Annotated in this window: 52 protein-coding genes, 1 other RNA gene and 1 pseudogene (1 of these 54 only partly in view); 19 read left to right on the top strand and 35 right to left on the bottom strand. The window is 60.6% G+C overall.

What is annotated here, in order from left to right; translation table 11 throughout:
- Positions 1–175: 175 nt before the first annotated feature.
- A complete protein-coding gene (locus tag QO005_RS16755) occupies positions 176–1969 on the bottom strand; it encodes an ABC transporter transmembrane domain-containing protein (RefSeq protein WP_307159214.1) in 1794 nt (597 codons plus the stop codon).
- A 210-nt stretch (positions 1970–2179) separates the two neighbouring features.
- Between QO005_RS16755 and rpmE the strand changes: the two genes are divergently transcribed.
- Entirely contained in the window at positions 2180–2401 is a 222-nt protein-coding gene (gene rpmE, locus QO005_RS16760) for a 50S ribosomal protein L31 (RefSeq protein WP_268157271.1), read from the top strand.
- Positions 2402–2550: 149 nt separating this feature from the next.
- Here rpmE and rcdA read toward each other — a convergent pair whose 3' ends face one another.
- From rcdA to QO005_RS16775, 3 genes are all read right to left on the bottom strand, one after another.
- Complete coding sequence (rcdA, locus tag QO005_RS16765) at positions 2551–3066, bottom strand: protease adaptor protein RcdA (protein ID WP_307159215.1); 516 nt, start codon at positions 3064–3066, stop codon at positions 2551–2553.
- A 512-nt stretch (positions 3067–3578) separates the two neighbouring features.
- Positions 3579–3767 (bottom strand): DUF1192 domain-containing protein, encoded by a 189-nt coding sequence (locus QO005_RS16770; protein ID WP_370878092.1) that lies wholly within the window; start codon positions 3765–3767, stop codon positions 3579–3581.
- 2 nt (positions 3768–3769) lie between these two features.
- Complete coding sequence (locus QO005_RS16775; RefSeq protein WP_307159216.1) at positions 3770–5050, bottom strand: MFS transporter; 1281 nt, start codon at positions 5048–5050, stop codon at positions 3770–3772.
- 321 nt (positions 5051–5371) lie between these two features.
- On the opposite strand from QO005_RS16775, the gene QO005_RS16780 reads away from it, so the two are divergent.
- The gene (locus QO005_RS16780) at positions 5372–5527 is read left to right on the top strand and encodes a hypothetical protein (RefSeq protein ID WP_307159217.1); all 156 of its coding nucleotides are present in this window, start codon (positions 5372–5374) and stop codon (positions 5525–5527) included.
- Here the strand turns inward: QO005_RS16780 and QO005_RS16785 are convergent.
- The 6 genes from QO005_RS16785 to tkt form a co-directional block, all read right to left on the bottom strand.
- Positions 5493–6698, bottom strand: a complete 1206-nt coding sequence (locus QO005_RS16785) for an HPP family protein (protein WP_307159218.1) — start codon at positions 6696–6698, stop codon at positions 5493–5495. The two genes, QO005_RS16780 and QO005_RS16785, sit on opposite strands and share 35 nt — an antisense overlap.
- 248 nt (positions 6699–6946) lie before the next feature.
- A complete protein-coding gene (locus tag QO005_RS16790; RefSeq protein ID WP_307159219.1) occupies positions 6947–7972 on the bottom strand; it encodes a class I fructose-bisphosphate aldolase in 1026 nt (341 codons plus the stop codon).
- Between the two features lie 175 nt (positions 7973–8147).
- A complete protein-coding gene (locus QO005_RS16795; protein ID WP_307159220.1) occupies positions 8148–9347 on the bottom strand; it encodes a phosphoglycerate kinase in 1200 nt (399 codons plus the stop codon).
- 180 nt (positions 9348–9527) lie between these two features.
- On the bottom strand, positions 9528–11330 hold the full coding sequence (locus tag QO005_RS16800; RefSeq protein WP_307159221.1) for a potassium/proton antiporter: 1803 nt from the start codon (positions 11328–11330) through the stop codon (positions 9528–9530).
- A gap of 302 nt (positions 11331–11632) precedes the next feature.
- Complete coding sequence (gap, locus tag QO005_RS16805) at positions 11633–12643, bottom strand: type I glyceraldehyde-3-phosphate dehydrogenase (RefSeq protein WP_307159222.1); 1011 nt, start codon at positions 12641–12643, stop codon at positions 11633–11635.
- Positions 12644–12728: 85 nt separating this feature from the next.
- On the bottom strand, positions 12729–14705 hold the full coding sequence (gene tkt, locus QO005_RS16810) for a transketolase (RefSeq protein WP_307159223.1): 1977 nt from the start codon (positions 14703–14705) through the stop codon (positions 12729–12731).
- A gap of 394 nt (positions 14706–15099) precedes the next feature.
- Here tkt and QO005_RS16815 point away from each other — a divergent pair, with 394 nt between their 5' ends.
- From QO005_RS16815 to QO005_RS16830, 4 genes are all read left to right on the top strand, one after another.
- Positions 15100–15369 (top strand): DUF4164 domain-containing protein, encoded by a 270-nt coding sequence (locus QO005_RS16815; RefSeq protein ID WP_307159224.1) that lies wholly within the window; start codon positions 15100–15102, stop codon positions 15367–15369.
- 34 nt (positions 15370–15403) lie between these two features.
- The gene (locus QO005_RS16820; RefSeq protein ID WP_307159225.1) at positions 15404–15760 is read left to right on the top strand and encodes a cell division protein ZapA; all 357 of its coding nucleotides are present in this window, start codon (positions 15404–15406) and stop codon (positions 15758–15760) included.
- 61 nt (positions 15761–15821) lie between these two features.
- A non-coding RNA gene (gene ssrS / locus QO005_RS16825) (6S RNA) lies at positions 15822–15980 on the top strand.
- A 60-nt stretch (positions 15981–16040) separates the two neighbouring features.
- Entirely contained in the window at positions 16041–16688 is a 648-nt protein-coding gene (locus QO005_RS16830) for an FMN-binding negative transcriptional regulator (protein WP_307159226.1), read from the top strand.
- Positions 16689–16879: 191 nt separating this feature from the next.
- On the opposite strand, the gene QO005_RS16835 is transcribed toward QO005_RS16830, so the two are convergent.
- Positions 16880–18922, bottom strand: a complete 2043-nt coding sequence (locus tag QO005_RS16835) for a methyl-accepting chemotaxis protein (RefSeq protein ID WP_307159227.1) — start codon at positions 18920–18922, stop codon at positions 16880–16882.
- 366 nt (positions 18923–19288) lie between these two features.
- Positions 19289–19402 (bottom strand): annotated as a pseudogene (locus QO005_RS24285) (invasion associated locus B family protein); the annotation flags it as partial.
- 276 nt (positions 19403–19678) lie between these two features.
- On the opposite strand from QO005_RS24285, the gene QO005_RS16845 reads away from it, so the two are divergent.
- From QO005_RS16845 to QO005_RS16855, 3 genes are all read left to right on the top strand, one after another.
- Positions 19679–20272 carry a 5-formyltetrahydrofolate cyclo-ligase gene (locus QO005_RS16845; protein ID WP_307159228.1) on the top strand — a complete coding sequence of 198 codons (594 nt, stop codon included), beginning with the start codon at positions 19679–19681 and terminating at the stop codon, positions 20270–20272.
- An 83-nt stretch (positions 20273–20355) separates the two neighbouring features.
- On the top strand, positions 20356–21180 hold the full coding sequence (locus QO005_RS16850) for a TIGR00282 family metallophosphoesterase (RefSeq protein WP_307159229.1): 825 nt from the start codon (positions 20356–20358) through the stop codon (positions 21178–21180).
- A 104-nt stretch (positions 21181–21284) separates the two neighbouring features.
- Positions 21285–22121: an MBL fold metallo-hydrolase gene (locus QO005_RS16855; protein ID WP_307159230.1), complete on the top strand. Its 837-nt coding sequence runs from the start codon at positions 21285–21287 to the stop codon at positions 22119–22121.
- Between the two features lie 10 nt (positions 22122–22131).
- On the opposite strand, the gene QO005_RS16860 is transcribed toward QO005_RS16855, so the two are convergent.
- Complete coding sequence (locus QO005_RS16860; RefSeq protein ID WP_307159231.1) at positions 22132–22635, bottom strand: pyridoxamine 5'-phosphate oxidase family protein; 504 nt, start codon at positions 22633–22635, stop codon at positions 22132–22134.
- A gap of 336 nt (positions 22636–22971) precedes the next feature.
- On the opposite strand from QO005_RS16860, the gene QO005_RS16865 reads away from it, so the two are divergent.
- Positions 22972–23718: a YebC/PmpR family DNA-binding transcriptional regulator gene (locus tag QO005_RS16865; protein ID WP_307159232.1), complete on the top strand. Its 747-nt coding sequence runs from the start codon at positions 22972–22974 to the stop codon at positions 23716–23718.
- Positions 23719–23828: 110 nt separating this feature from the next.
- On the opposite strand, the gene glmM is transcribed toward QO005_RS16865, so the two are convergent.
- The 19 genes from glmM to ruvC all read right to left on the bottom strand — a co-directional run bounded on the left by glmM (position 23829) and on the right by ruvC (position 41498).
- On the bottom strand, positions 23829–25184 hold the full coding sequence (gene glmM / locus QO005_RS16870; protein ID WP_307159233.1) for a phosphoglucosamine mutase: 1356 nt from the start codon (positions 25182–25184) through the stop codon (positions 23829–23831).
- Between the two features lie 319 nt (positions 25185–25503).
- A complete protein-coding gene (gene ftsH / locus QO005_RS16875; protein ID WP_307159234.1) occupies positions 25504–27435 on the bottom strand; it encodes an ATP-dependent zinc metalloprotease FtsH in 1932 nt (643 codons plus the stop codon).
- A gap of 123 nt (positions 27436–27558) precedes the next feature.
- Positions 27559–28863 carry a tRNA lysidine(34) synthetase TilS gene (tilS, locus tag QO005_RS16880; RefSeq protein WP_307159235.1) on the bottom strand — a complete coding sequence of 435 codons (1305 nt, stop codon included), beginning with the start codon at positions 28861–28863 and terminating at the stop codon, positions 27559–27561.
- Complete coding sequence (ybgF, locus tag QO005_RS16885) at positions 28860–29828, bottom strand: tol-pal system protein YbgF (RefSeq protein ID WP_307159236.1); 969 nt, start codon at positions 29826–29828, stop codon at positions 28860–28862. The genes tilS and ybgF overlap by 4 nt, the downstream gene beginning before the upstream one ends.
- A gap of 469 nt (positions 29829–30297) precedes the next feature.
- Entirely contained in the window at positions 30298–30831 is a 534-nt protein-coding gene (gene pal, locus QO005_RS16890) for a peptidoglycan-associated lipoprotein Pal (RefSeq protein WP_307159237.1), read from the bottom strand.
- Between the two features lie 185 nt (positions 30832–31016).
- On the bottom strand, positions 31017–32324 hold the full coding sequence (gene tolB / locus QO005_RS16895) for a Tol-Pal system beta propeller repeat protein TolB (protein WP_307159238.1): 1308 nt from the start codon (positions 32322–32324) through the stop codon (positions 31017–31019).
- A gap of 20 nt (positions 32325–32344) precedes the next feature.
- Complete coding sequence (tolA, locus tag QO005_RS16900; RefSeq protein WP_307159239.1) at positions 32345–33508, bottom strand: cell envelope integrity protein TolA; 1164 nt, start codon at positions 33506–33508, stop codon at positions 32345–32347.
- A 9-nt stretch (positions 33509–33517) separates the two neighbouring features.
- Entirely contained in the window at positions 33518–33976 is a 459-nt protein-coding gene (gene tolR / locus QO005_RS16905; RefSeq protein WP_307159240.1) for a protein TolR, read from the bottom strand.
- A 29-nt stretch (positions 33977–34005) separates the two neighbouring features.
- Complete coding sequence (gene tolQ / locus QO005_RS16910; RefSeq protein WP_307159241.1) at positions 34006–34725, bottom strand: protein TolQ; 720 nt, start codon at positions 34723–34725, stop codon at positions 34006–34008.
- Between the two features lie 332 nt (positions 34726–35057).
- Positions 35058–35519: a tol-pal system-associated acyl-CoA thioesterase gene (ybgC, locus tag QO005_RS16915; RefSeq protein ID WP_307159242.1), complete on the bottom strand. Its 462-nt coding sequence runs from the start codon at positions 35517–35519 to the stop codon at positions 35058–35060.
- Between the two features lie 27 nt (positions 35520–35546).
- Positions 35547–36527, bottom strand: a complete 981-nt coding sequence (gene olsE / locus QO005_RS16920) for an ornithine lipid hydroxylase OlsE (protein WP_307159243.1) — start codon at positions 36525–36527, stop codon at positions 35547–35549.
- Positions 36528–36691: 164 nt separating this feature from the next.
- Complete coding sequence (locus QO005_RS16925) at positions 36692–37198, bottom strand: NUDIX hydrolase (RefSeq protein WP_307159244.1); 507 nt, start codon at positions 37196–37198, stop codon at positions 36692–36694.
- On the bottom strand, positions 37195–37704 hold the full coding sequence (locus QO005_RS16930; protein WP_307159245.1) for an NUDIX hydrolase: 510 nt from the start codon (positions 37702–37704) through the stop codon (positions 37195–37197). The genes QO005_RS16925 and QO005_RS16930 overlap by 4 nt, the downstream gene beginning before the upstream one ends.
- 21 nt (positions 37705–37725) lie before the next feature.
- Complete coding sequence (locus QO005_RS16935) at positions 37726–38616, bottom strand: metallophosphoesterase (RefSeq protein WP_307159246.1); 891 nt, start codon at positions 38614–38616, stop codon at positions 37726–37728.
- Positions 38617–39657: a Holliday junction branch migration DNA helicase RuvB gene (gene ruvB, locus QO005_RS16940; protein ID WP_307159247.1), complete on the bottom strand. Its 1041-nt coding sequence runs from the start codon at positions 39655–39657 to the stop codon at positions 38617–38619.
- Positions 39654–40052, bottom strand: coding sequence for a type II toxin-antitoxin system VapC family toxin (locus QO005_RS16945; RefSeq protein WP_307159248.1), 399 nt, complete (start codon positions 40050–40052; stop codon positions 39654–39656). The genes ruvB and QO005_RS16945 overlap by 4 nt, the downstream gene beginning before the upstream one ends.
- Entirely contained in the window at positions 40006–40311 is a 306-nt protein-coding gene (locus QO005_RS16950; RefSeq protein WP_307159249.1) for an AbrB/MazE/SpoVT family DNA-binding domain-containing protein, read from the bottom strand. Before QO005_RS16950 ends, QO005_RS16945 begins: the two co-directional genes overlap by 47 nt.
- A 55-nt stretch (positions 40312–40366) precedes the next feature.
- Positions 40367–40984 (bottom strand): Holliday junction branch migration protein RuvA, encoded by a 618-nt coding sequence (gene ruvA, locus QO005_RS16955; RefSeq protein WP_307159250.1) that lies wholly within the window; start codon positions 40982–40984, stop codon positions 40367–40369.
- Positions 40985–40988: 4 nt separating this feature from the next.
- The gene (gene ruvC, locus QO005_RS16960) at positions 40989–41498 is read right to left on the bottom strand and encodes a crossover junction endodeoxyribonuclease RuvC (protein WP_307159251.1); all 510 of its coding nucleotides are present in this window, start codon (positions 41496–41498) and stop codon (positions 40989–40991) included.
- 150 nt (positions 41499–41648) lie between these two features.
- Here ruvC and QO005_RS16965 point away from each other — a divergent pair, with 150 nt between their 5' ends.
- The 7 genes from QO005_RS16965 (at position 41649) to QO005_RS16995 (ending at position 50849) form a co-directional block, all read left to right on the top strand.
- Positions 41649–42659, top strand: coding sequence for an LLM class flavin-dependent oxidoreductase (locus QO005_RS16965; RefSeq protein ID WP_307159252.1), 1011 nt, complete (start codon positions 41649–41651; stop codon positions 42657–42659).
- 116 nt (positions 42660–42775) lie between these two features.
- Positions 42776–43603 carry an outer membrane protein gene (locus tag QO005_RS16970; RefSeq protein ID WP_307159253.1) on the top strand — a complete coding sequence of 276 codons (828 nt, stop codon included), beginning with the start codon at positions 42776–42778 and terminating at the stop codon, positions 43601–43603.
- Between the two features lie 313 nt (positions 43604–43916).
- Positions 43917–45095, top strand: coding sequence for a phosphoserine transaminase (locus QO005_RS16975; protein WP_307159254.1), 1179 nt, complete (start codon positions 43917–43919; stop codon positions 45093–45095).
- A gap of 83 nt (positions 45096–45178) precedes the next feature.
- Positions 45179–46774, top strand: coding sequence for a phosphoglycerate dehydrogenase (gene serA / locus QO005_RS16980; protein WP_307159255.1), 1596 nt, complete (start codon positions 45179–45181; stop codon positions 46772–46774).
- Positions 46775–47106: 332 nt separating this feature from the next.
- Positions 47107–48522, top strand: a complete 1416-nt coding sequence (locus QO005_RS16985; RefSeq protein ID WP_307159256.1) for a cytochrome ubiquinol oxidase subunit I — start codon at positions 47107–47109, stop codon at positions 48520–48522.
- Entirely contained in the window at positions 48512–49516 is a 1005-nt protein-coding gene (gene cydB, locus QO005_RS16990; protein WP_307159257.1) for a cytochrome d ubiquinol oxidase subunit II, read from the top strand. The genes QO005_RS16985 and cydB overlap by 11 nt, the downstream gene beginning before the upstream one ends.
- 358 nt (positions 49517–49874) lie before the next feature.
- Complete coding sequence (locus QO005_RS16995; protein WP_307159258.1) at positions 49875–50849, top strand: Tim44 domain-containing protein; 975 nt, start codon at positions 49875–49877, stop codon at positions 50847–50849.
- Between the two features lie 195 nt (positions 50850–51044).
- On the opposite strand, the gene QO005_RS17000 is transcribed toward QO005_RS16995, so the two are convergent.
- The gene (locus QO005_RS17000) at positions 51045–51620 is read right to left on the bottom strand and encodes a transglycosylase SLT domain-containing protein (protein ID WP_307159259.1); all 576 of its coding nucleotides are present in this window, start codon (positions 51618–51620) and stop codon (positions 51045–51047) included.
- A gap of 327 nt (positions 51621–51947) precedes the next feature.
- Here QO005_RS17000 and bcsN point away from each other — a divergent pair, with 327 nt between their 5' ends.
- On the top strand, positions 51948–52637 hold the full coding sequence (gene bcsN, locus QO005_RS17005; RefSeq protein ID WP_307159260.1) for a cellulose biosynthesis protein BcsN: 690 nt from the start codon (positions 51948–51950) through the stop codon (positions 52635–52637).
- Between the two features lie 69 nt (positions 52638–52706).
- Here the strand turns inward: bcsN and QO005_RS17010 are convergent, their stop codons facing one another.
- Positions 52707–54887: a TonB-dependent siderophore receptor gene (locus tag QO005_RS17010; protein WP_370878093.1), complete on the bottom strand. Its 2181-nt coding sequence runs from the start codon at positions 54885–54887 to the stop codon at positions 52707–52709.
- A 169-nt stretch (positions 54888–55056) separates the two neighbouring features.
- A complete protein-coding gene (locus tag QO005_RS17015; protein WP_307159262.1) occupies positions 55057–55941 on the bottom strand; it encodes a helix-turn-helix transcriptional regulator in 885 nt (294 codons plus the stop codon).
- Between the two features lie 153 nt (positions 55942–56094).
- Between QO005_RS17015 and QO005_RS17020 the strand changes: the two genes are divergently transcribed.
- Positions 56095–56835: the 5' portion of an ATP-binding cassette domain-containing protein gene (locus QO005_RS17020; protein ID WP_307159263.1), read on the top strand. It continues 66 nt past the right edge of the window; 741 of the gene's 807 nt are visible here — the first part of the coding sequence; its start codon is at positions 56095–56097; its stop codon lies beyond the right edge, outside the window.

A 56835-nucleotide genomic window follows, 5' to 3' on the forward strand; every position in this document is an offset into this window, starting at 1 on the left:
ATATGACAAACTCGCCGCCAACTTTCTCGGTTTCATTAAGCTCGCCAGCATAATGCTATGGATCAAATAACTAATTTGTCACTACAGCCTAGAGCGTTTCGAGGAAAAGCGCGTAGCGGTTTTCCGTCCAGAAATGCGTAAAAAGAAAGCGCCCTTGTCCCGGATCGGAAATGTTTTATTTCGCAGGGCTCAACACATCGTCATGGCTCATCTGGAATTGCAGCCGCGCCAGCTTGGCGTAGAGGCCGCCGTCCCGGATCAGGCTCTGATGCGTGCCTTGCTCCACCACATGGCCGTCATCCACCACCAGAATCCGGTCCGCCTTCAGAACGGTTGCCAAGCGATGGGCGATGACGATGGTGGTGCGGCTCTGCATCAATTCGTCCAGCGCCTTCTGCACCAGCGTCTCGCTTTCGGCATCGAGTGCCGATGTCGCCTCGTCCAGCAACAGCACCGGCGCATCCTTCAAAATGGCGCGGGCAATGGCGATGCGCTGCCGCTGACCGCCGGAAAGCGTGATGCCGCGTTCGCCGACGCGGCTGTCATAGCCATGCTCCAGCCTGTCGATAAATTCGGCGGCCTGTGCGGCCTTTGCTGCCGCAATGACCTCATCGCGGCTCGCATCGGGGCGGCTGAAGGCGATGTTGTCGTGGATCGTTCCGGAAAAGATCGTGACATCCTGCGGCACGATGGCGAGACGGTTGCGCAAGTCTTCGAGCGAGACGGTGCGAATGTCCCGCCCGTCCAGACAGATGCGTCCGCTGGACGGATCGTAGAACCGCAGGATCAGCGAGAAGATCGTGCTCTTTCCCGCCCCCGAGGGACCGACAATCGCCACCGTCTCTCCCCCGTCCACGGCAAAGCTCAGGCCCTTGAGGGCCGAGCGTCCCGGACGGCTGGGATAGGCAAAATGCACATCCTCGAACCAGACTTCACCGCGCGGCGGCTCCGGCAGAGGCTGCGGCGTCTCGGGCGAGCGAATGGCGGAGACCTCGGCGAGCAATTCCGTCAGCCGCTCCGCCGCGCCAGCGGATTGCATGAGTTCGCCCCAGACTTCGGACAATTGCCCGAGCGAGCTTGCCGCCAGCACCGAATAGAGGACGAACTGGCTGAGCGTGCCGGCTGACAGCGTGCCGCTCAATACCGATTGCGCGCCATACCACAACACCCCGGCAATGCTGCCGAAAACGAGGGTGATGGCAACGCCGGTCAGGATGGCACGCGCCTTCACAGCCTGGCGGGCTGCCTGAAAAGCGTTTTCCACGGCATCGGAATAGCGTGCTTCCGCTGCCCCTTCGCCATTGAAGGCCTGCACGGTGCGGCTGGCGGCAATGCTTTCCCCGGCAAAGGCGCTGGCCTCGGCAAGGCTGTCCTGCGCGGCGCGGGAGCGGCGGCGCACCGAGCGGCCGAAGGCAATCAGCGGAAAAACGATCACGGGAATGGCCGCCAGCACCATGATGGACAGGCGCGGGCTGGTATAGATCATCATCACCATGCCGCCGAAACACATGATGATGTTGCGCAGCGCCACGGACGCGCTGGCGCCGACGGCGGAGCGGATCTGCGTTGCATCCGCCGTCAGGCGCGAAACGATCTCGCCGGACTGGTTGACATCGAAAAAGGCGGGAGACAGCCGGCTGACATGGCTGAACACCTCCCGGCGGATGTCGGAGACAATGCGGTCGCCAATGGTGATGACATAGTAGTAGCGCATGGCGCTGGAGATGGCCATGACCACCGCCAGCACGATGACCATGACGAAATACTGGTTTATAAAGGCGGGGTCCTGCGAGGTGAAGCCGTGGTCGATCACGCGCCGCACCGCCAGCGGCAGGGCCAGTGTGGTGACGGCGGCCAGCACCAGAAAGAGCAGGGCGGCCAGCGCCATGCCGCGATAGCGCATGAGATAGGGATTGAGCCTTGACAGCGGCTTCAAGCTGCGGGACCGGCGGGAGGCTTGGTCGGACACTTTTTTCTCCACCCTTGCATGCACTCCCGGGCTACGGCATCACCTGCCGCTTGGCGCTTCGGGGGCCTTGTTATCTTTGTAACCTTCATGTATAGGCAGCCCATCGAATTGGGAAGCCGTGGCCTGATCGGACTACGGCTTCATTTATTAAAAAGGGTCGCCTCAGGCAATTGCGGCATTTAGACCCCAACGGCACAGCAGGAAGACGTCATGAAGGCTAACATTCATCCCGACTACCACAAGATCAAGGTCGTCATGACCGATGGCACCGAATACGAAACCTACTCCACCTGGGGTTCGGAAGGCGCAGTCATGAACCTGGAAATCGACTCCAAGTCGCACCCGGCCTGGACCGGCGGCAACCAGCAGCTCATGGACCGCGGCGGCCGCGTTTCCAAGTTCAACAAGCGCTTCGGCGGCCTTGGCCTCTGATTGCCTGCTGGCGGGCCTTGCGCCATCCGGAAAATTCGAAAGCCCGGAACGTCGGTTCCGGGCTTTTTCTTTATCCGCCTTTTCAACCGGCATGAAAAAACCCGGCGCTGCAATGCAGGCCGGGTTTTATCGTGAGAAGATAGATGCTGTCAGTTGGCGCTGAAGGCCGTGCGCAGCAGGTTGAGCTGTGCCTGGACGCTGTTTTCATTGTCCGGCACGATTTCCTGCTCGTTCGGACGATAGATTTCCCGGTCGAGAAGGGCGATACGGTTCTGCAGGCGCAGCGAACGCTCGATCAATTCACGGAAGGATTCCGGAAGATCGTTCCAGCCGGGAGCGTTCTTATCGACGTTGAAGCCGTCGAGGCGTACCTTGCTCTTTTCAGAAAGAACCTGCTCGCGCGACATTTCACCGTTGTTGACGGCGCGCTGCAACAGCAGCCAGGACGCCATCTGCATCAGCCGCGTGGTCAGCCGCATGGATTCGGCGGCGTAGAGCACGGAGGCCATGCGCGGCAGAACCTTCGCGGCGGCGCGGCCGGGTCCGTCCAGATAGGCCGCGGTTTCTTCCACGAGGCCCATGCCTTCGGCATAGGTTGCCTTGAACTGTGACGACGAGGCGGCGCGCCCGGCAAAGCTGACCGTATTCAATCCGAGTTCCGACATCGACATTATCCCTGTCTGATACCAAAGATCACGATAGTGAACCAATGCGCCGGAGCGGTTTTGGTTTCCTAAAAAAGAAAGGACAACCCTCGCTTGGGCCGGTTCTATCACTCGTCCTGGTATTACGCATCACTATTCAGGTAGCGCGGCAACGATGAAGCCCAGCCGCCTTTCCATGGACTCCACGATGCTATCAATAGCGCAAATCCGCAAGCTGTTTATTAAGAAAGGGTTAATTCCCACAGTTTTAGGTAAAGTCGGCCTAAAGCAAAAAAAGAGCCGCAAAAGCGGCTCTCAAGGTAAAACAGGGAGAAAAATCAGACCAATTCGCCAAAGGGTGAAACTGCCTGAATCCAGAAGAACTGGACAAGTTCTATAATTACTCAAAAGGCTTAATAAAGAGTTAATACTGATATGAAAGGAAACGAAGCGCCCGGCGCGCGCGCCTGTTCCCGCTTGGTCTGCGACTGTTATACGTCTCGGCGCAGCTGTAATATTCCGGATCAATTCCTTTAATTTTTTCGGTTAAAAAACGCTTCCGCCGCGGCCCTGCCACTGGCCTTGGCCACCAGCTCACGCTCCAGGCGTACAATCTCCTCCTGAAGCAGGGTGATTCGCGCTCTGATTTCATCTGCGGAAAGCTGTGAGAGATCGCTGCCCACTATATGCTCGGGTTTTTTGATCGGGCGGTCTTCTTCCATGCTCAGGCCTCCTTGAGATTGTCATTGCTGTCCTCATCGCGCCGTTCGGCGCGGGGATCGAGCTTCAGCGACTGTGGCGTGGTGGACAATTGCGATCCGCCTGTCGGCCCTGGCGAGAAGCTCCCCTTGTCTGCAAGGGGGACGGCGGCGCGGATGCGGCTTCGGATCATGGCATAGGCCAGCAACATGCCATGGGCGGTGGCCGTTACTGCAAACAGCGCATGCGGGCCGAAATGCGTCATCACCGGGCCGCCTAACGTCGGGCCGATAATGGTGCCGATGCCGTAGAGCAGCAGCAGCCCGCCGGAAACCTTCACGAAATCGCCGCTATCGGCGAAGTCGTTGGCATGGGCCACGGCAATCGGGTAGAGCGAATTGGCGGCAGCACCATAGAGCGCCACCATCGGGATGAGAAATACGGCTGTACTGGGGCGGATGAAGACCAGAAGCAGTGCCGCCACCAGCCCGATCGCGGCAATCGCCGCCAGTACATAGCGCCGGTCGGTGCGGTCCGACATGCGGCCTGCGGGAAATTGCGCCGCCGCGCCGGCAAAGATGGTGATGCTGAGCATGGCTGCAATCGTCACGTCCGGCAGGCCGATGCGGGCGCCGAACACGGCGCCCAGCGTGCCGTAGGCACCGTTGGCAATGCCGATCAGCAGAATGCCGACAAAGGAGACCGGCGAATTGCGGTAAAGCTTGCGCAGGTCGAGCTTCACCGATTTCAGCGGCTGCGGCGAGGCGGCGGTGGACATGGTGGTGGGCAGCATGGCCAGACAATAGAGAATGCCGCAGATCATGAAGAGGATGGGCGTATGCACATTGCCGAAGGCCACCATCATCTGCCCGCCGACCACACCGAACAGCGTCACGGAAATGTAGAAGGAAAAGATCGCGCCCCGGCTTTCATTGCTGGCGCGTTCGTTCAGCCAGCTTTCGATGATCATCGAGGTGCCTGCCGTGCAGAAGCCGGTCAGCGCCCTGAGCGCCACCCAGCTATGCTCTTCGACGATGATGCCGGTGAGGAGCGCAATAATCGCAATCAGCGCGATGAAGCTGGAAAAGGCCCGGACATGGCCGATGCGCATGACGAGCTTCGGCGCGAAGAAACAGCCAAGCACGAAGCCTGTGGCCCAGGCCGTGCCCAGAAAACCGAGGACTTCGTTGGAATAGCCCTCCGCCGAGCCTCGAACCGGCAGCAACAGGCTATGCAGGCCGTTGCCGAGAAACAGGAACAAGGTGCCGAACAGAAGGGAGAGAACGGGCAGGATTTTGAGTTTCATGCACACCACTTCGGTTTTGGCCGGAGATCCGGGCGGATCGCCTGAATTGCGCTTGGTCCCGTTCGGGCCGGGAGAGGGCTGCAACCTTTCCGCTGATGCAGAGTGTCAGCAGCCATTGCCTGAAAATTAAACCAGAATCCGGTTTTGAAAGTCTTTATTTGACAGCAATCGCGAACGCAGCCTGTCGAAGCATTGCGATGGAACAAAAGTTTAGCGCAATCATGGCCGTGGTGGGAATTTATGAGCATTGCCAGGAAAAGTGTGCAACGGTTTTCCGTCCGGCAATGCATTACAACGAAAGCGAAAGGCCTCTAGGAAGCCATGTCAAAAGCCATAGCCGCCTTTCTCATCCTGGTCATGGGCGTGCAGCTTATCCGCCCGCTGGGCCTGCCGGGATTGAGGCGGCGCAGCGATTTCTGGCGGCTGGCCGTGGTCGCTTTCGTCATCTGGTCTCTGACGCTTCTGCTGCGTCCCTGAGAGGTTTTTCTTGTTCCGGCACCGGCTTCATGTCGCGAGATGCATCCATCAGCGCCAGCAGCACGTCGGTTTGAGCCAGCATGCCGATCAGCTTGCCGCGCGCACTGACCACTGGCAGATGATGCAGCCCGGTTTCGGCAAATATGCCGATGGCCTCGGAGAGCGGCATATCCGGCGTGACGGTCTTCACCGGTGTCGTCATGATGTCGCGGGCCGTGCCATTCGGCGCGGCGGCACCATTCACCGCCAGGGTCATCCGGCGGCCCATGCCGATCACCGGCTTGCCGCGCGCCCAGCGCACCTTGTCGATGAGGTCGCTTTGGGTGACGATGCCGAGAATGGCGGCCTGATCGTCGGTGATCGGAATGGCCTTGATCCGGCTTTCGCGAAGCGCCGTAAACAGATCGGTCAAGGGTGCGTCAAGGGCATGGGCATGCGGGGAGGGGATCATGATATCGCCACAGACCGTATGGCTGGTGCGCCGGCGATAGGCCCTGAGTTCGGTGCGCCGCAGAATGGCTTCCAGATCGTCGGGATCGATGTCGAGAATGGCGTCATATTCCTTCAGCACGGCATCGAGATCACTGCGGTGGAAGGTTGCCTGTTCGGCAGCGCTGGGGCCTTGACCAGCGGTGGCCGGCTTGTGCCGGTGCGGATAGCGGCGGCCCACCAGCCGGTTATAGAGGAGGGCCGAGCCCAGCAGCGCCAGCGAATTGGCCGCCACCGGCCAGAGGACGAAAAAATAACCCAGATCATGCACGGCCTTGCCGCCGAGCACGGCGGTGAGCGCAATGGCTCCGCTCGGCGGATGCAGGCAGCGCAGCGAAATCATCACCGCAATCGCCAGCCCCGCGGCAAGGGCAGCACCCGCCACCGGATCAGCCAACAGATGCGTGACCGTGACACCCACCAGCGCGGACGAGATATTGCCCGCCAGGATCGACCAGGGCTGGGCGAGCGGACTGGAGGGCACCGCAAACAGCAGCACCGAGGAGGCCCCCATCGGCGCGACCAGAAAGGGCAGGCTTGCATCGCTGCCGCTTAGCGCCAGCACGCCGATCAGCCCGGTGACGAAAATGCCGATCAACGCCCCCACCGCCGAGCGCGCCTGTTCGCGATAGCTTATGGGCTGCATATCCGGCAGCAGACGGGTGATGGCGGAAAAAGGCATGGTAGCTCCCCGGATGGCAGCGCATGGGGCGCGAGAAGAGCATGCTGGACAAAGCACGGGCCAGACATGCCCTCCCTTCCCCTGTCGAGGTGAAGGCTGTGGATGAGAAGCGCCGTTGCTTCTCAGCCTACCTGCGCAAAGCCGGTTTGCGCGTCAAGGCTTAAATGCGTTCGGTCCAGGAGATAAAGACATAAAAAAGGGAGAGGCGAGCCTCTCCCTGCACTGTTCATAGCGGAAATGTGCCCGTCTCAGGCAGCTTTTTCCAGATCCTGCTGCCAGGTGCCGGTGGCGGCCAGGCTGTTCATGCGGGCGCGGTGGGTAAAGGCGCGCTGACCGGCAGCCACGTTTTCCGAGCGTCCGCCCCAGGCCTTCAGCGCCGTATCCTGCAGCGCGCGACCATAAGAGTAAGTGAGCTTCCACGGCATGTCATAGGCGGAATTCATCGCGGAGAGATGGGCCGTTGCCTCTTCCGTGGTCTGGCCGCCGGAGAGGAAGGCAATGCCGGGCACGGCGGAAGGCACCGTGGCCTTCAGCACCTTCACGGTTGCCTCGGCAACCTGAGCAACGGACGCCTTGCGGGCATTCTTGCCGTCGATCACCATGTTCGGCTTCAGGATCATGCCTTCCAGCTTGACGCGGGCGTCATAGAGATCGGTGAAGACGGTGCGCAGCACCCATTCCGTCACTTCGGCGCATTTGGCAATGTCATGCGTGCCCGGTGCGCCATCCATCAACACTTCCGGCTCGACGATCGGCACGATACCGGCTTCCTGGCAGAGGGCTGCATAGCGGGCCAGCGCCTGCGAATTGGCCTTGATGGAGCCCCAGGTCGGCAGGCCGTCGGCAATGGCGATCACGCCACGCCACTTGGCGAAGCGCGCACCGGCCTTGTAATAGTCAGCCAGACGTTCGCGCAGCCCGTCCAGGCCCTCGGTGATGGTTTCACCCGGAAAACCGGCCATCGGCTTGGCGCCCAGATCCACCTTGATGCCGGGAATGGAACCGGCAGCCTTGATGAGATCAACGAAAGGCGTGCCGTCGGCGGCCTTTTGATAGAGTGTCTCTTCGAACAGGATGACACCGGAAATGTACTTCTTCATCGCCTCATCGGCACGGAACAGCATTTCGCGGTAATCGCGGCGGCTGGTCTCGGTGGAGTCCAGGCCAATCGTGTCGAAACGCTTTTTGATCGTGGACGTCGATTCGTCCGCTGCGAGAAGCCCCTTGCCATCGGCTACCATGGCAAGCGCGATGTCTTCCAGTCTGTCACTCATGTCCATTCTCCCAAAACGTTACGATCCTTCCGGCCTAACAGAAGTTTTTCACGGGGGAAATGGGGGCTTAAGTGCTTGAAACGATTGAAATTGTTTCAATCGTTTTAAAATTCAAAATTTTTTAAACGAAATGCCGGGCGCGGTTTTGTTCCACCGCGCCCGGCATTTTTTGGACTTAGGCCTGCGTCAGCACGGCAACGCCCGGCAGTTCCTTGCCTTCCATCCATTCCAGGAATGCACCGCCTGCGGTGGAGACATAGGAGAAGTCATCGGCCACGCCCGCATGGTTCAGCGCCGATACCGTATCGCCGCCGCCGGCAACCGAGGTCAGCTTGCCGGCCTTGGTGCGCTCTGCGGCATGCTTTGCAGCGGCCACCGTCGCGGTATCGAAGGGCGCGATTTCAAAGGCGCCGAGCGGGCCGTTCCACACCAGCGTCGAGGCCTTGGAGATCCATTCGTTGACGGCGGCCACCGATTTCTCGCCCACGTCCAGCACCATGGCATCGGCGGGAATGGCGGAGATCGCCACGGTTTCATGGGCGGCATTGGCCTTGAATTCGCGCGCCACCACGCCGTCTTCCGGCAGGACGATGGCGCAACCGGCGCTTTCGGCCTCGATCATGATCTGCTTGGCGGTGGCGGCAAGGTCATGTTCGCACAGCGACTTGCCGACATCGATGCCCTGCGCGGCAATGAAGGTATTGGCCATGCCGCCGCCGATCACCAGCGCATCCACCCGCTTCACCAGGTTCATCAAAAGGTCGATCTTGGTGGAGACCTTGGCGCCGCCGACAATCGCCACAACCGGCCGGGCCGGATTGCCAAGACCCTTTTCCAGAGCTTCCAGCTCGGCCTGCATGGTGCGGCCGGCATAGGCGGGCAGGTGATGGGCAAGGCCCTCGGTGGAGGCATGGGCGCGGTGCGCGGCGGAGAAGGCGTCATTCACATAGAGATCGCCGTTCTTTGCCAGTTCGGCCGTAAAATCCGGCGTGTTCTTTTCCTCGCCCTTGTGGAAGCGGGTGTTTTCCAGAAGCAGAATATCGCCATTGTTCATCCTGGCGATGGCGTCGGCGGCGGCGCTGCCGATGCAGTCTTCAGCAAAGGCCACGGCCTGGTCCAGAACCTCTTCCACCGCGGGCACGATCTGCGAGAGCGACATGTCGGCCACCGGCTCACCCTTGGGGCGACCGAAATGCGCCAGCAGAATGACCTTGGCGCCCTTTTCCGACAATTCCTTGATGGTGGGGGCCACGCGCTCGATGCGGGTGGCATCCGTAACCTTGCCATTGGAAACGGGCACGTTGAGATCGACGCGTACAAGCACCCGCTTGCCCGCGATGTCGGTGAGGTCGTCCAGAGTTTTGAAAGCCGGCATGATCAAGTTTCCCGTGAGAGCATGCGGGGAAAGATCGGGCTTCCCCGGACATGCATAGAAAGATGTGCTGGAGAAGGATTTCAAGCCGTTCGTGGCTTATGCGCTTCTCCCGGGCCGGGCCGAATGCCCGCCGCGAGCGGACCTTACACCGCCTGCCGCCAGAAGCAAGCCGCGGAAAGATCAGGAAGGGCGCAGCCTGCGGATCTGGCCGGCGATCCATTCGCTGAGCCGGGTGAGGCTGAGGAAAACCGGGATTGGCCTTTGCGGGGCGACCTGTTCCATGGAGACGCCCACCGAGGCGATATGGCCATGCTCATCGATATCGCGGACGATCAGGATGATATGGCCGAGCCTGACGCGATCGGCGTAATCCGCACGCCCGCCAAGCCGTGCTTCCATCACCTCGCCCAGCGGCTTAGCCTTTTCCGCTTCGGTGAACAGGCCGGGACCATAGGCGGCGTCCACTTCACCGGCAGGCCGGTGGGGAGAGACGACGAAGGTGCCGAAGAATTCGCTGTCATCCTTTTCCACCGTCGCCTTGGAGGCAAACAACCGGTCGAGCAGCCGCGAATAGCCGGGCGCGATGAAGAGATAGACCTGATCGTTTTCCTTGAGCCGCCCGGCATATTGATAGCGCATGGATTTGCCGTCGCGGATCACCAGCGAGGGCATGGCCCAGCGGGGAATGCGCTCGCCCTTCAGCACCGGGCAATCGGCCACCACGCGGTAGGAGAGGAGTTCGTGATGGGCTGCGCCCGGCAGATCAAGCTCCACCTTGTCGATAGCGCCGATGCGCGGCGGTATGATCAGGCCGAGGCTTTTCGCAACCGGCTTGATGGTCCAGCCCTGCAGGACCAGCGAGATCATCACCACGATGAAGGCGGTGTTGAAATAGATGCGCCCGTCCGGCAGATCGTTCAGCATCGGCACGATGGCAAGCAGGATGGAGACCGCGCCACGCAGGCCCACCCAGGAGACGAAGCTCTTTTCCTCCTGCGTAAAGCGGAAGGGAATGAGGCAGAGCCAGACCGCGATGGGCCGCGCCACGAAGACCAGAAACAGCCCCAGCACCACGGCGGGCAGCAGGATTTTCGGGAATTCGGACGGGGTTGCCAGGAGCCCCAGCACCAGAAACATGATGATCTGCGCCAGCCACGTCATGCCCTCCTGAAAGCGGGTAATGCTGGCCGTGCCGGGAATTTTCCGGTTGCCTGCATAGATGCCCGCCACATAGACGGCGAGGAAGCCGCTGCCGCCCACGGCACCGGTATAGGAAAACACCACCATGGACAGCGCCAGCACGATGATCGGCAGCAGACCGCGTTCGATGGGGATTTTCTTGACGATGAAAACGATCACCGCACCCCCGACCAGGCCCAGCGCCAGCCCCATGCCCATCTGCTCGATGAAGAGCCGCAGCATGTCGAAGTCGAGCTGGGTATGATCCTTGCCCTGCCGCAGCGCTTCCACCAGCGCCATGGTCAGGAAGATTGCCATCGGGTCGTTGGTGCCGGATTCGACTTCAAGCGAGGAGCGCACCTGATCGCGGATATTGATGCCGCCAATGCGCAGCAGGAAGAACACCGCCGCCGCATCTGTGGACGCGACGATGGAGCCGAGCAGCATGCCTTCGAGAACCGAAAGCCCCAGCAGCCAGCTGGACATCAGCCCGAACAGCCCCGCCGTCAGCAGCACCCCAAGCGTCGCCAGCGTAATGGCCGGGGCTGCCGCTTGTTTGAAGGCCTGCAAGGGCGTGTGATAGCCGGAGTCGAACAGGATCACCGCCAGCGCCAATGATCCGATGGTATAGGCGGCCTGCCCGTTGGAGAAATTGATGCCGAGCCCGTCCACACCAGCCAGCAGGCCGATGCACAGGAACAGCAGCAGCAGCGGCGCACCGAACCGAAAGGCGATGATGCTGGAAAAGGCAGCAAACAGAATGAGGGCCGTCAGCACCAAAGTGACGATGTAGAACTGTTCCAACCCTCTGCCCTTTCCTCATCATTCTGGCCCGGCAACCACAGGCTGTACCGATTGACATGCAAACCTGCCGTTCCGCGGGCGCGGAGAAGGCACGGTCCCTGCACCCCTATAGTTTTCCCTGAAATCCACAGGGATTTCGAAACTTACGCAGGCGCGCGGGCTACGGTAACCGGGAAAATTCGGCGAACCCACCCTGCCGAATCCTTGAAAAGAACTATGATAAGAGTAGGGCGAAATGCCAAACAAAAAGACGGCCCGGAAGCTCCGGACCGTCTTTTTATGTCGTCTTGCTGAAATCCCGATCAGATCAGCTTGGCGAAGGCAACAGCCGTGTCGCTCATGCGGTTGGAGAAGCCCCACTCGTTGTCGTACCAGGTCAGAATACGAACGAAGGTGCCTTCCAGAACCTTGGTCTGGTCGATGGCGAAGATCGAGGAATGAGCGTCGTGGTTGAAGTCGCGGGAGACCAGCGGCTCTTCCGTGTAGCCCAGAACACCCTTCAGCGGACCGTTTGCAGCGGCCTTGATGGCTTCGTTGATTTCCTGAACGGTGGTGGCGCGCTTGGCCACGAACTTCAGGTCGACCACGGAGACGTTCGGGGTGGGAACGCGCACGGAAGTGCCGTCCAGCTTGCCCTTCAGTTCCGGCAGAACCAGGCCGACGGCCTTGGCAGCGCCGGTGGAGGTCGGGATCATCGAGAGGGCGGCAGCGCGGGCGCGGTACAGATCCTTGTGCATCTGGTCGAGCGACGGCTGGTCGTTGGTGTAGGAGTGGATCGTGGTCATGAAACCATGATCGATGCCCACGGCGTCGTTCAGCACCTTGGCGACCGGCGCCAGGCAGTTGGTGGTGCAGGAGGCGTTGGAGATGACCAGGTGATCCTTGGAGAGCTGGTCGTGGTTGACGCCGTAAACCACCGTCAGGTCCGCGCCGTCAGCCGGGGCCGAGACGATGACGCGCTTGGCGCCAGCCGTCAGGTGGGCGGCAGCCTTGTCGCGGGCGGTGAAGATGCCTGTGCATTCCATGGCGATGTCCACGCCGAGGTCCTTGTGCGGCAAGGTGGCCGGATCCTTGACGGCAGTCACCTTGATCGGCTTGCCGCCATTGATGACGATGCTGTCACCCTCCACCTTCACCTCGGCCGGGAAGCGGCCGTGAATGCTGTCATAGCGCAGCAGGTGGGCGTTGGTTTCAACCGGGCCCAGATCGTTGATGGCCACGACCTCGATATCGGTCCGACCGGATTCAACGATGGCGCGCAGTACGTTACGGCCAATACGACCAAAGCCGTTGATGGCTACTTTCACAGTCATTCGCGTTTACTCCCGCTCTGAAGCAATTCCTCAAGGCTATATCGGCCTGTGCTCGGAACTGCGAAAAATCCTGGTGAACCGGCGCTCAGGCCAGACGCGCTTCCGCCTTTTCGACGATGGCGTCCACGGTGATGCCGAAATGCTTGTAGAGTTCCTTGTAGGGGCCGGACGCGCCGAAGGAATGCATGCCGACGAATTCGCCGTCGGAGCCGATGATCGCATCCCAGCCCTGACGGATCGCGGCTTCCACGCCGATCTTCACCGGTGCGGTGCCGATTACGGCCTTGCGATAGTCTTCCGGCTGCTCGAAGAACAGATCCATGCACGGCACCGAGACGACGCGGGCGGCAATGCCCTTGGCGGCGAGTGCTTCCTGGGCCTTGACCGCCAGCTCCACTTCCGAGCCGGACGCGAAGATCGACACCTTGGCGTTGTCGCTGGCGACCAGTTCATAGGCACCCTTGGCGCAAAGGTTTTCCGCGACATAGGAGGTGCGAACCGGCATCAGGTTCTGGCGGGTCAGCGCCAGACCCGAGGGACGGTCGGTATGCTCCAGCGCCACCTGCCAGCATTCCGCCGTTTCCGTGGCGTCCGCCGGGCGGAACATCATCAGGTTCGGAATGGCGCGAAGCGCCGCCATCTGCTCCACCGGCTGGTGGGTCGGGCCATCTTCGCCGAGACCGATGGAATCATGCGTCAGCACATGGATGACGCGGATGCCCATCAGCGAGGCAAGGCGGATCGACGGGCGGCAGTAATCCGAGAAGATCAGGAAGCCGCCGGAATAGGGGATGACACCGCCATGCAGCGCCAGACCGTTCATGGCGGCAGCCATGCCGTGTTCGCGGATGCCGTAATGGATGTAGCGGCCCGAGAAATCGGTGGGGGTGATCGAGGCCGTCTGGCTGGTCTTGGTGTTGTTGGACCCCGTCAGGTCGGCGGAGCCGCCAATGGTTTCCGGCACCACGCCGTTGATGACCTCCAGCGCATCCTCGGAGGATTTGCGGGTGGCGAGCGTCGGCTTGGTTTCTGCGAGCTTCTTCTTGTAATCGGCAATGGCGGCGTCGAAACCGGCGGGCAGCTTGCCGTCGAAGCGGCGGGTGAATTCGGCCTTATTCTCCGAAGCGCCCAGCGTCTTTTCCCATTCCGCGCGCAGGCTTGCCCCGCGGCTGCCGGCCTCACGCCAGGCCGAGAGCACGTCTTCCGGCACGGAGAAGGCTTCCGATTCCCAGCCCAGCGCCTTGCGGGTGGCGGCAATTTCGTCTGCGCCCAGCGGCGAGCCGTGCACCTTGTGGGTGCCGGCCTTGTTGGGAGCGCCAAAGCCGATCACTGTCTTGCAGGCGATCATGGTCGGCTTGTCGGAGGTCTTGGCTTCGCGAATGGCGGCGGCAATGGCTTCCGGATCGTGACCGTCCACTGCCAGCGTGTTCCAGCCGGAGGCGCGGAAGCGCGCATGCTGGTCGGTGCTGTCGGCCAGCGAAATCGCGCCATCGATGGAAATGCCGTTATCGTCCCAGAAGACGATGAGCTTGTTGAGCTTGAGATGGCCGGCCAGCGAAATCGCTTCCTGACTGATGCCTTCCATCAGGCAGCCGTCGCCTGCAATCACATAGGTGTAGTGATCCTGCAGGTCCTTGCCGAATTCCTGGGCAAGCTTCTTTTCGGCGAGCGCCATGCCGACCGAGGTGGCAATGCCCTGGCCGAGCGGGCCGGTCGTGGTTTCGATCCCTTCGATATGGCCGTATTCCGGGTGACCGGCGGTCTTTGCACCGAGCTGGCGGAAATTCCTGATGTCATCGATGGTGATGTCATCATAGCCGGTCAGATAGAGCAGCGAATAGAGCAGCATCGAACCATGGCCGGCGGACAGCACGAACCGGTCGCGGTTCGGCCATTTCGTGGCCTTGGGATCGAAGTTCAGGAACTGGGTGAACAGCACCGTCGCGACATCAGCCATGCCCATCGGCATGCCGGGATGGCCGGAATTGGCCTTCTCAACCGCGTCCATGGACAGAAAACGGATCGCATTTGCCATGCGGTTGTGCTTATCGGGAGAGGTCATGACTATTCCGCTTTTTCCGGGTCTCAAGAAGGGACGACCGCCGTCGCGGCGAACGTCGGGAAGCGACCGATCCTTATCAGGTGGAACGGGCAAGTCAATAAAGTGGCGCGCTGTTGAGCGCCCTCAAGGTGATTATTCCTTTTTCTGCCTCATTTCTGGTCATGTTCCCGGCAGTTTTTGCGGGTGAAGCCGATTTGAACGATTGCCGGGCCGGTCGTCCACAAGTGTAGCGCCTTGTAAGGCTTCGCTTTTGTTGACGGGTGTCAGTCTGGACGACTAGTGTCGAAAATAGACAGGGAAACCAGCCCTTGTGATTCCGCCATTCACCATGCTGGCGGCAAGGGGCGCCGGGTTCAGTCCGGTCCCTGATGAAATGGAAAGCCGGGAAGACAGAATGGCGACGGACAGAACGGAAGCCGCGCTCGGCGCATTGAGGCAGGCGATTGCCGGGCTGGAAAACGCGATAGACATGCGCATCGAGCTGCAGCGCAGCCACGGCGAGGTGGAGCATGAGGTGCGCCGCGTCCATGCCGATCGCGCCCGCCTTGCCCAGGAACTCGACCAGTCGCAGTTTCGCGCCAACCGGCTGGAAGAGGTCAATCGGGAAGTGTCGCGGCGGCTGGTGACGGCGATGGAAACCATTCGCGCGGTTCTCGATCGATGATGTTTCGCGCTGAGCAGGGGGCGTAATCGGGCATATGGCACAGGTCACGGTCAATATTGACGGCAAAGCCTATCGGATGGCCTGTGAGGAAGGTCAGCAGGAGCATCTGATCGATCTCGCCACCCAGTTCGACCGCTATGTCGGCCATCTGAAGGCGCAGTTCGGCGAAATCGGAGACCTCAGGCTGACCGTCATGGCCGGAATCATGGTCATGGACGAACTTTCGGAACTGAGGCGGCGGCTGGCCGAGCTGGAAGCGTCCCATTCCGGTGTGGAGGCTCGCGAAGAAACCCTCATGGCGGCCATTGCCGAACTGACCGAACGCATCAATGGCGTGACCCGCAAGCTGACCGCGCGGCCCGATCCTGCCCCTGCCGGACAGGCCGAGTAAAAATTCCGCATTCCACTGCCGGGCCACTGGTTTTTAAGCGGGTTCGGCTTTATATAGAAGATGCGGTCTGCGCCTCTCGACAGGAACTCACAATCCCTGGGGCCATACCCGATCTTGAGGGAGCTGTCCCTGTCCAGGCCCGTGGGCTTGGTCATATGGCGCCCACCTACTTTGTAGGCTCCCAGGATCGTACCTCTCCATCGGTTGCCGTGGATCGCACTCTTTACATTCCTTCAGCGCTCTTCCATGGTTCCCACTCGATTTTCGGGTGAGACTTATCATGTACCAACCTCCGCATTTTCGGATGGCTGAAGAACCGGCGCTTCTGGCCTTCATCGAACAAAATCCGCTTGGTCTTTTGATTTCCTCCGGATCGGCTGGACTGATGGCCAATCCCGTTCCGTTTTTCCTGCGCCGTGGTGATCAGGGGCTCACACTGGTGGCCCATCTGGCGAAAGCCAATCCGCAATGGAAGGCCCTCACCGACGAGGCTGAGATCCTGGTCGTCTTTTCCGGAACGGATCATTACGTCTCTCCCGGCTGGTATGCCACGAAGCAGGAAACCGGAAAGGTCGTTCCCACCTGGAACTATCAACTGGTGCAGGTACGCGGCACGGCGCGCATTCATCAGGAGCCGGAATGGCTGCTGGCGCAGGTCTCGCAACTGACCGGACAATACGAGGATCATCGCGACCAGCCCTGGGCCGTCACCGATGCGCCCGCGCCCTTTGTCGCCGCGCAGCTGAAAGGCATTGTCGGGGTGGAGATTGCCGTCACCGCCATCGAGGGCAAGCTGAAAGCCAGCCAGAACCGCAATGCTGCCGACCAGCAGGGCGTTTTGCAGGGCTTGCGTCAGGAGGAAACCGCCGAGGCTCACGCCATGGCGGAGTTGATGCTGCGTTCGGGCGTTGGAAAAGCCGAAGGGTGAACCTAAAGCCCGTTGCGGCTTATCAGCCTCACGCAACGTGCTTTACCTTCTTGTTTTAACGCATGTCGTCATCGCAAAACCGCTGCACACTTTTGCGCGACATGCTTTAGACGGTAGGATCCTATGCAAGAGGCCCAGACATGCCGGGCCTCTTCTCGTTTCAGTTCTACTTTTCCTGAAAATGCCCGGAATCAAAACTCTTCCCAGTTCGCATCGCTGGCGGCATTCGACGCGCCGCCGCCGAAGGCGCCTGCAAGCTTGCCCATGATGGAACGGGCCGGGGATGCCACGGGCCGGTTCGTCGGTGCCGCAGGCTTGATGCGCGAGGCCGGTTGACGCGGGGCGGGCTTGCTGGCGGGCGTGGCAGGGCTGTGCGAAGCCGGCTGATAGGATGCCGCCGGTGCCGCACCCATGCCCATATCCGCCACCTTGAACTGGCCGATCAGCCCCACGAGGTTCACAGCACTTTCCGCCAGCTTATGGGTGACGGCGGTGGTTTCTTCCACCATGGCGGCATTTTTCTGGGTGAACTGGTCCATCTGGTTCACGGAGGTATTGATTTCCTGAAGCCCCGTGGTCTGCTCCCGCGAGGAACCGGCAATGGCAGAGATGAAGCCATCGATCCGCGAGACCTGTTCGGAAATCGCCTCCAGCGCCTGGCCGGTTTCCCGCACCAGCTTGACGCCGCCAGCCACTTCCTCACCGGATTTGGTGATCAGCGCCTTGATGTCCTTTGCGGCATTGGCCGAGCGCTGCGCCAGTTCGCGCACTTCCTGCGCCACGACGGCAAAGCCCTTGCCGGCTTCACCCGCACGCGCGGCTTCCACGCCTGCATTGAGCGCCAGAAGGTTGGTCTGGAAGGCAATCTCGTCGATGACGTTGATGATCTTGGAGATCTCGCTGGAGGCCTGTTCGATGCGGCCCATGGCCTGCACGGCCTCGGATACGACGCGGCTGGAGCCTTCCGTGTTGACGCGCGCCTCTGCGGCGAGAGCGGACGCTTCCTGGGCGCGGTCGGAGGAGGAGCGAACGGTGCCAGTGATCTGTTCGAGCGCTGCCGAGGTTTCTTCCAGAGACGCTGCCTGCTGCTCCGTGCGGTGGGCAAGATCGCCGGCTGCCGAGCGCATTTCGTTGCCGCTGGCCTCGATGGTCACGGCTTCCTGCCGGAGCCGTGCGAAGGCGGTGCTCAGCGTGGCGACGGACTGGTTGAAATCCTGGCGCAGCGGTTCCAGTTCCGGCGTAAACTGCTGTTCGATCCGGGTTGTCAGGTCGCCGTCGCTCAGCCGGTGCAGGGCTGCGGCCAGCGCATCGGCGCAGTCGCGCAACCGGCGGGCATCTTCGTCCTTTTCCGCTTCCCGGGCAAGGCGCTCTTCCTCGTTCAGGCGGCGGGCCTCGGCAGCCGTACGCTCGAGATCGAGCTTCTCATCGGCGTTCTTGCGGAAGATTTCCAATGCGCGCGCCATGGCGCCAATTTCGTTCTTCAGATCCTGGTCCGGCACCGTGACGCTCTTGCCCTCGGCCAGCGCAACAGCGGTCTGGGTCAGGCGCGGCAGCGGCCGCATGATCCGGCCGGTGATGAAGATCATCAGCAGCGTTGCGACAACGAAGGCGATGGAGGCGGTGATACCGATGGCCCAGGCAAATTCATTGCTCATGCTGGCAATGTCGGCCACTCGCACACCGGCATAGAGAATGCCGAGCACCTTGCCGCCGGACCCCAGGATCGGCTGATAGATGGTGTAATAGGGCGTGTTGAGGATGACGGCCTCACCGCGATAAAGCTGGCCTTTGGCGACGACCGGGAAGACAGCGCCCTTCGGATCGAGCGGCGTGCCCACCGCCCGCTTGCCCTCGGCGGTGATGATATTGGTGGTGCGGCGGATAAAGCCCTGTTTTTCCTCGTCCCAGGTAAAGAGAGTGGCGGTCTGGCCGGTCATGCGGCCGACGCTGTCGATCATGTCATGGGTGGCAAAGCTTGCCGGCAGGCTGTCGGCGGTGATCCTCGCGACATTGCCATCCGCAGCCCAGTCCACCTTCACGCCGGGCACGTCCCGCTCCAGCAGGGTGGCTGCAATGCGCAGGCTGGCATTCTGGCTTTCCAGCGCCTGCCGGGCGATCCTCTCATGGATCAGGGTGGAATTCGTCCAGGCCACTGCCGCAAGACAAACAATCAGGATAAGGCAGGTGGCGGTGGTTACCGTCCCCACCAGCCCGAAACGCGAAAAGATCTTCATCACTGTTGCCCTTAAAATTTTGAGGTTTTTTTATATTTGTATTTGATGAACGTTAAATTTGGGTTTGCGACGGGTGAGGCGTCATTTTCTGTTAAGCTCTGGGTTGAGAAAGCGCTGACTTCTGCCGGGAGGCTCTCAAAAAGATGATAGAAATCAATTTTATTTATTAATTTCGAAAGTGTAGATGTAGTGATTAATGCGTCTTGCAGTTGCTCTCAGGGGAAGGGCGGCGGCTTTCGGCTCCCTGAAGTTTCTGAAAATCCAGCTGCACATTCCAATTTGACACACCCGAAGAGAGCGGCTTTTCTCCCGATGCAAAGCAAAGTTCAATTGGGATATCTCCGGAGCGCTGGCGCTTTGCACTGGTTTTAGAGCGCTTTTCGATCTGATTGAATCAGATCGGCGCTCTAACAATTTATTTTTGAAGCATAATCTTGATCGTCCTCGTTTCACTCCGGTCGGATTATGCTCTAGGGTCAAAACGCAATCAGGATGGGTGTTCTGTTGAACGGGATGGGATTGAATGGCCGCGAACAAGCGCAAGGCAAGGCCCTGAGGCCTTGTCGAGCATTGTTCGCAATCAGGCTGCCCATCCCGCTCAACCCTTCGGGCAAGGCGTATTTTGCGCCTGCGGGCGTCGGAAAGGTTTGAAAATGATCGGCATTTCCTGCACCTTTCCTCCTACTCAGACACAAAATACGCCTTGCAGAACACCCATCCTGATTGAGTTTTGACCCTAGGAGAGGAAGGGCTTTCATGGCCTATGAGACGGCAAAGGCTGCAAAGGAAGCCCTGCGGCGGCAGTGTCTGGCGCGTCGTGACAGTTTGACGCCGGAGGAAAGGCTGAGCTTTTCCACAACCTTGTGCCGGCACGCCCTGGAGGGACTGAGCCTTGCGGCCTCTGACACGATGTCAGGCTATTATCCCATCCGTTCGGAAGCCGATATTCGCCCGCTCTTGGAAAGCCTGCGCCAAGGCGGGCAGGCCATCTGCCTGCCGGTGGTCCTCGATCGGGAAACCATTGCCTTTCGGCTCTGGCCTGTCGGAGCAGAACTGGTCAATACAGGGTTCGGCACGCGCGGCCCGGGGCCGGAACTGGCAGAAGTCGATCCCGATGTGCTGCTGATGCCGCTGGCCGGTTTCGATTGCCAGGGCAATCGCATCGGCTATGGCGCCGGTCATTATGACAGGGCGATTGCGCGGCTGAACGCCAAAGGGCTCAAACCCCGGCTGATCGGCATTGCCTTCGATTGTCAGGAGGTGGAGGCCGTTCCCGCCGAGCCCCATGACGTTCCCCTCGATGCGGTGGTGACGGAAAGCGGCGTCAGGCTTTTGACCTCGCGCTCATGAATGTTTAAAGGAAAGGCCAAGCGAAACTTGAGGCGCGTGGATCAGGTCTGATCCTTGCGCGCCTGTCATGAACGGATCACTGCATGCGGCTGCTTTTTCTGGGGGACATGGTGGGCAAGACGGGCCGGACGGCCGTCTGGGAAAAACTGCCGGGTCTGGTTGCCGATCTGAAACTGGATTTCGTCATCGTCAATGGTGAGAATGCCGCCGGTGGCTTCGGCATTACCGAGGAGATCTTCCTGGAGACCATCAATGCCGGGGCCGATGTGGTGACGACGGGCAATCACGTCTGGGACCAGAAGGAGGCGGTAAGCTTCTGCACCCGCCATGACCAGTTCCTGCGGCCTGCCAATTATCCCGCCGGCACGCCGGGCAAGGGCTCCGGCCTTTATTATGCCCGCAATGGCGCAAGGGTGCTGGTGGCTAATATCATGGGCCGCGTCTTCATGCATCCGGAGCTGGACGATCCCTTCAAGGCGGCGGAGGCCATTCTGGCGGCCTGCCCGTTGAAGGAACAGGCCGACGCCATCGTTTTCGATTTCCATGCCGAAGCGACCAGCGAAAAGCAATGCTTCGGCCATTTCGTCGATGGCCGGGCGAGCCTGGTCGTCGGAACCCACACCCATGTGCCCACTGCCGATCATCAAATCCTGAACGGTGGCACGGCCTATATGTCGGATGCGGGCATGTGCGGCGATTATGACTCCTCCCTCGGCATGGAAAAGGAAGAGCCGCTGAACCGCTTCATTTCCAAAATGCCCAAGGGCCGTTTCGAAGCGGCAAGCGGGCCTGCCACTCTGTGTGGTCTTGGGGTGGAAATTTCCGACAGCACGGGCCTTGCCGAAAAGATCGCGCCGGTGCGCATCGGCCCCCGGCTGGCGGAGACGCTGCCTGCCTTCTGGCAGTGACGGAAACCCGTTAACGGGATTGTGACTGTCGGCCCGATTTTACGACCTTTACGCTAGGGAAGCCTTGGCGCATGCTGATCCCGGCTGAAGGAGCGGGGAGTGGCATGATGCTGCGGAAACTGGCCTTGTCGGTTTTCTGTTCACTCACCTGTGCGGCGATGGCCTCCGCCGCCGATGAGCGTCCGCCCGTCAGCCAATGCCAACTGGTGGCTGAGACATCGCCCGCATTCAGATTTGCAAGTTTCAGATTGCCGGAGCGCTCCAGCCTCCAGTTGGCGAAATTTTCCGAAAACGTCACCATCACCTTTCTCGGTCATTCCACCTTCGAGATTACCACGCCGGAAGGCTTGATCATCGATACCGATTACAGCGGTTGGCTGCGCTCATCGCATGTGCCGGATGTGGTGACGATGAACAAGGCGCATTCCAGCCATTTCACCCTGACGCCCGATCCCGGCATTGGCCACGTGCTGCACGGCTGGAACGACGACCAGCCCGGAGAGCCTGCCCGGCACAATCTTGTGGTCAAGGACGCCTATATCCGAAACGTGCCCACCGATATTCGCAGCTGGGGCGGCGATCTGGAGCCGAATGGCAATTCCATCTTCATCTTCGAAGTTGCGGGCCTGTGCATCGGCCATCTTGGTCATCTGCATTATGAGCTGACGGAGGCGCAATTTGCCGCGATTGGGCGGCTGGATGTGCTGATGGTGCCGGTGGATGGCGGGCTGACCATGGGGGCCGACAGCATGAGCCGCATGGTCAAGCGACTGCGCTCGGCCCTTATCCTGCCCATGCATCGGCGCGGACCGGCGCTGGATCAGTTCATCGGCCTGTTCGGCCCCGGTTTCGACACGCGCTTTGCCAATACCAATGCCGTGACCGTTTCCATGCGCAGCCTGCCGAAAAAGCCGCTCATCCTGGTGCTGAGCGGCTTCTGATCTATTCTCTTCAGGCAAAGTTCAGATGGTGGTGAATCCCTACATCCGGCAGCTTTTCAGGATGCAGATTGGCCTTGGCGATTTCCCAGCCGAAGGTCAGCGGATTGCCGGTAGAGGCCCAGATTTCTGCACTGTCCACATGCAGCGCCAGCATGGTGAGCGCCGGGTCCTTCTTGCCGTCGTGGTACCAGGCCTCGACCACTGAACTCCAGTATTCATCGATCTTGGCGGGGTCGCGCCGCACGTCGATCGCGCCGGACAGGCAGGCATGATAATCGTGATTCTTGCCGACAACGCAGAACATGGCGCGGGTGGCGGGACGGATCGACTGTGTCAGCTCCGTATCGGTGCGGGTGAAAAACCAGATGGTATTGGTGCGCGGATCGCCATAAGGCGCCATCGGCTGCATGTGCATGGTCGATCCTTCGATGCCCAGCATGCCGGCGTGAATATCGCCGATTTCCTTCCAGAGCTGGGTCACGGGCGCTTCGCGGGCTTCCGAAATACTGGCCATTGAGCTTCCTTTCATAAGCTGATTGTCAGCAATGCAACGTGGCGGCGCGCTCATGGTTCCAGATCCACGGATATTGCGCAGAAGAACAGTGCGGGAAGCAGACAGGAGACATATTCGTGCCGGACTGTCCGGCGCCCAGACGGTTCGAGTTTTCGCCAAAACCGGCTTCCACTTTTCGATGACAAACTCTATAAGGGCCGCACTTCAGCAAATAGAACCCATCTTGCGAACACGAGGTTCACCGGGTGGATTCTAACCGTTTGTTTTTCCGCAATTCCGGACGCAAAGCCGTGTGACACTTTGGCTGGAATTGCTCTAGATGATGTCAGGGGTGCCATGGCTGGCCATTCACAGTTTAAAAACATCATGCATCGCAAGGGTCGTCAGGATGCCGTGCGGTCTAAAATGTTCTCCAAGCTGGCGCGCGAAATCACCGTTGCCGCCAAGACGGGGATGCCCGAACCGTCGATGAACCCGCGCCTGCGTCTGGCGATCCAGAACGCCAAGGCCCAGTCCATGCCGAAGGACAATATCGAGCGCGCCATCAAGAAGGCCGCCGGCGGCGATGCGGAGAACTATGATGAAGTTCGCTACGAAGGCTACGGCCCCGGCGGCGTTGCCGTGATCGTCGAGGCGCTGACCGATAACCGCAACCGCACCGCCTCCAACGTGCGCTCCATCTTCTCCAAGGCCGGTGGTGCGCTGGGCGAAACCGGTTCGGTCTCCTTCTCCTTCGACCGCGTCGGCGAAATCGTCTACAAGCCGGAAGTGGGTGACGCCGACAAGGTGATGGAAGCCGCCATCGAGGCCGGTGCCGAAGACGTGGTGAGCGACGAAAACGGCCACACCATTATCTGCGGTTTCGAAGACCTCGGCGAAGTCTCCAAGGCGCTGGAAGCGACACTCGGTGAAGCTGACACCGTCAAGGCCGTCTGGAAGCCGCAGAACACCGTGCCGGTGGATGAGGAAAAGGCGCAGTCGCTGATGAAGCTGATCGAAAACCTCGAAGACGATGACGACGTGCAGAACGTCTATTCCAACTTCGAAGTTTCGGAAGAGGTGATGGCCAAGCTTTCGGCTTGATCTGGAGCCTTTCCAGAAAAAGTGTGAACCGGTTTTCTGTCCGCAAACACTTAAAAAATCTCGGAAATTGAAAAGCCCGGCGCTCTGATAAAGCGCCGGGTTTTTCATGTTTACGCTGCCTCTTCGCGGCTATTGGCAATCACGCCCACCAGATCGTTGACGATCCGCTCGATCTGGCTGCGGTCGTCTCCTTCCGCCATGACGCGGATCAGCGGTTCGGTGCCGGAGGGGCGGATGACCAGACGGCCCCTTTCCGCCAGTTCACTTTCCGCTTCCTTGATGGCCTCGCGCACATAGCTGTTTTCCAGCGGCTTGCCGCCGGAAATCCGCACATTGCGCAGCAATTGCGGCACGGGATCGAAGCGATGGCAGATCTCGCTGACCGTCTTGCCCGTCCGCTTCACAGCCGCCAGAACCTGGAGGGCCGCCACCAGCCCATCGCCGGTGGTGCCGAAATCCGACAGCACGATATGGCCGGACTGCTCGCCGCCGACATTGAAGTCATGGTTGCGCATATGCTCCACCACATAGCGGTCCCCCACCTTGGTGCGGGCCAGCGTCAGGCCCTTGCCGGTGAGAAAGCGCTCCAGCCCGAGATTGGACATGACGGTCGCGACAATGCCGCCACCCTTCAGCGTCTGGTCCTGGGCCCAGCTTTCGGCAATCACCGCCATCAACTGGTCGCCATCGACAATGGCGCCGGTCTCGTCAACGATGATCACGCGGTCGGCATCGCCATCCAGCGCAATACCGATATCGGCCCGCACTTCATGCACCTTCTTCTGCAAGGCAGCGGGATGGGTGGAGCCGCATTCGAGATTGATATTGGTGCCGTTCGGCTCGTTGCCGATGGTCACCACTTCTGCGCCCAGTTCCCAAAGAGCGGTCGGGGCGACCTTATAGGCTGCGCCATTGGCGCAATCGATGGCGATGCGCAAGCCGTTCAGCGTCACGTCCCGCGGCAGGGTGCGCTTGACGAATTCAATATAGCGGTAAATGTCACCATCCACACGCTTGGCGCGGCCGATCTCGTCGGATTTGGCCAGTGGCAGCGGCGCTTCCTGATCGAGCAGGGCTTCGATTTCCGCCTCGATCTCGTCGGAGAGCTTGTAGCCGTCCGGGCCGAACAGCTTGATGCCGTTATCGGCAAAGGGGTTGTGCGAGGCCGAAATCATCACGCCGATATCGGCGCGCAGCGAGCGGGTCAGCATCGCCACCGCAGGCGTCGGGATCGGACCAAGCAGGAAGACATCGAGCCCCGCCGCGGTAAAGCCTGCGACCAGCGCATTTTCCAGCATATAACCGGAAAGGCGGGTATCCTTGCCGATCACGACGCGATGGCGATGGTGGCCCCGCCGGAAAATCGTTCCGACGGCAATCCCCACCTTCATGGCGATATCCGGCGTCATCGGAAACAGATTGGACTGGCCGCGAATACCATCGGTACCGAAATAGCGTCGTGACATGGCGTCTCCTGCATGGTCTTTTTGTTTTTCAGGAAGTCCGTGACTTCCTGAGAGCTACCCCATCGCATGATTTGCGGGGGCTTTCACTTAAATTACCGCGAAAGGTGATTATAAGCCGTTACCGATTTTAAGCATGTTCGGAAAAACCGAGCACAGGTCTTCTTGTCGAAAATAAGCAAAAACAGAGGCTTGGATTGCAAGGCGTTTTCGCGGCCCGCTTGGTGCTGCGCCGCGTGTTAACCATGCTTGCGCGCGAGGTGGGATAAAACGAAACCGCCCGCCAAAAGGCGGGCGGTCATTTTCAACATTAAAAGCGACTTCAATGCGGCTGCGGTTCCAGACCACCCTCGGCTTCGCCGCCCTTGGGCGCGTCTTTCTTGCCGGTGGAGGGCACGGCAGTGCCGCGATTGGAGGGGCCATCCTCGCCGGTGTCGCGAGCAGGCTTTTCGCCTTTCAGCAGCGCCTTGATCTCTTCACCCGACAGGGTCTCATATTCCAGCAGGCCTTCCGCCAGCGCCACGAAGTCATCGTGCTTTTCGCTGAGGATGCGGCGGGCTTCGGAATAGGCTTCGTCAATCAGGCGGCGCACCTCGTTGTCGATCTTCTGGGCGGTCGATTCCGAGACGTTGCGCGTCTGGGAAACTGAGTGACCGAGGAAGACTTCCTGCTGGTTTTCGCCGTAAGCGACCTGTCCGAGCTCGTCGGAAAAGCCCCATTGCGTCACCATGGCGCGGGCCAGCTTCGTGGCCTGTTCGATATCCGAGGAAGCGCCGGAGGTGATGTTTTCCTTGCCGAAGGTCAGTTCTTCCGCCACGCGGCCACCCATCATGATGACGAGACGGGAAACCATCCACTTGTAGCTCATGGAGTAGCGGTCGCCTTCCGGCAATTGCATCACCATGCCAAGCGCCCGGCCACGCGGAATGATCGTCGCCTTGTGCAGCGGATCGGCCACCGGAACGTTGAGCGCGGTGATGGCGTGACCGGCTTCGTGATAGGCGGTCAGCTTCTTTTCGGCCTCGGTCATGGCGGAAGAGCGGCGCTCTGCACCCATCATGATCTTGTCCTTGGCGTCCTCGAATTCCTGCATGGTCACGACGCGCTTGTTGCGGCGGGCAGCCATCAGGGCAGCTTCGTTGACGAGGTTCATCAGGTCCGCACCGGAAAAGCCGGGCGTACCGCGCGCCAGCGTCTTCAGATCGACATTGGGGGCCAGCGGCACATTACGGGCATGGACCTTCAGGATGCGCTCACGGCCAACGATATCCGGATTGGGCACCACGACCTGACGGTCGAAACGGCCCGGACGCAGCAGAGCCGGATCGAGAACGTCAGGGCGGTTGGTGGCTGCGATCAGGATGATGCCCTCATTAGCCTCGAAACCGTCCATCTCGACCAGCAACTGGTTGAGCGTCTGTTCGCGCTCGTCATTGCCGCCGCCAAGACCGGCGCCGCGATGACGGCCCACCGCATCGATTTCATCGATGAAGATGATGCAGGGCGCGTTCTTCTTGGCCTGTTCGAACATGTCGCGCACACGGCTGGCGCCGACACCGACGAACATTTCCACGAAGTCCGAACCGGAAATGGTGAAGAAGGGCACATTGGCCTCACCGGCCACGGAGCGGGCCAGCAGCGTCTTACCGGTGCCGGGAGGGCCGACCAGCAGCACGCCGCGCGGGATCTTGCCGCCCAGGCGCTGGAACTTCTGCGGGTCACGCAGGAATTCGACGATTTCCTCAAGATCCTGCTTGGCTTCGTCCACGCCTGCCACGTCCTCGAAGGTCACGCGGCCATGCGCCTCGGTCAGAAGCTTGGCCTTGGACTTGCCGAAGCCCATCGCGCCGCGCGAGCCACCCTGCATCTGCCGCATGAAGAACAGCCAGACGCCGAGGATCAGCAGCATGGGGAGCAGCGTGCCGAGATAGCTCAGGAAGCCGGAGGAGCCGTCGCTTTCCGGACGGGCGACGATCATGACGTTCTTGGTCTGCAGCTTTTCCAGCAGATTGTCATCGATCACCGGCGCATAGGTCTGGAAGGCGGCGCCGTTTTCGACATAGCTGCCCAGCACGCGGTTGCCGGTTACCGTCACATCGCGCACGCGGCCGGAATCCACCTCGCGCAGGAACTGCGAATAGGGAATCTCACGCGAACTGGTCTGCGACGGCGATGTCTGGAACATGCTGAACAGCGCCACCAGCAGCAAGGCTATGATCGCCCACAGCGCGAGATTTCTGAAATTTGGGTTCATCGAACTCCCCAGGAATGATGCAGGGCGGAAAAATCCGCCTTTTGTTTGCAGTATAACATAGGTTCCTTCATGCGCCTTGCCAAGGCAAAGCGCTCCCGCCGGGTGCTTTTCCGTCAACAAGATCTAAAAAGGTTGTGCCGGAACGATGCCTGCTCCCATAAGTTCCGAGAGTTTTTCCGCCAAAGCCAGGTCAAAACCGGGCAAAAACCGGCAATAAGGGGCTATAATCGGCGAAATTTCCAGATTGTCGGCAGGGTCTGGCTGAGTTTGCCGCGCAAGGGTGATAAGAGAGGCCGGGAGACCCCTCGTGCTTTCCCCGGATTTTTCAGGGGGCTGTTTCGCAGGACCGAGGGATATCGTACTCTTTCCCCAGTTTCGCACCGCGAAACGTCCATCCCAGATACAGCGCTTACCGGGCGCTACGAGGATCGAGGGCAGGCCGCGCTGCTCGCGTGTGATCAGTACTGCGGCTTTGTGGCGGTGGATCAGGCATCGGCCCAGCGTGATACGGCTGCCCGGCGGCTTCTCTCCCAGCGCCATCAACGTCGAGAGCGCCTCCATCCCCGGCCCGTGGGCAAGTCCGCCCAGGGTTGCGACCAGCACGGACAGCATCGGCCTGACGCCCGCTTTATGAAAGGCGCTGGCCTCTACCGCCGCCAGACCGGGGAGGGGAAAGCGCACATGCCGCTCCAGGCAGGCGGCGGCTTGGCGCATCAGCGCCGCCCGTGCCAGCGGTGAAAAGGTCGATGGGTTTTCCGCTGGCTGTTGGCCGAGCCGGATCCGCGCCCGTTCGAAGGCGGGATTGCTATTGCTTGGATCGTCCACCCAGGTCTCGCCAAGCTGTTGGAGAAAAGCGCGCATGTCCTGCCGCGAGGCGTCAAGCAGCGGGCGATAGATCCAGATACGCCGGTCAAACAGCAGATGATCCGCCATGCCGGAGAGGCCCAGCGGCATATCCGCAAGCGGCTCCGGGCCGCGCCGCAGCGCGCGCATGCTGACCGTCTCTGCCTGATCCTCGGCGGTATGGCCGGTGAGAATGGCGTTGGCCCCGATCTCTGCGGCCAGATCGGCCAGAAGCCCATACCGTGCCTCGCGGGCGGCGGCGGAAAGGCCGCTTGAGGGTTTCTCGCCTTCCCAGCGCCGGATATGGTGGGGAATACGATGGCGGGCACAGATTCGGCCGACCGTCTCGGCTTCTGCGCCGGAAGCGGCACGCAGCCCATGATCAATCGTGGCGGCGATCAGTTCGATGGAAGAAAAAGCAGGCTGTGTCAGAAGATGATGCAGCCCAAGCAGCAGGCCGAGCGAATCGCTGCCGCCCGAGACCGCCACCAGCAGCCGGGCAGGGCGGTCGATGCGGGCGAGAAACCGCAGAAGATGCGGCAGGTGAAAGCCCTTTTCCGGCAGAGCGGGGCGCGGGGCGCTCATCCGCAGGCGAGGCGCTTCTGTTCGCTGGCCACTTTCGTCTGCACCGCCTTGGAGGCGTTGGGATAACGCTTGTTCACCTCGCGTAGCGTGGCGCAGGCGGTGTCCTTGTTGTCGAGCGCTGCAAGCGACATGCCGAGCTTCAGCAGCATTTCCGGCGCCTTGGGCGATTTGCCGTAGGACTGATAGGATTTCAGGAAGGTTTCCGCCGCATCCTTGTAGCGTTCCTGGGAATATTGCGCCTCGCCCAGCCAGAAGCTGGCATCGGCGGCCTTGCCGCTCTGGGGATAGCGCGACAGGAAATCCTTGAACTCCCCTTCCGCCGCCTTGTAATCGCCGGAGAGGACATGGCTGTAGGCCACCTGATAAAGATCGTTTTCGCCACCGGTGGAGGCGGTTTTCGTCGGGGCTGCGCCGGGTGCGGCACCGCCACGGCTGGCATTCTGCCCGGCCTGGCCGTTTTGCGTCACGCCCACGGGATTGCCGCTGCTGTCCATCTGAATGGAACCCAGCGTGCTTTCACCGGGCGCTGCCCGGCTGCCGGCACTGGCCTGGCCTGAATCCTCGATGATCTGTCCTACCCCGTCGCCCGAAGGAGCGGCAGGGGTGGAGGCTGGCGGAGCGGGCTGGCGGCTGGCAACAGACGGCTCCGAAGAGCCGCCTGCGTCACTTCTTTTTTTTTCCAGCTCCTGGAATCGGAATTCATTGTCTTCCTGCGTCTTGCGCAGCTGCTCCTGCATTTGCAGCAGCTGATAGCGCATGTCTTCCACCAGACCGTTCAACTGCCGCACCTGTTCTTCCAATTGCTGGATGCGATAGGTGTCGTTGGACTGGATCTGCTGAACCTCGGCGGAAGGCGCGGGGACAGGCGGACGTGAATGTCCGAAGAGGGAGAAGGCGTAACTGCTTGACATAGGCGCAAGGATGGCGGACGCGCCCACGATCCCGGCCAAGACAAGTCTCTTCATCTGTAACGGTTCCTGTTTCTGTGGGTGGGACCTGAGGGCAATTTTCGCGTTTCGAAAAACACGCAAGCCACCCCGGCCTTTGCATCTGCGCATGTCCATGTGGAAAACGGTGAAGTCTTTGCCTGCTCTCCATCCTGAACGTTCCGAGGTTTTGCACTGCAAAACCCGGAGCTTTCAAGAGTTGAACCGTCACTTTCCCGTGTCCGGTCCATGGAAATCAGGCAGTGACGCCGATTTTTCCGCTCCGGATACAAAAAGCAACCGGACTTCGGCCAAACTATGAAGAAAAGGGACGGCTTTGACCGTCCCTTTCTTCTGCAAAGCCTAGAGCATTTCAGTGTTTCACGGAAACACTGAAATGCTCTAACTCTTTGTTTTTTCGCATTTCCGGGCGGAAAACCGGTTCCCACTTTTCTCGGGACAATGCTCTCGCATGCGCGGCAGACCCTTCGGTCCACCCCGTTTCCGATTACATGCCAGCACCACCCAGCACGGTGACGGCGCGGCGGTTCTGCGACCAGCAGGAGATGTCGTCGCAGGTGGCAACCGGGCGTTCCTTGCCGTAGGAAATGGTCTTGATGCGGCTGGCCGGAATGCCGCGGGAAACCAGATAATCCTTGGTGGCGGCGGCACGGCGGGCGCCGAGCGCGAGGTTGTATTCGCGCGTGCCGCGCTCGTCGGCATGGCCTTCCACGGTGATCGGATACTGCGAGTAGCGCTGCAGCCACTGGGCCTGACGGTCGAGCGTCTGCTGGGCGTCGGCGCGGATCGAGGTGGAGTCGGTATCGAAGAAGATGCGGTCGCCGACATTCACCGTGAAGTCCTGCTTCGAGCCAGGGGTGGCGGCACCCGCGCCGCCCAGGCCCAGTTCACCGGCGCTGTTCGGCATGTTCTTCTTGGAGGCGCAGCCGGCAAGGGCCAGCGCCATCGTCAGCGCGATGACAGCGGGGTTGGTGGCAAGCTTTCTCATGGGGCTCATCGCCAGGGTCACATTGCGGCTCATCGCCGATCTCCTTGGATTGTCAATTAGGGTTGCCGGACTGTAACCAATCCTGGTTAACCATCTACCAACACCTATGGTTAATTTTTACTCAATTGTCACCTGAAACCCTGTTGTTTTGCTCTCGGTTCCGGTGGCCTGATGGCATGAAACCGCCGGTTTGCGGCGGTTTCATAAAGGTTTACGTCCTATTCCAGCAGCGGCGACCAGGCCGGGTCCGAGGCGAAGCCGGGCGTCTTGACCAGCTGTTCGTTATAGCCGGTCAGGTCGATGGAGTAGAGCTGCGGGCCGCCCGCACCGGCTGCCTGACGGAAGAACATCAGCACGCGGCCATTGGGCGCCCAGGTCGGGCCTTCATTGTGGAAGCCGGTGGTGAGAATCCGCTCGCCCGAGCCATCGGGCTTCATGACGCCGATGGAGAACTGGCCGCCCGACTGCTTGGTGAAGGCGATCAGATCGCCGCGCGGCGACCAGACCGGCGTGGAGTAGGAGCCGTCACCGAAGGAGATGCGCGTCTGGCCGGAACCGTCGGCATTCATCACGTAAAGCTGCTGGCGGCCACCCCGGTCGCTTTCGAACACGATCCGGCGTCCATCCGGCGAATAGGAGGGCGAGGTGTCGATGGCTGGCGTATTGGTCAGCCGCGTCGTGGTGCGCGAGCGCAGGTCCATCGTGTAGATATTGGCGTTGCCTTCCTGCTGCAGGCTCATGATCACCCGCTGGCCATCCGGCGAGAAGCGCGGCGCAAAGGTCATGCCGGGGAAATTGCCCACCACTTCGCGCTGGCCTGTTTCCAGTTGCAGCAGATAGACGCGCGGCTGGCCGCCTTCGAAGGACATGTAGGTCACTTCCTGACGGTTCGGCGAGAAGCGCGGCGTCAGCACCAGATCGCGGCCATTGGTCAGCGTGCGTACATTGGCGCCGTCCTGGTCCATGATTGCCAACTGGCGCTTGCGGTCGGTCTTGGTGCCGCTTTCGGCCACGAAGACGATGCGGGTGTCGAAATAGCCCTTTTCACCGGTAATCCGCTCGTAGATCGCATCGGCAATGATATGGGCCACGCGCCGCCAGTTTTCCGGCTGGGTGTAGAACTGCTGGCCCATCATCTGTTTGCCGGCATAGGTGTCCCACAGGCGGAATTCGGCGCGCAGGCGGCCATCGCCTTCCTGGCTGATGCGGCCTACCACCAGAGCCTGAGCGTTCAGCACGGTCCAGTTCTGCATATTGGGCTGGGCGTCGGGATTGGTCTGCTTCTCGATGAAAGCGGCATGGTTGACCGGCGCAAACAGGCCGGACCGCTTCAGGTCGGCTTCCACCACGGCGGAAATTTGCGCCCCGATGCCGTTCGACGAGACGAAATCGGGAATGGCGATCGGCATCGGCTCGACATTGCCCTTGTTGATGTTGATCTCGACAACCGCCATGGCCGGTGTCGCAAAGGCGCCGGCACAGCCGGCGATGACGAGCAGGGAACGGAGGATGGAGAATATTTTCATAAGGGCAAGCCTTTCAGCTTTTACATGAACTCGCTTGGGTCGAAGTTGACGACCACCTCGGACCAGGCGTCGTACTTGTCGGCGGGAAGATTCTTGAACGGAGCGGATTTCAGGATGGCGCGGCGCGCGCCCGCCGTCAGCACCTGCTGGGCGGAGGGGCTGCCGCCGGTGGCGGTGACTTCGGGTTCGCCGATCAGATTGCCGGATTCATCCAGCTTGAAGCGGGCGGTCACCCGCACGTCCTTGCCGTCGGCAATACCGGCCAGCACCGACCAGTTGTTCTGGATCTGGCCGCGCAGCGCATCGATCTCGCTCTGCGACAGCGTCGAGCCGCCAGTGGTCTTCTTGCCGCCAAGGGCGGCCTGCTCGGTGGAGCGTTTCGCGCCGCCGCCGGTCGCCTGCGTCTTGTTGAGCAGGGCAGAAATTTCGTCGGCGTTGAAGTCGCTCTGCTGCGAGGTCTTGGATTTGGCAGCCTGCTGATTCTTGTCGGCCTTCTTCACATCCGGGGCCTTGGCGGCTTCCGTCTGCGGCTTGGGCTCGGGGGGTTTCGGCGTCGGGGTCTTGGTCTCGGCAGGCGTCGGCGGCTCCGGCTTCGGCTTTACGGCAGGCAGCGGCACGGCGGACGGCAAGGGAATTTCCTCGGCCTTGGCCACTTCCTGCGGCTTGTCGGCAGGCTTGGGCTCAGGCTTTGCTACGGGGGTGGGTTCCGGCTTCGGCTCCGGCTTGGGTTCGGGCGTCGGTGTGGGCACATTCTTCGGAACGGGCACGGCATCCTTGGAGGGAGCAATCGCCGTCTCCTCCTTGGCGATGTCCTTGACGTCGTTCGTCTCGGTGTCCTTGTTCGGCTGGACCTGATCCACCTTTTCCGGGGCTGCCGCCACCTCCTGCTGCACCGGCTTCTTGGCGGGTGTCGGCGGGGTTTTCATGTCGATTTCGTTGTCGCCCATGTTTTCGGCGTTTTCAACGGTGGCGGGCTTCTTGGTCGGGGTGGGGGCCGATTTCTCGCGCTTCGGCGCCTTCTTGTCGCCCTGCTGGATCTGCGTCAGTTCTGAAATCGGCACGAGATCGACCGGCAGAGCCTCCACATCGGCCACCTGCATCGGCTCAGGCGCACTCAGCGTCACCAGCGCCATGGCAAGCGCCGTTGCATGCAGAATTGCGGATGTGACGAGACTGCCTTTCATCGCGAACGATCACTTGTCCTGTTCTTGCAGGGTCACGAGGCCGATATTCTTGTAGCCGGCAGCCGAGATCTGGGCCATGACCTTCATGACCGTGCCATAGGCGGCGGCGGTGTCTCCGCGCACATAGATGCGCTCGTTATAGCCCGTTGTGGCAATGGCCTGCAGCTTCGGCACCACTTCCTCAAGGGCGATGGGCTGTTCCTGCAAATAGATCGCGCCCTGCGGATTGACCGAGATGGTAATCGGCTGCGTATCGGAATTCATGGCGCTGGCGCGGGTTTCCGGCAGGTCGATGGGCACGCCCACCGTCATCATCGGCGCAGCCACCATGAAGATGATCAGCAGCACGAGCATGACGTCGACCAGCGGTGTCACGTTGATTTCGCTCACGGGCGCGCGCTTGCCACCCCGGCGCCTGCCGCCCCGGCGGCCACCGCCGCCTCCGCTTGCTCCAACCGACATACCCATGGAATGATCCTCTCTGCCGCCTTCAGGCCTTATTCCGCCGCCTGGCGCGGCTGCAGCTTCTCATCGATCTGGCGCGAAAGGATGGCGGAAAACTCGTCCGCAAAGCCTTCCATGCGCGAGGAGAGCTTGCCGGCCTCACCGGAAAAGCGGTTATAGGCAATAACGGCGGGGATAGCGGCCACGAGGCCGATGGCGGTTGCCAGCAGCGCTTCGGCAATACCCGGCGCCACGACGGCGAGGTTGGTGGATTTCGAACCGGCAATGGCCTGGAAGGAGGTCATGATACCGACAACCGTGCCGAACAGACCGATGAACGGACCTGCCGAGCCGATGGTGGCCAGCGAACCGAGGCGCGCCTCGAACTGTTCGGCCTCGCGCGCCATGGTCACGTCCATGGCGCGGTCGATGCGCATCTGCAGGCCGATCGGCGAGCGTGCGCCGCGCTCGAAGCTCTTCTTCCACTCGCGCATGGCCGATACGAAGATGGCGGCCATCCCCGTGTTGTTGCGCTCGGCGAGCGTGCGGTACAGTTCTTCCAGCGACTGGCCGGACCAGAAGACCTGTTCGAACTGGTCGAACTGGCGGCGCGCCTTGTTGAAGCTGATGACCTTGTCGATAACGATTGCCCAGGTCCAGACGGATGCGCCGAGCAGGCCCAGCATGACCAGCTTGACGATGAGGCCTGCCTGCATGAACAGCGCCCAGAGGCTCACGTCATGGGTCGCAGCTACTGCTCCTAGTTGTTCCATCGCTCTACCGTTCCCAAATACCAAACGCCCGGTGCATGCGCCCGGGCGATATTGCCGCCCCGCTTGGCCATCAATGCCTCGCCAGGACGCTTCCATCCATTGCATTGCCGCTCGGAGACCTTCAAATCATCTGACCTGAAGCGACGGCGATCCATTGTCTTTGCAGAATGTGCGTGGCGGCCCTTGAGCAAACCGCAAAACTGACCCCAAAGCACCCAAGCTGCCTTTTTGCCGGTAAATTTGGTCAAAGGAAGGCGTGCAGCGCACAATCTGTGTTAGACGGATTAAGACAACATTATCGTTAACGATAGGTTATCATCATGACATCGTGATCAGGATGAGGGCTGTTCTTCCGCTTTGCCGAGGAATTTTTCCGCAAGAGTTTCCGGCAGGCGTCGGGGGCGGCCCAGCCGGTTCACCACGGCAATCGTTACCTTGGCTTCGATCAGCCGCCGGTCTGCGGTGCTGATCGTCTGGCGCAGCACCATCTTGGCGCCACCGGCCTTTTCGGTCAGCGTTTCGATGGTCAGGATATCGTCCATCCGCGCCGGGCTCTTGAAATCCACCTCCATGCGGTGAACGACAAAGACCAGTCCTTCCTCATCCAGCCTGATCAGCTGGCTCTGCTGGCAGCCGAGGCAGCGCAGGTAATCGGTGCGTCCCCGTTCCAGAAAATGCAGATAGCGGGCATGATAGACCAGGCCGGAAAAATCCGTGTCTTCATAATAGACGCGCTGGTGCAGGCGGTGGCCGTTGTCGATCAACTGGCCGCTGAGGTTCAGGTCTTCCGTCATGGTGAAATGTCATATCCTTGAAAGAAATCAGCTTTTCGGCGTCAGCACGATCTTTGCCTTTTCGGCGCGCTCCCGTTCCAGCTCCGCGGCGATCTGCGCCTCGTAATAGGCCTTGGGCTTGGACCCCAGGATCTGCCGCTGGCCCTTGCGGCTGAAGGGCTGGGCCAATTGCGCAAGAAAACCCTTGGCGATCTTGCCGGTGATGCCGATATGCCGTCCCGGCTCACGATCCGGATTGAAATAGGTGCCGAAGATCTGGTCGAACAGCACCAGATTTTCCCCGTAATTGCTGTTGCCCTCGCGCAGGTTGAGCGAATGATGCCAGCGATGCAGGCGCGGCGTGGAGAAGATGTAGTCCAGTGGTCCCGTCACCACATCCAGATTGCAATGGGTGAGAATGCCGATAAAGGCCGTGACCGCTCCCACCCAGAGAAACACCTCCACCGGTGCGCCGAGAAGATAGAGCGGCACCTGGCTCAGCGTGATCTTGAACACCGAATCGACCACATGAAAGCGCCCGGTATTGACGACCCAGAGCCGTTCCACGGAATGATGAAGGGCATGGAAGCGCCAGAGGTTCAGATGTTCATGCGCCAGCCGATGCGCCCAATAGAGCCCGAATTCGGCGATGATCAGCGCCAGCACCACCTGCAAAGGTAGCGGCAGATGCACAGGCCAGCCGCCGATCCTCAGAAACTGCGAGGCTGCGAAAACCTTGGCCGCCAGCATGGGAAAGACCACACCCAGGCCGGACAATACTTCCACCACGCCTTTGGTCAAAAGCGTATGGGCGATGTCATTGGCGGTCTCGCCATCGTTTTCCAGCCATGCCGGTTCAAAGGGCATCAGCCGTTCCGCCAGGCCCAGCAGCGCGAAGGTGCCGAGATAGACGAAGACGAAATTCAGCACCGGAGACTGGCTTTGAAAGGCCAGCGCACTGCCGGTAAGGCCGAGGCCGAGAAAAGCGGGCCAGGCAAGCCATCGTGCGAGAGTGTGGATTGGGGCCATTCTGAACGTCCGGATCATCTAAAGAGCAAAGGTTCGCTGTCGCATCTTAAAATCTGCTGCATGGTCTTGCAGAAACCGCAGCGCTTCGCAATCCCGCAGATGATGAACGACTGCAAACGACACTTGTGTTTTTTGCATGGAGGCCCGCCCGGAAGGGTTGTCTTTCAGGTGCCAGCGCTTTCGCGATTGATGATGTGCCGGCTTGCGTGAGGCGGATTTTCGACGAAAGCGGAAAGAAGGCGGGGATGGATATCGAACCGCTCGAAGCTGTCCGCCACGGCTGGAACCCAGCGGAACAGCACCTCCGTTGGCCCATCCTGCACCCGGTGCACGATCTCGCTGTCATGGAAGGGCAGGGGAGAGAGGGGTTCCAGCAGATAATAAAAGCTCAACTCATGGGCCTGATAGCCTTCATAGGGGAAGAAGTTTTCCACGGTGAACAGCAGCCGGTCGATGCGCGCCTCGCAATCCAGTTCCTCGCGGATTTCGCGTATAATTGTTTCTTCGGAGGTCTCGCCGATCTCGGCCCTTCCGCCCGGAAGCGCCCAGTAATCATGCGCTGCTCCGCGCTGCACCAGCAGATGATCGTTTTGAAAGATCAGCCCGGCAACGCGCATGGAAAACAGCAGCGGCTTCCGGTCCAGCCGGATCATATGGCGTTCATGCATCATAACAGGTCCAGATCTCCATCGTCCCACACGAGATGGCGGGTGTGCAAAGGTAGGTTTTCAATCTCCTCGGCAATGAATGACGGGGGGATGGGCAATGCTGCAAGTGCGCTACGGCTTGCCTTTGACCACCTGAATTCCAGCAGGTTCTTGCCGTCCTGGATGCGGTGAATGATCTCGCTTTCATGGAAGGCGATGCTTTCGGGCAGGTGCATCAGATAATAGAGCCCGTATTCCTGCCAGTCCTTACCCTCGTAATGGAAAAAGTTCTCCACGCTCCACAGCAGCCGGTCGATCCGCGCTTCGACGCCCAGTTCTTCCTTCATCTCGCGCCTCAGCGTCTCAGCCGTCGTCTCGCCGATCTCCGCCCGCCCGCCGGGAAAGGTCCAGAAGCGCTCATGCGCCGCCCGGTGCACCAGCACATGACCGTTGCGAAAGGCAAGCCCCGCAACCCGCATCTGCCAGATACGGCCCGGTTCCTTGAGGCGGATGCGCCTGTCCTTGCTCATTGGATGGGCTCTCCTTCCGGCTCAGGCAAGATCGATCACCACGATTTCCGGCGGCGACCCAAAACGGATCGGCGCAATCGAGCAGCCGAGACCGCCGGAGACGACCAGATGCCGCCCGCCTTCCTCTTTCAAGCCATAGACATAGCGCGACCCGTAGCGGGAGGGCACCACCGGCGTCCAGCCGAAGAGGTTCACCTGCCCGCCATGGGTGTGGCCGGAGAGTGTCAGCGCCACGCGATCCGGCACACTGGGGAAGATATCCGGCTCATGGGCCAGAAGGATCACGGGGGCATCATCGGTGATCTGCGCCATGGTTTGAGGCAGGTTGTCCAGCCCTGTCATCCGGTGGCGTCCGGTAAGGTAGGCCCATTGATCTTCCAGTCCGGCAATCCAGAAAGGCGCATCCTCGGGGCCGATCCGCGCGGCGCGGTTGGAATAGACCTCGATGCCGACATCCCGCAGCGCCCGGTGCGCTACCGTTTCCGGCAGGCGCTGCAATTGCGCTTCGGCATCCTGCCACCAGTCGTGATTGCCGCAGACGGCATGCACCCCGAGCGGGGCCTTCAGCCGGGAAAGGCTCGCCGCCCAGTCCTTCGGCGGCACGGTGCCGGTCACCACTTTCATGCCGGACATGTAATCGCCGAGCAGCAGGATAATGTCGCCGCCGAGCGTATTGGCGTAATCGCAGATCTCGGCAATGCGCGAGGCCGGCATCCAGGGTTCGCAGGCATGGAAATCCGCAAGCGCCACGATGCGCAGCTTTTGCCCGCGCCTCCAGGCGCGGGGTGTCAGTGTGTAATGGGTGGTGTTCAGACGCAGCAACGGCTCAACCCCGCCAGCATAGCCGGCAAGCGAGAGCAGACCTACCGCCGATCCCGCCAGCAGTTTGAAGAAGGTACGGCGGCTGATCACTCACTCATCCTCAAGGGTGAGGCGAAATTGCGCGGCTTCCAGATCCTTTGGCGGCACCATGCCCAGATGTTTCCAGGCATTGGCGGTCAACACCCGCCCGCGCGGCGTGCGCTGGATAAAGCCCTGCTGGATCATATAGGGCTCGATAATGTCCTCAATGGCGTCCCGGGGTTCGGAAAGCCCGGCGGCAATGGTTTCGATGCCCACCGGCCCGCCGCCGAAATTCACCGCGATCATCGAAAGATAGCGGTTGTCGAGCTGGTCGAGACCCATATTGTCGACATGCAGCCGGGTCAGCGCCTCGTCGGCAATCTCCTTCGTCACGGCCTCGGCCCGGGCCACTTCGGCAAAATCGCGCACCCGCCGCAGCAGGCGTCCGGCAATGCGCGGCGTGCCGCGCGCCCGTCGCGCCACTTCGCGCGCGCCGTCATCCGTCATCGGCAGGCCGAGCAGGCGGGCACCGCGCCGCACGATCAGTTCCAGCTCATCGACCGTGTAGAAGTTGAGCCGCACCGGAATGCCGAAGCGGTCGCGCAGCGGCGTGGTCAGGAGCCCCAGCCGGGTGGTGGCCGCAACAAGCGTGAATTTCGACAGATCGATCTTGACCGAGCGCGCCGCCGGGCCTTCGCCGATGATCAGATCAAGCTGGAAATCCTCCATGGCCGGATAGAGGATTTCTTCCACCGCCGGATTGAGCCGGTGGATTTCATCGATAAAGAGCACATCGCGCTCTTCGAGATTGGTCAGCAGTGCCGCCAGATCCCCCGCCTTGGCGATGACAGGGCCGGAGGTGGAGCGGAAATTCACCCCCAGTTCCTTGGCCATGATCTGCGCCAGCGTTGTCTTCCCCAGCCCCGGCGGCCCGACGAAGAGCACATGATCCAGCGCCTCGCCGCGGTTTTTTGCCGCCTCGATGAAGATTTTCAGATTGGCGCGCGCTTCCGCCTGGCCGGTAAAATCCTCCAGCGTCTGCGGACGCAGCGCCGCATCGAGATCTTCCCCACGCTTTTCCGGAGTGAGAACGGGATTGTGGGTGCTCATGCCAAAAGTTCCATATGCGAGACGTCGCGGGCTGCCTTGCGATCGAAGGTGACGACACGGCTTGCTCCCTGGCGCAGCGCCAGATGCGCAACGATACGATCCGAAAGATCGCTTTGCCGAAGGGTTTCATCTTCGATCATGGCGTCGAGAATATCCTCATCCTCAAACAGAAACTGTTCGGCTGGGACAAGCTTCCGAAGCACATCAACGATATCCGCATTGCTGAAGCGGTAGCTGCGCTTCAACACCCAGGCCATTTCCGCGACCACCACCAGAGATATATAGGCCGGATCATCAACGGAGCGTTCAGAGATAAAATGCTTCGCTGCCTCGAACTGCTCGGCATCGTCAGCCAGAAGAAACCTCAGAAGAACGTTTGTGTCGATGCCAATCACTCATAATCCTCCGGTCGTCTTCCGCAAGCGCGTCGCCAATTGCCGCATCCATCTCCTCAAGGCTCATCCTTGGGCGCGACGGATCATGCAGCACTCCGGCAAGCTCCATGGCGTTGCCATTCTTAACGCGAAGATAAATGCGATTGCCCTGGGCAACATACCTGATCTTGTCCCCGGGCTTGAGACCCAGCAACTCTCGAATCTCCGCCGGAATGGTCGTCTGCCCCTTCGACGTGATGGTGCTGTCATAAATAGCCATGGCACACCTCCTTACTTTCTTATTATGGTAAGGAAATACCCGAAAAGCAAGGAAATCACCGTGAAAGCTCCTTCAATCCCAGGCGAATGAGCTTGGCGCTGTCGGCATCTTCTCCAGCATTTTTCAGGGCTGCGGCCACGGCATTGGCCGCCTGCTCGCGGGAATAGCCGAGATTGGTGAGCGCTGAAACGGCATCGGCCACCGGGGCGGCGGCGACACCTTCGCCGATTTCTTGCTTGAGACCGATGCTGGCCGCCGCTTCACCGGCAAAGGCGGGGGCCTTGTTCTTCAGTTCGGTGACGATGCGCAGCGCCACTTTCGGGCCTACGCCCGGCGCGCGTGAAATCGCCGCCTTGTCCTGCAGTGCAATGGCATTGGCGAGATCGGACGGCGCGAGGGTGGAGAGCAACGCCAGCGCCACCTTGGCGCCCACACCTTGCACGCTTTGCAACAGCAGGAACCATTCCCGCTCCAGCCTGCTCATGAAGCCGAACAGCTTGAGCTGGTCTTCCCGCACATAGGTTTCGATGAACAGCACCACCGCTTCTCCGGCAGAGCCGATGCGCGACAGCGTGCGCGAGGCGCAGAACACCTCGTAGCAAACGCCATGAACATCCACCAATACGTGGTCGTCGCCAATCTCGTCTATCGTGCCCTTGAGCTTGCCGATCATCTCTTCAACCCGCCATGATCTTTCTAAATCGTTCGCCGCCACGATTATGGGCATGGCAGATGGCAATGGCCAGCGCGTCGGCGGCATCGTTGCCCTTGAATTCGGCCTTGGGCATCAGGATTTTCAGCATCATGTGAATCTGCTGCTTTTCCCCGTGACCAACGCCGATCACCGATTTCTTCACCGCATTCGGCGCATATTCCGCAACCGGCAGCCCGGCCCGGGCCGGTGCCAGCATGGCGACGCCCCGCGCCTGGCCAAGCTTCAGCGTGGCCACCGCATCCTTGTTGACGAAGGTCTGCTCAACCGCCGCCTCATCCGGCCGGTACTGGTGGATCACCTCCGCCAGCCCGTCATGCAACTGGCAGAGGCGGGAGGCGAGATCCATCTCGCTATCCGAGGTCACGGTGCCGGAGGCAACGAAGCGCAGGCTGTTGCCCAGCGTCTCGATCACGCCCCAGCCGGTCCGGCGCAGGCCCGGGTCGATGCCGATGATGCGAATCGTGTTTGTCATGGCTTATCCTTAGCGCCTTCTTCCCTTCCACTGCCAGCAAAATGTGAACAAAACAAAAACATTTCCGCAGCTTTCGCAAAAGCTTTTTGGCAATTCGGACAAGGCTTCTTAAGTAAGAGAAAAGAGAGTTGCAAAGATGAGTTGCGCCCCATGACCTCCATTCCCTTTTCCATTCTCGATCTGTCGCCCATCGGTGAGGGCCAGACGGCCACTGACGCCCTGGAAGCCTCCCGCCGCATGGCGGTCGCCGCCGAAGAGCATGGCTATAACCGCTTCTGGCTGGCCGAACATCATGGTATGCTGGGCATTGCCAGCGCTGCCACGTCCATCGTGATCGCCCATGTCGGCGCGGCGACGAAACGCATCCGCATCGGCTCCGGCGGCATCATGCTGCCCAATCATTCGCCCATGGTGATTGCCGAACAATTCGGCACGCTGGAAGCCCTGTTTCCGGGCCGTGTGGATCTGGGCTTGGGCCGCGCGCCGGGCACGGATATGCGCACGGCACGGGCGCTGAGGCGCAATCTGGAGGCGGGCGCGGAGAACTTTCCGCACGACATCCAGGAGCTTCAGTATTTCCTTGGTTCCGAAAGCGCAGAAGGCAGTGTCATCGCCGTGCCGGGCATGGGCAGCCAGGTGCCGGTCTGGCTTCTGGGGTCGAGCCTTTACAGCGCGCATCTGGCTGCGGCGCTGGGTCTTCCTTACGCCTTTGCCTCGCATTTCGCCCCCGATCAGTTGATCGAGGCCATTTCCATCTATCGGGATCGCTTTCAGCCGTCTGCAACCCTCGATAAGCCTTATATGATGGTCGGCGTCATGGGGGCGGTGGCGGAGACCGACGCGGAGGCCGCCCGGCTTTTCACCTCGGCCGAACAGCAATTCGTCAATCTGCGGCGCAATCACCGCCAACAGTTTCCAAAGCCGGTGGACAGCATGGAAGGCCGCTGGAGCGAGATGGAACGCTTCGGCGTCGAGCACACCTTGCGCTATGCCATCGTCGGCTCTCCGGCGACGGCGGAGGCCAAGCTCTTGTCCTTCCTTCAGGAGACCGGGGCCGATGAGCTGATCGTGTCCATGCCGATCTACGATATCGAGGCGAGGCTGAAATCTCTGGCGCTGTTTTCGCAATTGCAGCCCATGCAGCACCGGCTTGCGGCCTGACCTGTCTTACAATCTATTAAGGATAATAAACATGCTTAATGGGGTCTTAACCTTTAGGCCCCATGATCCCCGTCCGAGAGGAGGGCCGGTTGCGGCCTCCAGATGGGGTGATTTCCATGAAGAGCAGAATTCTGGGCCTGATGTTCGCCCTTTCCGCCATGCCCGCCATGGCCGCCGATCTTTACCAGCCTGAACCGCCGCCGCCGGTGGAGGCGCCGGAAGTGCGGGTTTCGGATGTCGCCTCCGGCTGGTACCTGCGCGGTGATGTCGGCTATTCCTTCAACAAACTGCGCGGCGCTCATTATTTCCAGGGCTCCAATGCCAGCCTGACCGATTTTACCAAGGCCGATCTGGATGACAGTTTCTGGGGCGGTGCCGGTGTCGGTTACCAGATCAACAGCCATCTGCGCACCGATCTAACCTTCGATTATCTCGGCAAGGCGGATTTCTCCGGCTCCACCCATGGTTCCTGCGGTGTGTCCACTGCCTGTACCTCGCGTGACCTGTCTTCGCTACAGGCCTATACGCTGATGGCCAATGCCTATGTCGATCTCGGCACCTATGCCTCGATCACGCCCTATGTCGGCGCCGGTATCGGCGGCTCCTACGTCAAATGGGACAAGCTGAAAAACACCGCCTGCGCCGATGACGGCAGCGGTTGCGATGGTACCGTCACCCATGACGGCAAGGGCAGCTGGCGCTTCGCCTATCAGGTCATGGTCGGCGCTTCGGTCGATATCACCTGCGACTGGAAGGCCGATGCCGGCTACCGCTTCCGCCATACGCTGTCCGGCGACATGTTCGGCTACCGCGACAATGGCGGTCCCGGCAGCGACAAGGGCTTCTACAGCCACCAGCTCTATGCCGGTGCGCGCTACCAGTTCGGCGGCTGCCCGCAGCCGGTGGCGTATGAGCCGCCACCACAGCCGATGGTCTACAAGTGAACGCAGCCTATGCTTCTTCAAGGCCCTGGATTTCTCCGGGGCCTTTTGATTTTCGGCTTTCTCTTCAACGGTTACAGCGCCGTGCGTTTTGTCAAACGCACAAAGGGCGCTGTAAGACTTTAAATCTCCTGCATAATTTTCACCTGAAATCGATTCCGATTTCAGGTGAAAATTATGCAGGAGGGCTCTTCATTTCCATTTTGTCGCAGCCGGAACAGCAAAAGCCGCTTGACGAAATGCGCCGAAATCTATAGCACCAGCGGCGGGACACCTCTCCCCAACGAGAGGCTAATTACCTGGAAGGGTATCTGATATGGCTGAGATTCTCGCCCCCGCCGCACGTCCGGCAAACACTCATTTTTCGTCTGGCCCCTGCTCGAAGCGTCCCGGTTGGTCGCTCGAAGCGCTTTCCGATGCCCCGCTCGGTCGTTCGCACCGTGCCAAGGTCGGCAAGGAAAAGCTGAAGCTGGCCATTGACCTGACTCGTGAAGTTCTGAAGGTTCCCGCCGATTACCGCATCGGTATCGTTCCCGCTTCTGACACCGGCGCCGTTGAAATGGCCCTGTGGTCGCTGCTGGGTGAGCGCGGCGTGGACATGCTGGCCTGGGAAAGCTTCGGCGCCGGCTGGGTGACCGATGTGGTCAAGCAGCTGAAGCTCAAGGATGTCCGCAAGTTCGAATCCGCCTATGGCGAGTTGCCGAACCTCGCGGAGGTCGATTTCGACCGCGATGTCGTTTTTACCTGGAACGGCACCACCTCGGGCGTTCGTGTTCCCAATGCCGATTTCATTCCTGCCGACCGCAAGGGTCTGACCATTTGCGATGCCACCTCGGCTGCCTTTGCGCAGGAGATGGATTTCACCAAGCTCGACGTTGTGACCTTCTCCTGGCAGAAGGTGCTGGGCGGCGAGGGCGGCCACGGCATGCTCATTCTCAGCCCGCGCGCTGTCGAGCGGCTGGAATCCTATGTTCCGGCCTGGCCGCTGCCGAAGATTTTCCGCATGACCAAGGGCGGCAAGCTGATCGAAGGCATCTTCACCGGCGAAACGATCAACACGCCCTCCATGCTCTGCGTCGAGGACTATATCGATGCGCTGCAGTGGGCAAAGAGCCTCGGCGGTCTCGATGCCCTGGTGGCGCGCGCCAATGCCAATGCCAAGGTCATCTTCGATTTCCTCGCCGCAAATGACTGGATTGCCAATCTGGCCAAGGTGGAAGAGACCCGTTCCAACACCTCCGTTTGCCTGACCATCGTCGACAAGGATGTCGTGGCGCTGTCCGCCGATGCCCAGGCCGCCTTTGCCAAGGGCATGGTGTCGCTTCTCGACAAGCAGGGCATTGCCTTCGATATCGGCGCTTACCGTGATGCGCCGGCTGGCCTGCGCATCTGGGCTGGCGCCACCATCGAGACGGCGGACATGCAGGCCCTGATGCCCTGGCTGACCTGGGCCTTCGAGACCCAGAAGGCTGCGCTGGCCAAGGCCGCCGCCTGATTTTGCTGATCCGGTCCGGCCACGGGCCGGACCCTTCTTCCCAGTATTGACTGTTTTACACGAACTCTATCGGAGGCCTCGTCATGGCACCTCGCGTTCTCGTATCCGACGAACTGTCGGAAACCGCCGTCCAGATTTTCCGCGATCGCGGCGTTGAAGTGGATTTCCAGCCGAAACTCGGCAAGGACAAGGATAAGCTGGCTGAAATCATTGGCAATTACGATGGTCTGGCCATCCGTTCGGCCACCAAGGCCACGGAAAAGCTGATTGCCGCCGCCACCAATCTCAAGGTGATCGGCCGCGCCGGGATCGGCGTCGATAATGTCGATATTCCGGCAGCGTCGAAGCGCGGTATCATCGTGATGAACACGCCGTTCGGCAACTCCATCACCACCGCCGAACACGCCATTGCGCTGATGTTTGCCGTGGCCCGCCAGCTTCCCGCCGCCGATACCTCTACCCAGGCCGGCAAGTGGGAAAAGTCGAAGTTCATGGGTGTCGAAATCACCGGCAAGACGCTCGGCGTCATCGGCGCGGGCAATATCGGCTCCATCGTCTGCTCGCGCGCCATTGGCCTGAAGATGCATGTCATCGCCTACGACCCCTTCCTGTCGGCTGAACGCGCCCAGGAAATGGGCGTGACCAAGGTCGAGCTGGACGAATTGCTGGCCCAGGCCGATTTCATCACGCTTCATGTGCCGATGACCGACAAGACGCGCGGCATCATCAGCAAGGAAGCCCTTGCCAAGACCAAGAAGGGTGTTCGCATCATCAACTGCGCCCGTGGCGGTCTGGTGGATGAGGCAGCTCTTGCCGAGGCCATCAAGTCCGGCCATGTCGCCGGTGCAGGTTTCGACGTTTTCGAAGTGGAGCCCGCCACCGAAAGCCCGCTCTTCGGCCTGCCGAACGTCGTCTGCACGCCGCATCTTGGCGCCTCCACCACGGAAGCCCAGGAAAACGTGGCTCTGCAGGTGGCCGAGCAGATGTCGGATTACCTGATCAAGGGCGCGGTTTCCAATGCGATCAACATGCCGTCGATCACAGCGGAAGAAGCGCCGATCCTCAAGCCCTTCATCAAGCTTGCCGATGTTCTGGGCGCCTTTGTCGGACAGGTCAACGAAGGTCCGATCAAACAGATCGAGATCCTCTATGACGGCGATACCGCCAGGATGAACACCAAGGCACTGACATCTGCACTGCTGGCCGGCCTCATCCGTCCGCAGGTGGCCGATGTGAACATGGTGTCCGCGCCGATCATGGTGAAGGAAAAGGGCATCGTGCTTTCGGAAGTCAAGCGCGACAAGACCGGCGTTTATGACGGCTACATCAAGCTGACGGTGACAACCGACAAGCAGACCCGTTCGGTGGCCGGTACGGTCTTCTCGGATGGCAAGCCGCGCTTCATCCAGATCAAGGGCATCAACATGGATGCCGATGTCGGCAGCCACATGATCTATATTACCAACACCGACGTCCCCGGCATGATCGGCTTCATGGGCACCACCCTCGGTGACGCCAAGGTCAACATCGCCAACTTCCAGCTCGGCCGCGAAAAGGAAGGCGGCGACGCCATTGCGCTTCTTTATGTCGACGGTCCGGTGGAGCAGGTCGTGCTCGACAAGCTTACGGCAAACCCGGCGATCAAACAGGCCAAACTGCTGACCTTTGCGGTGGAATGAGCCTTTCTGTAGTGTTGCGGATCACGGACCGGCGGGATGAAAATCCCGCCGTTTTTTATGTTTGATAAACGCCAAACTGTCGCATGGCGGGTTGTCGCATTGATAGTTTTCGCGTTCGGCCTAATTTGATTTTCATCACCTGTTGCCGGAGTGGGACGCTGGGGGCAAAAGCTGCGAACAGTTGAGGCCGGCAGGGGTTAGAGTACCTCAATGTTTCGCGGAAACATTGAAATGCTCTAACTATTTGTTTTTGAGCATTTCCTGACGGAAAACCGGATTCCACTTTTCCTGGAAATGCTCTGGGAGGCTTTGATCAAAAGGGGTGCCGCACCATGTTCGAGAGTTTCGATGCCGTCTTGCTGGCCCGCATCCAGTTTGCCTTTACTGTGTCCTTTCACATCATCTTCCCCGCCTTTTCCATCGGGCTTGCCAGCTATCTGGCGGTGCTGAACGGGCTCTATCTCTGGAAGAAGGATGACGTCTATCTCCAGCTCTTCGATTTCTGGAAGACAATCTTTGCGGTCGCTTTCGGCATGGGCGTGGTGTCCGGTATCGTCATGTCCTACCAGTTCGGCACCAATTGGGCAGTGTTTTCCGACAAGGCCGGACCGGTCATCGGCCCGTTGATGGGTTATGAGGTGCTCACCGCCTTCTTCCTGGAAGCAGGCTTTCTCGGCGTCATGCTGTTCGGCCTGAAAAGGGTAGGGCCGGGGCTGCATTTCTTTGCCACCTGCATGGTGGCGCTCGGCACCCTGATTTCCGCCACCTGGATCCTGGCGGTGAATTCCTGGATGCAGACGCCCGCAGGCTTCGGTTTCAATGACAAGGGGCAGTTCATCCCGCTCGATTGGTGGGCGGTAATCTTCAATCCCTCCTTCCCCTATCGTCTCGTGCATATGGTGCTGGCTGCCTATCTCACCACGGCGCTGGTGGTGGGGGCCTGCGGGGCCTGGCATCTCCTGAAGGGCACTGCGCCGCGCCGCGCGGGCAAGATGTTTTCCATGGCCATGGGCATGGTGGCCCTGGTCGCGCCCATCCAGATCATCGCAGGCGATGCGCACGGGCTGAACACGCTGGAGCACCAGCCTGCCAAGGTGATGGGCATGGAAGGTCATTTCCAGAGCCATGCGGAAGGCGCGCCGCTCATTCTCTTCGGCATTCCCAATCAGGATGAGCAGCGCATGGATTATGCGGTGGAAATCCCGAAACTCTCTAGCCTCATTCTCAAGCATGATCTGAATGCGCCGCTTGCGGGTCTCGATACGATTCCGCGCGAGTTGCAGCCACCGGTCGCGGTGATCTTCTGGTCCTTCCGCGTCATGGTCGGCCTGGGCTTTGCCATGCTGGGGCTCGGCCTGTGGAGCCTGTGGTGCCGCTACAAAGGCACGTTGTTGACTGCACGTCCGTTGCAGCGGGTGGCGGTCACCATGGGGCCTGCGGGATTCATCGCCGTGCTGGCCGGGTGGATCACGACGGAGGTGGGGCGTCAGCCCTTCACCGTCTATGGCCATCTGTTGACGGCGCAGTCGCATTCGCCGCTCGGAGCACCGGCGGTGGCCACGTCGCTCATCCTGTTCATCATCGTCTACTTCTTCGTCTTCGGAGCAGGGACCTTCTATATCCTGCGCCTGATGGGCCGCCTGCCGCGCGATCCCACGGCGGAGATCGGCGGTGCACCGCTGCGCAGTACCGGCATCACCCCCGGCCCGGCATCCAACGCCCATCATGGAGGCTCCCATGCCCATTGATTATGCTTTCATCTGGGCCGCGCTGATCGCTTTTGCGGTGCTGGCCTATGTCGTGCTCGACGGTTTCGATCTCGGCATCGGCGTGCTGTTTCCCTTCTTCCGCAACGAGCATGACCGCGACCAGATGGTGAATTCCGTCGCGCCGGTCTGGGATGGCAATGAAACCTGGCTGGTGCTGGGCGGCGGCGGGCTGCTGGCGGTGTTTCCGCTGGCCTATGCCACCATTCTCCCGGCGCTTTACATGCCGATCATCCTAATGCTGCTCGGCCTGATCTTCCGGGGGGTCGCCTTCGAATATCGCTGGCGCACGACGCGGTGGAAGCCGGTCTGGGATGTCGGCTTTGCGGGCGGCTCCATTCTGGCGGGCTTTTGCCAGGGCATCGCGCTCGGGGCGCTTGTGCAAGGCATTCCGGTGGCAAACCGCGCCTATTCCGGGGGCTGGTGGGATTGGCTGACGCCGTTTTCCATCGCCACGGGCGTGGCGCTGGTGCTGGGCTATGGCCTGCTCGGCGCGACATGGCTGGTGTTCAAAACGGTGGGGCCGCTGCGCGAACAGGCACGCCGCTTCGCCCTGCCGCTGGCGCTTGTCACCGTGGCGGCGATGGGCATCTTCAGCCTGTGGACCCCCTGGCTCAAGCCGCATTATCTCGATCGCTGGTTCGGCTACCCCACCGCCATCTTCAGCGTCATCGTGCCGCTTCTCGTGCTCGGCTGCCTTTACCTCATCCATAAGGGTCTGAGAGATGGCCGCGACTGGCTGCCCTTCGTTGCGGCGCTCGGTCTTTTCGTGCTGGGCTATGCCGGGATCGGCATCAGCTTCTATCCCTATATCGTGCCGACGGCGCTGACCATCTGGGAAGCCGCCGCGCCGGATGACAGCCTGAAATTCCTGCTGGTCGGGGCGGCTGTTCTGGTGCCGATTATTCTGATCTATACCAGCTATGCCTATTGGGTGTTCCGGGGCAAGATCGACCCGGAAGAAGGCTATCATTGATAAGAGGGTGCACACGCCGTGAACAGCGCAGCCCCCGAACCATAAGGATGAAGACTGTTGGACAGTGAACGCAAGACGGTAGGGCAGCGGATTTTCTGGTTCGGCCTGTTTTGGCTGCTCGGGGTCGGCGTCGTCGGCATGGTGGCGATTGCCATTAAACTCGTGCTCGGTGCCTGAGCTGGAGCATTTGCAGGAAAAGTGTAGTCGCGGTTTTCCGTTCGCAAATGCGTAAAAATAAAAGCTAAGAGTGTTTCCATCCGGAAACACTCTTAGCGGAAAATCGACAGGCTTCGTCTTAAAAAGCAGGCTCGCGCTTCCCATATCAGAGGGCATGATGTTTCGGAGGAAAGAGAAGACGATGCGACGTGCGACGAAAGCGGTAGCGATTGCGGTGCTGGGCCTGGCGGTCAGCCTGACGGCGGTGGATTTTGCCGAGGCGCGGCGCGCTGGCAGTTCGGGCAGCTTCGGCAGCCGCGGAACCCGCACCTATAGCGCTCCGCCGGTCACCCAGACGGCGCCCACCACAGCCGCTCCCATTCAGCGCAGCATGACGCCCAATACCGCCCAGCCCGGCATGAGCCAGCCCTACGGCCAGCCGCAGCGTGGCGGCTTCTTCGGCGGTCTCGGCGGCTCGCTGATGGGCGGCCTGCTGATGGGGGGCCTGTTCGGCATGCTGCTCGGCCATGGCTTCGGCGGCGGCGCAGGCATGCTCGGCTTCCTCTTCCAGATGCTGCTGATCGGCGGCGCCATCATGCTCGCCATGCGGCTGTTCGGCCGCCGCCGCGAAGCCTATTCCAGCCCGATGAACCGCATGGGCTCCGGCCCCGCCAACGGTTCAGCAAACGGCATCAACCAGGGCGGAGGCTTTCCCATTCCGCGCATGGGCGCGGGGCTGGGCGGCGGCAGCGCCAAGGCGGGCAGCGATGGCGTAGGCATCGCCTCCGCTGACCTCGACACCTTCGAGGAACTGCTGAAGGAGATGCAGCGCGCCTATGCGGCGGAAGATTATTCGGCGCTGCGGCGCATCACCACGCCGGAGGCCATGTCCTATCTCGCCGAGGAACTGGGCGATCACGCCACGCGCGGACTGCGCAATGATGTCAAGGATGTGCGCCTGTTGCAGGGTGATCTGGCCGAGGCCTGGAAGGAAGGCCCGGTGGATTACGCCACCGTTGCCATGCGCTACGAGGCAATCGACGTGCTGCGCAACCGCACCACCGGCGAAGTGGTAGAAGGCGATCCGAACCATCCGCAGGAATCGGTGGAAGTCTGGACGTTCGTTCGCCGTCCCGGTGCCGGTTGGGTGATATCGGCTATCCAGTCTGCTGGTTAATCCCGGCTCGATTTTGTGGTTAAACGTAAAACCCCTCGTTCCAACGAACGAGGGGTTTTTCTGTAGCACTAAAGCACGTTGCGGCTTATCAGCCTCATGCAACGTGCTTTACATTCTTGTTTTAACGCATGTCGTTATCGCAAAACCGCTGCACACTTTTGCGCGACATGCTCTAACGCCCAAGAGGGCAACTCCTCACGGGCAGCGGCGTATCTGATCCGCATAGACCGCCGAGATGGCGGCGAAGCGTTTGGCGCCGGCCAACGCCTCGGGCCGGGCGCGGTAAGCGCCGCGAATATAGCCCAGCTGGCCGGAATGATAGGCCAGATAGAGATTATAGGCATCGTTATAGGGAATGCCGAGCCGCTTGCTGCTCTGGTAATGATACCAGCCGATAAAGCGGATGGCGTCTGCGAAATTGGTGCGGCGCGCCATATAGCGTCCGGTTTCCCGCTGGTACCGATCCCAGGTGCCGTCCAGCGCCTGAGAATAGCCATAGGCGGTGGAAATGCGCTTCCACGGAATGAAGCCGAGAATATAGCGGCGCGGCGGGCGTGCGCGGGCCCGGAAACTCGATTCCGTGTAAATGGTTGCCATCAGAATGTGCACGGGAACGCCATATTCCCGTTCCGTCGAGCGGGCTGCCCGTTTCCAGTTCTCGAACATGCCATCCCTCTGGTCGAAGATGGCACAGGCGTTGCGGATCTGGCTCGGCGGCCGGGCACAGCTTGCCAAGGCCAGCAACAGGGCGATGACGAGGATTTTACGCATAACAGACCTCTTCTATCGACCCTCAGATTAAAGCCTAAAATTTAAGGAAAGGTTTACCTTTTGTGGCCATTTCGCGGCATCCTTGTGGAGTCGCTTATCCTCCCGGAAAAGCAGAGGAAACGCTGCATTTGCTGTGTTTGCGTGAGCTGAAAAGATCGTTAGGATTTCGTTTAGGATTGCACCGCTAAATCGAAGCAGGTTTGCCTCTGGAAATGGGCGGGACGCGATCCCATTTGCGGGAAAAGTAAGTGCTTGATGTTGTCTCGTCCGCGCTTTCCGGCAGAGGAAACAGTGGGTAGGCACGATGAACAGGACGGGCGAAGGACGATGACGCAAACAATCCCTGCAAAGATCGTGAAGGCAGGCCTGACCGGCCTTGTTCTACTCACCGGCCTGTCGCTGGTATGGGAGGCTCAGGCCGCCGATCGGGTGGCGATGATCTCGCCCGCCAAAACCCGCGCTTCGCTGGTCAAGCCCGGCGCGCCGCGTCTGGAAATGGCACATCTTGCGGCGGTGAAGGCGCCGGTGGTGAATTATGCCAGCCATGTCGAACCCAAGGCCGCGTTTCAAACCCTCTACTATGCGAGTTCTGCCAAGGGCAAGCTTCCCGCAAACAGCCTGACCCTGGAAATCGGCCTGGAAGACAGTCCGCGCTATCGCCAGCCGGCAGCCTATGAGGATGCGTCGAAGGATGTGAAAGGCCTGTTTCCGGGGGTGAAGATGGTGGTCGAACCGACCATTCGCCAGAACAGTTATGGCCAATATGGCGTCGCCACCGGCCGCTTGGGCAAGAATGGCGCCTGCGTCTACGCCTGGCAGGCCATCCGTGATCCCAACCCCTTCAAGCAGGTGACCACCGTTGGCTTCGAAACGCAGAAAAACAATGACCTCAATCTGCCCGTGCGCGTGACGCTGCGCTACTGCGATCCCGCCGCCACGCCCGAGCAATTGGCGCGGCTGATGTCGACGCTCTCCATCCGCCAGATCGACAGCCCCAGCCTTGATTTGCTGCGGTAGGGCAAACACGTAACAACAAAGAGCTGGAGCGTTTCAGTGTTTCATCGAAACACTGAAACGCTCTCCGTACTACCAGCTTTTCGAGATCTTCAGCGTCACCGTCCGTCCTTCGCCATAGCCGCAGACCAGCAGGCCCTGGCAGCCGGAGACATATGTCTTGTCGAAGACGTTGTTGACATTGATGGCCGCTGTCCAGTCGTTCTTGGTGTAGCGCAGGGCGGCGTCGAACAGCACCACATCCGGCACTTTCTTGGTGTTGGCCATGTCGGCCCAGCTTTCGCCCTGATACCGGATGCCGCCGCCGAGGCTCAGGCCCTCCAGCCGGCCGGTGGGGACGGTATAATCCAGCCAGGCGGAGGCCAGCACGTTCGGCGTCAGGTAAGGCGTGTTGCCGATCAGCGACGTGTCGGCATGGCGCAGGATTTCCAGATCCTGATAGGTAAACGAGGCGGTGGCCTTCCAGTCCTCGGCAATATCCGCCTTGGCTTCCAGCTCGAAGCCGCGCGAGCGGACCTTGCCGATCTGCTCCGAGATGAAGGTGGTGGGATTGGTCACCGTCCAGTTGCGCTTGTCGATGTTGAAGACCGAAGCGGTGATCATGCCGGGGAAGAAGCCTGGCTCATATTTCACGCCCGCTTCATACTGCTCGCCTTCCTCCGGCTTCAGCGGGTCGCCCAGCGTCGTGCCGATCTGCGGGTTGAAGAAGGTGGCGATGCTGGCATAGGGTGTGACGCCATTGTCGAATTCATAGGCCAGTCCCGCCCGGCCGCTCGCCGCACCATCGGTGGAGTGATAATCGGCATTGGTGGCGGTGCGGTCGTTGGAGCGGGTCCAGACCGTATCATAGCGCCCGTTCAGCGTGACGATCCAGCCATCACCGAAATGCAGCTGATCCTGTGCATAGACGCCCAGTTGCTGCTGGCGCAGCAATTGGTTGAGATAGACGCTGTTGGCCGGCTGCACCGTGCCGTAGACGGGATCGGTGGCGCTGATCGGCGTATCCAGCGCGCTCGCCTGCACGCTGTCCATCTGGTACCATTTGTAGTCCAGTCCCAGCATGATCTCGTGGCGAATGGCGCCCGTTTCCACTTCGCCGTTCAGCCGGTTGTCCAGGCCGAAGGAGTGCACTTCGGTGTGATGGTTGAAGCCGAGCCGCGTCAATTGCGCGTCCGCGCTGGAAGGCTCGTTCAGGTAATTGCTGCCGGTGGCCGCATCGTAATAGCCATAGGTATAGGGCGCGTTTTCCGAGCGGTTGACCAGGGCGTAGCGGGCGGTCTGCGAGAAGGTCCAGCCATTTTCCAGCTCGTGGGAGAATTCGCCGCCCAGCATGAATTGCCGGGAATAGCTGTAATCGCTGTCCGGTTCGCCATAATTGGCATCCCGGTCGATCCGCCCGAAGGAGGCCTTTTCCACCGTGCCGACATAGGGCAGGAAGCCGTTGGTGCCGGAGGTCTGGTCGAGATAGGAGTAATAGGCATAGAGGTTCAGCTTCGTGCCGTCATCCGGCGACCAGCTGATCTCAGGCATGATCACGCCACGGAAATCGCTGGCATAATCGGCGGCCTTGTGACCGCCCGCCAGCTTGCCGATGACGCGGTAGGAGACGTCGCTGTCCTTCACCACCCTGTTCAGATCGAAGCTGACATAGCCATTGCCATCGGAATTGATACCCGCTTCGGTGGTCAGGGCGTTTTCATCGGTCGGGCGCTTGCCGACCATATTGATGATGCCGCCGGGATTGGCGCCGCCATAGAGCACGGAGGCCGGGCCTTTCAGCACCTCCACCCGTTCCAGCGCCACCGGATCGATCAGGAAACCGCCGAAACCATAGCTCCAGAGATTGAGCCCATCGAGAAAGGTGCCGGTCTGGGTGGCGTCGAAGCCGCGCACATAATACCAGTTGGTATCGCCATCGGCGCCAAAGGGCTGGGTATAGACCCCGGCAGTGTAGCGCAGCGCCTCATCCACCTTGTTGGTCACGCCGCGATCCGACATTTCCTGCCCGCCAACCACGGAGACCGATTGCGGCACCTCTTTCAGCGGCACATCGGCCTTCGCGCCGGTGGCCGTGCGTGTTGCCACATAGCCCTTGACCGGCCCGGTCGCCGTTTCACCGCTGCCTTCCACGACGATTGTCGGAAGGGTCGTCACCGTGTCCTCGGCAAAGGCGATGCCCGGTAACAGCAGCGCTGCGATCGCCGTTCCGGTCTTCAATTCTCTCCATGCCGTCATAGACCTCATCCCCATCATCACCCCATGCCCGCTCAGTGCCGGGTCTTTTCTTCGCTCATTTTCAGCCAAACATGAATATATGAGCAACTAACTCATGTATTTTTGCGCTGCTTGTTCAAAACCGCGCTGGCTTGAAAGGATTTGGTCAAAACGGATGTCTGCGAACAGCGGAGTGCAGCCTTGTGCCTCATGAAAGGCAGGCGCGCCGCCATTGTGAGGGCGACATGCCCACGGCGCGGCGAAAGCTTCTGGCAAAATGCGCGGCATCGGCAAAACCGGTATCGGCGGCAATCACGGTCAGCGGAATGTCGGGATTTTTCAGCTGGTCCTTCACCCGCTCAATGCGCATCTTCATCTGCCACTGATGCGGAGAAAGTCCGGTGGAAGCCTTGAAGGCATGGCTGAAATAGGAAGGCGAAAGCCCGGTCAGTTCCGCCAGTTCCTCCAGCCGGATGATGCGCAGGCAATGGGTGGCAATGTAATCCGTTACCCGCTTCACCTGCCAGGCGGCCAGCGGGCTGCGCTTGCGGCTTTCGCCCGGGCGGATCTTCAGCACATCGAGAAGCAGCGCCGTTACCAGCCCGTCGCCATAGAGATCATGCAGCGGCTCCGGACTTGCCACTTCCGCGGCGATCAGATCCGCCAGCGCCAGCAGCCCGGGCTCCTGCAGCCGGTAGCGCGGTGCCGAAAGCGCGCTGATATCGACATCCTCGCCTAAGCGCCGCGTCAGGAGATCGGTGTCGAAATGCAGGTCGAGATGTTTCAACCGCCGCAGCCGCCGCGTTGCCGTGGTCATTTCCAGCCCGGCGGGAATGAAATGCACCGCCCGCACCGCGCATCCGCCAATGCGCGGGCCGCCGATTTCCGCCATGTCCAGCGCGCCATCCTCCGCGCCCTCGGCCTCCAGCAGAATGAACAGCCGCGGATCGTGCCCGAGATAGACGCCGCCCGCATCCGGCGTGCAATCCACCGACCAGAGATCGGCCACCATGCCGTTCCAATAGCGGCGGTGCAGGCCGGAACGGACGGAAAATCCGTCGATCCGGTTGGACATGCGGGGAAGATAGCTCATGCGGGTTTGATGATGATCCGTGCCGGTTTGAGGAAATCGCTCTCTTGCAGCGAAGAGCAACTGCATATAGTTGAATATTCCTATCATGTTTTAGGGGATTTGCTCAATCGGCTTTCGGTTGCGCATCCTCATCTTTGCCGCTTCAGGATTGCCATGACTGACGAGATTGCCGCCCCCCTTGCGCCACCGCTGATTTTCGAGACGCGGAATGTCGGTTTTGCCGTGGATGGCCGGTCTCTGCTGCAGGATATCACCCTAGGTTTTCGCCGGGGCGAGGTGTCTGGTCTTGTCGGCCATAACGGCTCGGGCAAGTCCACGCTGCTGAAGCTTCTCGGCCGCCATCATCCGTTGGCGGCAGGCAGCATTGCCTTTGCCGGACAGCCGCTTGCGGCCTATGGCGCGCGCGATTTTGCCCGCAAGCTCGCCTTCCTGCCGCAGGATGTCACGGCGGCGCAGGGCATGACGGTGCGCGAACTGGTGGCCTGCGGGCGCTATCCATGGCACGGCGCCCTTGGCCGCTTTTCCGATCTCGACCGGGCCAAGGTGGAGGAGGCCATTCGCCTCACCCATATCGAGCCGCTGGCCGACCGGCTGGTGGAGACCTTGTCCGGCGGCGAGCGGCAGCGGGCCTGGATCGCCATGCTGGTGGCGCAGGACAGCGAATGCCTGCTGCTCGACGAGCCGACCTCGGCGCTGGACATTGCCCACCAGATCGAGGTGCTGGCGCTGATCCGCCGCCTGTCGCGGGAAAAGGGTTTGAGCGTCATCATCGTGCTGCATGATATCAACATGGCCAGCCGCTTCTGTGACCGGCTGCATGCGCTGAAGGGCGGGCGGCTGATCGCCAGCGGCACGCCGCAGACCATGATGACCGGCGAGACGTTGAAGGCGATC

Origin of the sequence: Allorhizobium paknamense (assembly GCF_030815125.1) — a bacterium.
Classification (GTDB): domain Bacteria; phylum Pseudomonadota; class Alphaproteobacteria; order Rhizobiales; family Rhizobiaceae; genus Allorhizobium; species Allorhizobium paknamense.

Bases quoted from the DNA above. Each gene is read 5' to 3' on its own strand.
- rpmE (WP_268157271.1), top strand. From the start codon at position 2,180: ATGAAGGCTAACATTCATCCCGACTACCACAAGATCAAGGTCGTCATG.
- rcdA (WP_307159215.1), bottom strand. From the start codon at position 3,066: ATGTCGGAACTCGGATTGAATACGGTCAGCTTTGCCGGGCGCGCCGCC.
- QO005_RS16770 (WP_370878092.1), bottom strand. From the start codon at position 3,767: ATGGAAGAAGACCGCCCGATCAAAAAACCCGAGCATATAGTGGGCAGC.
- QO005_RS16775 (WP_307159216.1), bottom strand. From the start codon at position 5,050: ATGAAACTCAAAATCCTGCCCGTTCTCTCCCTTCTGTTCGGCACCTTG.
- QO005_RS16780 (WP_307159217.1), top strand. From the start codon at position 5,372: ATGTCAAAAGCCATAGCCGCCTTTCTCATCCTGGTCATGGGCGTGCAG.
- QO005_RS16785 (WP_307159218.1), bottom strand. From the start codon at position 6,698: ATGCCTTTTTCCGCCATCACCCGTCTGCTGCCGGATATGCAGCCCATA.
- QO005_RS16790 (WP_307159219.1), bottom strand. From the start codon at position 7,972: ATGAGTGACAGACTGGAAGACATCGCGCTTGCCATGGTAGCCGATGGC.
- QO005_RS16795 (WP_307159220.1), bottom strand. From the start codon at position 9,347: ATGCCGGCTTTCAAAACTCTGGACGACCTCACCGACATCGCGGGCAAG.
- gap (WP_307159222.1), bottom strand. From the start codon at position 12,643: ATGACTGTGAAAGTAGCCATCAACGGCTTTGGTCGTATTGGCCGTAAC.
- tkt (WP_307159223.1), bottom strand. From the start codon at position 14,705: ATGACCTCTCCCGATAAGCACAACCGCATGGCAAATGCGATCCGTTTT.
- QO005_RS16815 (WP_307159224.1), top strand. From the start codon at position 15,100: ATGGCGACGGACAGAACGGAAGCCGCGCTCGGCGCATTGAGGCAGGCG.
- QO005_RS16820 (WP_307159225.1), top strand. From the start codon at position 15,404: ATGGCACAGGTCACGGTCAATATTGACGGCAAAGCCTATCGGATGGCC.
- QO005_RS16830 (WP_307159226.1), top strand. From the start codon at position 16,041: ATGTACCAACCTCCGCATTTTCGGATGGCTGAAGAACCGGCGCTTCTG.
- QO005_RS16835 (WP_307159227.1), bottom strand. From the start codon at position 18,922: ATGAAGATCTTTTCGCGTTTCGGGCTGGTGGGGACGGTAACCACCGCC.
- QO005_RS16845 (WP_307159228.1), top strand. From the start codon at position 19,679: ATGGCCTATGAGACGGCAAAGGCTGCAAAGGAAGCCCTGCGGCGGCAG.
- QO005_RS16850 (WP_307159229.1), top strand. From the start codon at position 20,356: ATGCGGCTGCTTTTTCTGGGGGACATGGTGGGCAAGACGGGCCGGACG.
- QO005_RS16855 (WP_307159230.1), top strand. From the start codon at position 21,285: ATGATGCTGCGGAAACTGGCCTTGTCGGTTTTCTGTTCACTCACCTGT.
- QO005_RS16860 (WP_307159231.1), bottom strand. From the start codon at position 22,635: ATGGCCAGTATTTCGGAAGCCCGCGAAGCGCCCGTGACCCAGCTCTGG.
- QO005_RS16865 (WP_307159232.1), top strand. From the start codon at position 22,972: ATGGCTGGCCATTCACAGTTTAAAAACATCATGCATCGCAAGGGTCGT.
- glmM (WP_307159233.1), bottom strand. From the start codon at position 25,184: ATGTCACGACGCTATTTCGGTACCGATGGTATTCGCGGCCAGTCCAAT.
- ftsH (WP_307159234.1), bottom strand. From the start codon at position 27,435: ATGAACCCAAATTTCAGAAATCTCGCGCTGTGGGCGATCATAGCCTTG.
- tilS (WP_307159235.1), bottom strand. From the start codon at position 28,863: ATGAGCGCCCCGCGCCCCGCTCTGCCGGAAAAGGGCTTTCACCTGCCG.
- ybgF (WP_307159236.1), bottom strand. From the start codon at position 29,828: ATGAAGAGACTTGTCTTGGCCGGGATCGTGGGCGCGTCCGCCATCCTT.
- pal (WP_307159237.1), bottom strand. From the start codon at position 30,831: ATGAGCCGCAATGTGACCCTGGCGATGAGCCCCATGAGAAAGCTTGCC.
- tolB (WP_307159238.1), bottom strand. From the start codon at position 32,324: ATGAAAATATTCTCCATCCTCCGTTCCCTGCTCGTCATCGCCGGCTGT.
- tolA (WP_307159239.1), bottom strand. From the start codon at position 33,508: ATGAAAGGCAGTCTCGTCACATCCGCAATTCTGCATGCAACGGCGCTT.
- tolR (WP_307159240.1), bottom strand. From the start codon at position 33,976: ATGGGTATGTCGGTTGGAGCAAGCGGAGGCGGCGGTGGCCGCCGGGGC.
- tolQ (WP_307159241.1), bottom strand. From the start codon at position 34,725: ATGGAACAACTAGGAGCAGTAGCTGCGACCCATGACGTGAGCCTCTGG.
- ybgC (WP_307159242.1), bottom strand. From the start codon at position 35,519: ATGACGGAAGACCTGAACCTCAGCGGCCAGTTGATCGACAACGGCCAC.
- olsE (WP_307159243.1), bottom strand. From the start codon at position 36,527: ATGGCCCCAATCCACACTCTCGCACGATGGCTTGCCTGGCCCGCTTTT.
- QO005_RS16925 (WP_307159244.1), bottom strand. From the start codon at position 37,198: ATGATGCATGAACGCCATATGATCCGGCTGGACCGGAAGCCGCTGCTG.
- QO005_RS16930 (WP_307159245.1), bottom strand. From the start codon at position 37,704: ATGAGCAAGGACAGGCGCATCCGCCTCAAGGAACCGGGCCGTATCTGG.
- ruvB (WP_307159247.1), bottom strand. From the start codon at position 39,657: ATGAGCACCCACAATCCCGTTCTCACTCCGGAAAAGCGTGGGGAAGAT.
- QO005_RS16950 (WP_307159249.1), bottom strand. From the start codon at position 40,311: ATGGCTATTTATGACAGCACCATCACGTCGAAGGGGCAGACGACCATT.
- ruvA (WP_307159250.1), bottom strand. From the start codon at position 40,984: ATGATCGGCAAGCTCAAGGGCACGATAGACGAGATTGGCGACGACCAC.
- ruvC (WP_307159251.1), bottom strand. From the start codon at position 41,498: ATGACAAACACGATTCGCATCATCGGCATCGACCCGGGCCTGCGCCGG.
- QO005_RS16965 (WP_307159252.1), top strand. From the start codon at position 41,649: ATGACCTCCATTCCCTTTTCCATTCTCGATCTGTCGCCCATCGGTGAG.
- QO005_RS16970 (WP_307159253.1), top strand. From the start codon at position 42,776: ATGAAGAGCAGAATTCTGGGCCTGATGTTCGCCCTTTCCGCCATGCCC.
- QO005_RS16975 (WP_307159254.1), top strand. From the start codon at position 43,917: ATGGCTGAGATTCTCGCCCCCGCCGCACGTCCGGCAAACACTCATTTT.
- serA (WP_307159255.1), top strand. From the start codon at position 45,179: ATGGCACCTCGCGTTCTCGTATCCGACGAACTGTCGGAAACCGCCGTC.
- QO005_RS16985 (WP_307159256.1), top strand. From the start codon at position 47,107: ATGTTCGAGAGTTTCGATGCCGTCTTGCTGGCCCGCATCCAGTTTGCC.
- cydB (WP_307159257.1), top strand. From the start codon at position 48,512: ATGCCCATTGATTATGCTTTCATCTGGGCCGCGCTGATCGCTTTTGCG.
- QO005_RS16995 (WP_307159258.1), top strand. From the start codon at position 49,875: ATGCGACGTGCGACGAAAGCGGTAGCGATTGCGGTGCTGGGCCTGGCG.
- QO005_RS17000 (WP_307159259.1), bottom strand. From the start codon at position 51,620: ATGCGTAAAATCCTCGTCATCGCCCTGTTGCTGGCCTTGGCAAGCTGT.
- bcsN (WP_307159260.1), top strand. From the start codon at position 51,948: ATGACGCAAACAATCCCTGCAAAGATCGTGAAGGCAGGCCTGACCGGC.
- QO005_RS17010 (WP_370878093.1), bottom strand. From the start codon at position 54,887: ATGATGGGGATGAGGTCTATGACGGCATGGAGAGAATTGAAGACCGGA.
- QO005_RS17015 (WP_307159262.1), bottom strand. From the start codon at position 55,941: ATGAGCTATCTTCCCCGCATGTCCAACCGGATCGACGGATTTTCCGTC.